This window comes from Paraburkholderia sp. RL18-101-BIB-B (assembly GCF_046026985.1).
Lineage (GTDB): Bacteria > Pseudomonadota > Gammaproteobacteria > Burkholderiales > Burkholderiaceae > Paraburkholderia.
The window spans coordinates 571960-628949 of the sequence record NZ_JARESV010000002.1 but is presented as its reverse complement, the minus strand read 5'-3'; the positions used below and the strand labels follow the sequence as shown (position 1 = coordinate 628949).

Sequence of the window (56990 nt, the reverse complement as noted above, 5' to 3'; positions counted from 1 at the left end):
ATCACTGACGTGCGCTTCGGCTGCCACCCCAGCAGCTTGCGGGCGCGCTCGCCGCGTACGCGGCTATTCGAGCCGAGGCCGTACGAGGCCATTTCATAACCCCATTCCTTCTGCGCTTCTTCGAGCGGCCAGTCTTGCGGCGCGCCGAGTTTCATCGCGCGCGCAATCGCGGCGCTCATGTCGCGGAACGATGCCTCGCCGCTTTCGACGAAGTAGAAGGTGCCCGCCGGCGTCTTATCCAACGCGAGGCGATACAGTTCGGCGACATCGTCGATGAACACGTTCGACCAGATGTTGCCGCCGCTGCCCACATGACGCACCACGCCGCTCTTTTGCGCCTGACGCACGAGGCGCGGCAACTGCACACTCGCGCTGCCCGGCACGGCGCCATGACCGTAGATCAGCGTGTTGCACAACACGGCCGAGCGGATGTTCTGCTGCGCGGCATCGAGCACCAGTTGATCGATGGCGACGCGCGCGGCCTTGTCCGCGGTCGGCTCGGGCAGCGCGTCCTCGTGATAGATACGCGCCTGACCCGCTTCGCCGCCCGACGCATCGCCGACGATGCTCGAACCGCTCGTATGCAGAAACGTTTTGCCGGAGCCCGCGAGCCCGTCGATCAGCGCCTTGACCGCGCCTTCATGATCGCTGCTCGCGGCATTGATGACGGCGTCGGCGGCTTGCGCTTCGGCGATCAGCAACGCGTGGTCGTCGAGCGTGCCGATCACGGGTTCGATGCCGAGGCGTTGCAACTCGGCGCTATGGTCGGGGTTGCGGATCAAACCGCGCACGGTATGGCCGGCGCGCGCCAGATGCGCTGCAATCGAACCGCCGATAAAACCGCTTGCACCAGTGATGAAAATCTTCAAGACGTTCTCCTTGATGAGAAACACGATGACATGCACGCAGTATCCGCCGACTTGATTCTCGCAAAAACCGTGTTAGTCTCAAATCAATCTTGATTTGAAATCAACAATGAAAACATCCACCGACGAGTTGCTGGTGTTCGTCACGGTGATCGACAGCGGCTCGATCACCGCGGCTGCGGAGAAATTGGGCCAAACCGTCTCCGGCGTGAGCCGCGCGCTCACGCGCCTCGAAAAGAAACTCGACACTGCGCTGGTGCGGCGCACGACGCGCCGTCTGCAACTCACCGAAGAGGGCGAGACCTTCCTGCAGCGCGCGCGGGCGATTCTGGACGCGATGGAAGAGGCCGAGGAGTCCGTCACGCGCGGACGCGAGCGACCCTCGGGGCGCCTGCGTGTCGATGCGGCGTCGCCCTTCATGCTGCATTGCGTGGCGCCGCATATGACGGCGTTTTCGGCGCAGTATCCGGAGATCAGGCTGGAGCTGACCAGCAATGAACGGATCGTGGATCTGCTGGAGCAGAAGGTGGATATCGCGATCCGTATCGGCGAATTGCAGGATTCGACTTTGCATGCACGCGCCCTCGGCACCAGCAAGCTGAGAGTGCTCGCGAGTCCGGCGTATCTGGCCGAATATGGCGAGCCGAAATCGGTGGAAGCGTTGCGAGAGCATCGGCTGATCGGCTTCACGGCGCCGGAGCATTTGAATCGCTGGCCGTTGCGGGAAGGGCGCAAGGGCGGGGCCGAGTCGCTGAAGATCGAACCGGCGATCACCGCCTCGAGCGGCGAGACGTTGCGGCAACTGGCGCTGTCGGGTTGGGGCATCGCCTGTCTCGCCAATTTCATGAGCGCGGCCGATGTGCGCGAGAAGCGTCTCGTGCCGATTCTCGCCAACGCGCTGGTGGACGAGCGGCAGCGGGTGAGCGCGGTGTACTACCAGAGCGCGTCGCTGGCGGGGCGCGTGCAGTGCTTCCTGGATTTCATCGCGGCGCGCGTGAAGCTTTAGCCACGCTGTCCCATTACTTGCCCAATAAGAAGGAGTTCGCGGGTCGCCTGAGCACGCGGGCTTTTTTGCGTCACAAGAAGCCTTTCCTATAACGCTCTTATAGGCAGCGAAGCGCGCCCGTTCGCCAGTGAAATCTTTTTGTCCGTCTCGCGCCTGCCATTTTGAACGTGTATATACAAGTTGAGGCCCACGTCGCCCGGAAGGCGATCCGCAGCGCGCGGCCGCCGGAAATCGCCGCAGTGGCAAGATCCAAGCCAAGCGTGCATCCCGCCCTAATGGAAACCCCTGGGGCAAAACCTCAAAAAACAAGTTGTATATACAAGCCGACGTCGCTAGACTTCTCTCAAATTGTATAGACAGGACGACAACCATGATGAATCTGAAGCCCGGCCACCTGACTCTCCCGCAACTGCGCCAGATCGCTCGCGAACACGTCGCGTTGCAACTCGATCCCGCCAGCCACGCCGCGATCGACGCCTGCGCGCAAGCCGTCGCCGATATCGCCGCGAAGGGCGAGCCGGCCTACGGCATCAACACGGGCTTCGGGCGCCTCGCCAGCACGCATATCCCGCATGACCAGCTCGAACTGCTGCAACGTAATCTGGTGCTCTCGCATGCCGTCGGCGTGGGTGAGCCGATGTCGCGTCCTGTCGTGCGTCTGTTGATCGCGCTGAAACTCTCGAGCCTCGGCCGTGGTCACTCCGGCATCCGCCGCGAAGTGATGGAAGCGCTGATCACGCTGTACAACGCCGACGTGCTGCCGGTCATCCCGGTGAAGGGTTCGGTCGGCGCATCGGGCGACCTCGCGCCGCTCGCGCATATGTCGGCAACGCTGCTCGGCGTCGGTGAAGTGTTCGCGAAGGGCGAGCGCATGCCGGCCACCGAAGGTCTCGCGCTCGTCGGCCTCAAGCCGCTCACGCTGCAAGCCAAGGAAGGTCTGGCGCTGCTGAACGGCACGCAAGCTTCGACCGCGCTCGCGCTCTATAACATGTTCGCCATCGAAGACCTGTACCGCACCGCGCTGGTGTCGGGCGCGTTGTCCGTGGACGCGGCAATGGGTTCGGTCAAGCCGTTCGACGCGCGCATTCACGAACTGCGCGGCCATCAAGGTCAGATCGACGCGGCCGAGGCGTACCGCTCGCTGCTGCAAGGCTCGGGCATCAACGTCTCGCACGCCGATTGCGACAAGGTGCAGGACCCGTACAGCCTGCGCTGCCAGCCGCAAGTGATGGGCGCGTGTCTGGATCAGATGCGCCACGCCGCGAACGTGCTGCTGCTGGAGGCGAACGCCGTCTCCGACAATCCGCTGATTTTCCCGGACACCGGCGAAGTGCTGTCGGGCGGTAACTTCCACGCGGAACCCGTCGCTTTCGCCGCCGACAACCTCGCGCTCGCCGTCGCCGAAATCGGCGCGCTGGCCGAACGCCGCATCGCGCTGCTGATCGACGCGACGCTGTCGGGCCTCCCGCCGTTCCTCGTGCGCGATGGTGGCGTGAACTCGGGCTTCATGATCGCTCACGTCACGGCCGCCGCGCTGGCCTCGGAAAACAAGACGCTCGCGCATCCGGCTTCGGTCGACTCGCTGCCCACTTCGGCAAACCAGGAAGACCACGTGTCGATGGCGACGTTCGCTGCGCGCAAGCTCGGCGACATTGCTGAAAACACCGCGAATATTCTGTCGATCGAGTTGCTCGCCGCCGCGCAAGGCGTCGATCTGCGCGCGCCGCACAAGACCAGCCCGAGCCTGCAGAAAGTGATGGACGCAGTGCGCAAGGACGTCGCGCATTACGAGCTCGACCACTACTTCGCACCGGATATCGCGGCGGTCACGCGCCTCGTGCAGAACGGCACGATCGCGAAGCTGAGCCCGTTCTCTTTCGTGTCCGAACAGTAAGCCTCAACGCACATCAAGCCAATGAACGCACCGGCCTACCAGGGCATCAAGGACTTCATCCTCGCGCGCATTCATGCGGGCGAATGGGGTGAAGGCGACCAGGTGCCCTCCGAAAACGAGCTCGCGCGCGAATTCAACGTGGCGCGCATGACGGTCAACCGCGCGTTGCGCGAGCTGACCTCGGAGCAGGTGCTCACGCGTGTGCAAGGGTCGGGTACCTTCGTGGCCCGTCCCAAGTACGAATCCACACTGGTGGCGATCCGCAGCATCTCCGACGAAATCGTCGCGCGCGGTCATCGTTATCAGGCGAACGTGCTGCACATCGGCGCGAGCATCGCCGACGAAACGCTCGCCGAGGAAATGCAGGTGAGCGCGGGCAGTCCGGTGTTTCATTCGCGTGTGCTGCATTTCGAAAACGACGAGCCGGTGCAACTCGAAGAGCGCTGGGTCAATCCGGCAGTCGCGCCCGAGTACGCGCTGCAGGACTTCACGAACACCACGCCGAATCAGTATCTCGTGCGTGTCGCGCCGTTGCAGCGGGTCGAGTACCGCATCGAGGCGCTGGCCGCTGATGGCGATACCCGCGAGTTGCTGACCATGGACGAACTCGAACCCTGCCTCGTGCTGCATCGGCGCACGTGGTCGCAAAGCCAGGTCGCTTCGATCGCCAATCTGTGGCATCCCGGCAGCCGTTATCGCTTCACCGGACATTTCTGACAACGCCGTTTTTGCCGTACCCGAATCTTTTTCGACCATCTTCAAGCATTCCGAGGGCCATCATGAACAACCCGAAACACATCGACCCGCGTCTCGATCCCACCCGCACGATCCGCGCACCGCGCGGCGCGGAAAAGACCTGCAAGACATGGATCGCGGAAGCCGCGTACCGGATGATCCAGAACAATCTGGATCCGGAAGTCGCCGAGCATCCGCATGCGCTGGTCGTGTACGGCGGCATCGGCCGTGCCGCGCGCAACTGGGATTGCTTCGATCAGATTCTCAAGTCGCTGAAGGATCTCGAAGAAAACGAAACGCTGCTGATTCAATCGGGCAAGCCGGTCGGCGTGTTCCGCACGCATGCCGACGCGCCGCGCGTGCTGCTGGCGAATTCGAATCTGGTGCCGCATTGGGCGACGTGGGAACACTTCCACGAGCTCGATCGCAAGGGCCTGATGATGTACGGCCAGATGACGGCGGGCAGCTGGATCTACATCGGCAGCCAGGGCATCGTGCAGGGCACCTACGAGACGTTCTTCTCGGTGGCGAATCAGCATTTCAACGGCGATCCTTCGGGCCGCTGGATTCTGACGGGCGGCCTGGGCGGCATGGGCGGCGCACAGCCGCTGGCGGCGACGATGGCCGGCTTCTCGATGATCGCGGTGGAATGCGACGAGACGCGTATCGATTTCCGTCTGAAGACGCGTTACGTCGACAAGAAAGCCGCGACGCTCGACGAGGCGCTCGCCATGCTCGAGGAAGCGAAGAAAGCAGGCAAGCCGGTGTCGATCGGCCTGCTCGGCAACGCAGCGGATGTGTTCGCCGAATGTGTGACGCGTGGCATCACGCCGGATTGCGTGACCGACCAGACCAGCGCGCACGATCCGATTCACGGCTACCTGCCGCAAGGCTGGAATGTCGAAGACTGGCGCGAGCGTCAGAAAACCGTGCCGGACAGCATCGTGCTGCCGGCCAAGCAGTCGATGGCCAAGCAGGTGCAAGCCATGCTGACGCTGCAGGAACGCGGCGCGGCCACGCTCGACTACGGCAACAACATCCGTCAGATGGCGCTGGAAATGGGCGTGGAAAACGCCTTCGATTTCCCTGGTTTCGTGCCGGCGTATATCCGTCCGCTCTTCTGCGAAGGCAAGGGCCCGTTCCGCTGGGTCGCGCTGTCGGGCGATCCGGAAGACATCTACAAGACCGATGCGAAGGTCAAGGAACTGATCCCCGACGATCCGCATCTGCACAACTGGCTCGACATGGCGCGCGAACGTATCGCGTTCCAGGGCTTGCCGGCACGGATCTGCTGGGTCGGCGTGAAGGATCGCTATCGTCTGGGCCAGGCGTTCAACGAGATGGTCAGGAATGGCGAGCTGAAGGCGCCGATCGTGATCGGCCGCGATCACCTCGACACCGGTTCGGTGGCGAGCCCGAATCGCGAAACGGAATCGATGAAGGACGGCTCGGACGCGGTCAGCGACTGGCCGCTGCTCAACGCGCTGCTGAATACGGCGGGCGGTGCCTCGTGGGTCTCGCTGCATCATGGCGGCGGAGTCGGCATGGGCTTCAGCCAGCACTCGGGCGTCGTGATCGTCGCGGACGGCACGGATGCGGCGAAAGAACGCCTCGGCCGCGTGCTGTTCAACGATCCTGCCACCGGCGTGATGCGTCACGCGGATGCGGGTTATGAACTCGCGCAGGAAACGGCGCGCGAGGCAGGTCTCAATCTGCCGATGCTGGGCCGTTGAGCGTGACGCTTCACAGCATGCATGTCGGCAGCGGGGCAAGCCTCACGCTGATTCGCGGCGCCGACCTCGTGGCGGCGCCGTGGAAGAACGGCGGCGGCGTCACGCGCGAAGTGGCGGCGTTTCCCGAAGGCGCGGGGCTCGATGCTTTCGTGTGGCGGTTGAGCGTTGCCGATGTCGCGCAAGCCGGGCCGTTCTCGCGCTTTGCGGGTATCGATCGCACGCTCGTGTTGTTATCCGGCGCGGGCATGTTGCTCGATGAAGCGGATAGCGCGCACGGTATGAAGACGCACGCGTTGACGCAAGCGCTCGACATAGCCCGTTTCACCGGCGAGGCGCAGATCGACGCGCGTCTGGTCGATGGCGCGACACGCGACTTCAACCTGATGGTGCGGCGTAACGCGGCGCAGGGTGAACTGGAAGTATGGCGCGGCGTAACGCAACGCACGCTTTCCGCCGACGCGGTCCTGCTGTATTGCGCGGAAGGCTCAGTATTGGTCAAACCGGGCGATTGCGAACCGCTGTCGCTCGCAACCGGCGACACGCTGCGCATCGACACGCCAAACGCGCTGTCATGCACGGTCGAAGGCGCGGGCGCGTTGCTCGCAATCAGCATCCGCTACACGCAACGATGACGACGATTCGCGTGCGTGCTCGCCGCTTATGTCACAGCAGTCACGGCACGCGCACGCGCACGCGAACCACCACAGACACGCAACAAGCTGCAAAGAGCACGCGATGAAGCAAACCGTCTGGCATCACCTGAAACTTTGCCCGCAGGGCGATCCCCAACATACGCTGCCCGATGCCGCGATCGCCGTTGAAGACGGCACGATCGTGTGGCTCGGCGCGGCTTCCGCATTACCCGCCGAATACGCCGCATGGCCGCGCGAAGATCTGCACGGTGCGTGGGTGACGCCGGGTCTCGTCGATTGCCATACGCATCTCGTGTACGGCGGTCAGCGCGCGGACGAATTCGCGCAGCGCCTCGCGGGCGTCAGCTACGAAGAAATCGCGCGGCAGGGCGGCGGTATCGTCTCCACGGTGCGCGCCACGCGTGCCGCGGACGAAGCCTCGCTGTTCCGTCAGTCGGCCGCGCGGCTCGAACCCTTGCTCGCCGAAGGCGTGACCACCGTCGAGATCAAATCCGGCTACGGCCTCGACCTCGCCAGCGAGCGCAAGATGTTGCGCGCGGCGCGTCAATTGGGCGAGCGCTATCCCGTCACCGTGTACACGACGTTTCTCGGCGCGCATGCGTTGCCGCCCGAGTTCGCCGGCCGCGCCGACGCGTACATCGACGAAGTCTGCAATACCATGCTGCCCGCGCTCGCCGGCGAAGGTCTCGTCGACGCGGTCGACGTGTTCTGCGAGCGCATCGGTTTTTCGCTGGAACAAAGCGAGCGCGTCTTCGAAGCGGCAGAGCGCTACAAGCTGCCGGTGAAAATGCACGCCGAGCAGTTGTCGAACGGCGGCGGCACGGCACTCGCGGCGCGCCATCATGCGCTCTCCGCCGACCACCTCGAATTTCTCGACGAAGCCGGCGTTGTCGCGATGAAGGAAGCCGGCACGGTGGCCGTGCTGTTGCCGGGCGCGTACTACTTCATCCGCGAGACGCAGTTGCCGCCTTTGGAATTGCTGCGGCGCTATCAGGTGCCGATCGCGATTTCGACCGACAGCAACCCCGGCACGTCGCCCGCCACCTCGCTGCTGCTGATGATGAACATGGCCACCACGCTGTTCCGCATGACCGTGCCCGAAGTGCTACAAGGCGTGACGTCGCACGCGGCGCGCGCGCTCGGCAAGGCGGATCGGCACGGCTCGCTGGAAGCGGGACGCGCGGCCGATTTCGCGGTGTGGTCGGTCGATTCGTTGGCCGAGCTGGCTTACTGGATTGGACGTCCGCTGTGCGCGCGAGTCGTGCGCGCGGGCGAGACCGTTTATACGCGGCGTGAATTGAGCTAGGGCCTGAGATGACTGAACCGCACAAGCAATCGAATCAATCGCTGTTCGCCGAGCACGCATACCTGCCGGATGGCTGGCGCCGCAACGTGCTGCTGGAGTGGGACGCAAACGGCACGCTCACCGCCGTCACACCCGATACGTCGACGCCGCCCGCCGGCGTGCAGAAGGCTGCTGGTCCGGTACTGCCCGGCATGCCGAATCTTCATTCGCACGCGTTTCAGCGCGCGATGGCCGGGCTCACCGAATATCGCGCATCCGGCGCCGGCGCGACGGATAACTTCTGGAGCTGGCGCGATCTGATGTATCGCTTTGCCGCACGCATCACGCCGGAAGGCCTGGCGAGCGTCGCGCAATGGCTGTACATTGAAATGCTGAAGGCGGGCTATACGTCGGTGTGCGAGTTCCACTACGTGCATCACACGCCCACCGGCAGCCGGTACGCGAACCAGGCCGAACTCGCGCAACGCGTGGTGGATGCTGCGTCGGCGAGCGGCATCGGCATGACGATGCTGCCGGTGCTGTATCAGTACAGCGGCTTCGGTGCGCGCGCGCCGCGTGAGGATCAGCAGCGTTTCATCAACACGCCGGACAGTCTGCTCGATCTGCTCGGCACGTTGCGCGCGGCGCGCCCCGAAACTGCCGCGTTGCGTTATGGCGTGGCGCCGCATTCGCTGCGCGCCGTATCCGCGGATTCGTTACGTGCGTTACTCGGTGGAATCGAGGACACGGCGCCCGTTCATATTCATATCGCCGAGCAAACCGCTGAAGTCGATGCCTGCCTCGAAACCGAAGGCTCGCGTCCGGTGCAATGGCTGCTGGATCGTTTCGATGTCGACAGCCGCTGGTGCCTCGTGCACGCCACGCACGTCGATGCGAACGAAACGCTGGCGCTCGCGAAAAGCGGCGCGGTCGCCGGTTTGTGCCTGACTACTGAAGCCAATCTCGGCGACGGCATTTTTCCGGCGCAGGAGTATCTCGACGCGAACGGGCGCATCGGCGTGGGCTCGGATAGCCATATCGGCGTCGACTGGCGCGCGGAGCTGCGTTTGCTCGAATACGGCCAGCGTCTCACGCGCCGGCAGCGCAACGTACTGGCGTCGGCGCAAGCCACGCACGTCGCCGATCGTCTCTTCGACGCCTCGCTCGAAGGCGGCGCGCGCGCGACGGGCCGAGCGGTCGGCGCGCTGCAAGCCGGCCGCCGCGCCGATTGGCTGGTGCTCGACGCGGATCATTCGAGCATCGCCGAGCATGCGCCGAACGCGTGGCTCTCGGGCGTTGTATTCTGCGAGCATGGCGAAACGCCGATTCGTGACGTTTACGCGGGCGGCGACAAGGTCGTCGACAACCGCAGGCATCGCGATGAAGAGGGCGCGTACGCGCGCTATCGCGTGGCGCTGGCGGACCTGCTCAAATGAATGACGCGCCGACTTGCCGGCGCGCCTCGCATGAGTTGCTGAACCGATCCTTCGATCCTATCGATTCCGGACTGACATGACTGCTTCGAACACTCCGCCGGTTTTCTCACTGCATCGGGGAAGCCTGCCGTTCCTCATTTCGATTCCGCATCTGGGTACGCAAATCCCGGCCGACATCGCGGCGACGATGACACCCGTCGCGCAGCGCACCGACGATTGCGACTGGCATCTGGACCGTCTCTATGCGTTCGCGAAACGCATGGGCGCGTCGATTCTCGCGCCCACCTACGCGCGCTATGTGATCGACCTGAACCGTCCGCCCGACGGCGCGAATCTCTATCCGGGCCAGGACACGACCGGCCTGCTGCCCGTCGATACGTTCGACAAGGAGCCGTTGTACCTGGACGGCCATCTGCCGGACGAGGCGGAAGTCGCGCGCCGTCGCGAGGCTTACTGGAAGCCTTACCACGAGGCGCTGCAAGGCGAACTCGCGGCGCTGAAAGCGAAACACGGCAAGGTGCTGCTGTGGGAAGCGCATTCGATCCGATCGCATGTGCCGCGTTTTTTCGAGGGACGTCTGCCCGATTTCAACTTCGGCACCTCGAATGGCGCGAGCGCGGTGGCCGGATTGGCCGAAGATATGGCTGCTATTGTCGAGCGACACGACGGCGGCTATACGGCGGTTGCCAACGGCCGCTTCAAGGGCGGCTATATCACGCGCGAGTATGGCCAGCCGTCGCAAGGCGTGCATGCCTTGCAACTCGAACTCTCGCAGATCACGTATATGGAAGAGCGTATGCCATATGCGTATGACGAAACGCTGGCCGCGAAAGTCGAGCCTCTGCTGGAAGCGCTGGTCGTGAAGGCATTGGAGCGCGTCAAGACGGCGTGACGCCGCGCGTCATCTTCTCTTCTTTTCCGCGCGATTCACGGCGCCGCGCAAGTTGCTCGGCGCCGTGCGCGCGTCGGCCGACACCGCAAAGGTGTAACAGCATGTGTCCGTGATTGCATGCTGCCGTTTTCGCGCAGAACGTATATAGCGCGTTGAAGAAATCTGCCTGCTCCGCGCCGACTCGATGGCGAAAAAAAGCCCCGCCTGTAGCGGGGCTCTACGATGTGCCGTGCCGGTCAGAGCGTGGCACCGCCATTAATGGCAGCGTTTTTCCCAGTGATGATGAACGCGCACCTTGTGGCACTCGGGATGATGATGCTCATAAGCTTGTGCGGGAGCGATGGCGCTCAGGGCTGCAACGGCTGCGGCGATGGCGAGGACGATCTTCTTCATTACAAAATCCTTAAATCAGTGTTGGGGTACTAACGGTGCAGCACGGGGCGTGCCGTAACCGCCTGCAAGCATGCCACATCGCGAGGGCAGAGCGGAGGAACGCTGAACAAATGCAGATGTCAATTCACAACGACGATCGTCGCGAGCCGCCACCGGCAATGGATAGCGGGCAATGGTGCGCAATGGCGCAGTGGCGTGTAATTACGACATATCGCCGCTCACGCAATGGCATACCGGGATTGCGCGCCATGCGGTGATGCGTCTACCCTTTCAATACGATAACGCGCGAGTGGCGCGTGATCTCTACATCGGGCAAAAAGATGGAAGACCCAGCGATGGAAGATTCCGACGAATTGCTGCTCCCGGTCTGGCGAGCAAACCTGGTGCTGTTGACCCGCGAGGTCGGCGCGGCGACGCGACTCGCGCGCATGATGACCTTCTCCGCGAGCTATCTGAAACTGATGTTGTCCGGCCAGCGCGAATTCAGCGAGGAATTCGTGCGGGGCATCGAAGCGGTCACCGGCTTGCCGGGCGGCTGGATGAACGTGCCGCACACCGAGCACGACATTCCGCCCAACGCGCGTGAGGCGATCGACAACGAACAGCCGCTCGCGCGGTTTCGCGGTACGGCGCATCCGGTGCGAAAGAAGACGGTGCTGCGGCCGCCCGAGCCGATTTTCGGCCAGCCGGGGCCGGCCAAGCGTGTCGAGGAAGAAATCCTCGACGCGGAGGCGCATCGGCGTCAGGCGCACTTCCGCAAAGTCCGCGACGTGGCGATTCAGGACGTGCGGCGTTTCGAGCGGCATCTGACTCACGCGCCGGTGGAGCTGGCGACGATGCGTGCCAAGGTGGAAGACGTGATCGCCGCCGCCGATCTCGACGACCCGATCCAGGCGGACCTCGCGGGACGGCTGGAGCAGATCGAAAAGCATCGGCATCTGCTGCTCAGGCACGTGGAGCGATTGCAGGCTTTGCTCGGGCAACTCGGCGAAACGGAGTGATGCAGCGAGGCGCGAGCTGGCGCTCGCTTACGTGGGCTGAGAGGAGCTCCTGCGGCGAGCGTGAAACTCGGCCTCGAGCGTCCACGTCACGCCGTCCTGTGCAAGCGCCACGCCGGTCCAACGGAACGAATCCGGCGTGATGTCGGTGAAGTTCCATCGAATCGGCGTGCCGTCGGCGTGTGTGCCGATCTGCACGAGATGCTCGCCGATGCGGCGGCCCACCAACTCGTCACGCTGACCGGTCCGCGGATTGAGGTACGTGACCCGCCATGCCCGCAGCGCCGGGTCCCAGACACGCAAGGTCGTGCCGTACATCGCGTCGCCGGGCGTCGGCGCGTCGCGTTGTGCGGTGAGCGGCGGCATGATCCAGACGTCCTGCACGGCGCGGCCTTCCAGCACCCAGCTGAAATGAATTTCGCCGCGACGGCGCGCGCTGCCCAGGTCGACGCGGTAATGCACCACGTCCATGTCCCAACTGCCGATCAGCCAGCCGTAGAGGTCGTCGGCGGCGTCGATGTCCGCGGCGCGCGCGGGCGCGCTCAGGGCGGCGTGAAAGCCGCTGTCCAGGTTGTACTCCAGCCGGTTCATCGTGTGTGCTCCTTCGGTGCATAGCGGGATCGGCATCGGCGGAGCCAACGGAAACGCGCCGGCCGCCGATGTGCTAAAACCACGATACGGACTCAGCCGAGGTGCATCTTGGGGAAAATTGCCGTCACGCTGCAACAGGCGCTGGCCCGCCGCGAACAGGAAGGCGCGCGCGGCGGCACGTCGGCGCGCGCGCTCGCCGGGGGCGCAGGGTGGCGCGTCGAGGATGTGTTGTGCACCTTCGGCCCGCGCGACCAGCCGTTCGAAGAGCGGCACGACGGCGTGTGCATCGCGATGGTGGTGGCGGGCTCGTTCGCTTACCGCGCGGCGACCGGCCGCGAGTTGCTCACGCCCGGCGCGCTGCTGCTCGGCAACACGGGTGATTGCTTCGAGTGCGGGCATCGGCATGGCGCCGGCGACCGTTGCATCGCGTTTCACTATGCGCCGGCGTACTTCGAACGGCTTGCCGCGGATGCGGGGCTGGCGCGCGGCAATCTGCAATTCAAACGCGCGCGTTTGCCGTCGCTGCGTGCGTTGTCGCCGTTGATCGCGCGTGCATGTGTCGGTGCTGGTGGTGCAACTGGGGGTGAAGTTGGAGCCGATCCAGGTGCAGGTTCTGCTGTCGGCGCTGGAGCTAATGCCGGTGCTAGTGCTGGTGCTAGTGCTGGTGCCGGCGTAAGCGGCTCTGCCGCAACAGCATGGGACGAACTCGCCGTCGAACTGGCCGCCACGACGCTGCAAGCGGCCGGCGCCTTGACGCGTCCCGCTGCGCCCGCCAACGCCGCGGCGTGTTCGCGCGTCGCGCAGACCGTGCGGCTGATCGACGACACGCCCGGCGCGCCGCATTCGCTCGCGAGCCTCGCGGCCGCCGCGGGCTTGAGCGAGTTCTACTTTCTGCGCACGTTCCAGCGCGTGACCGGCGTGACGCCGCATCAATACCTGTTGCGGGCGCGCTTGCGCGCCGCGGCGCTGCGTCTTCAGGACGGCGGCGCGAAGGTCGTCGATATCGCGTTCGATTGCGGCTTCAACGATCTGTCGAATTTCAATCACGCGTTTCGCGCGGAGTTCGCTTCGAGTCCGCGAGCCTGGCGCGCGCAGGGCAGGGCGCGGCGCACATGACGCGCTGCGTGGCGTTTTTTCTCAGGCTGGCCTGCGGGTCGGCGCTGGGCGTTTGCCTCGCCGCCAGCGCGCTCGCGGACGACAGCGCGTCCGCCACATCCGGCGACGATCGCGCGCCTTCCACGATCGAGCGCGACGTCCATCTCTTCACGATCCAGAAAGACGGCTCCGTCGAGGAACACGACGACACTGTCCTGCGCGCCAACACCACGAGCGGCGTCGACGATATCGCGCAACGCTACGTGTGGTTCAACAAGGACATCGAGCAGGTGCAGTTGCTGGCCGCCGAGACGATCGACCTGGACGGCGTCGCGCATCCGGTCGGTCCCGAGGCGATTCGCGACGTGCAGGAGCCGCGCTCGGCAGGCGCGCCGAGTTTCGAAGACGGCGTGTTGCGCACGGTGATTTTCCCTGGCGTGGAGCCGGGCTCGCGCGTGCATCTGGCGTTTCGCAAGACGCGCACGAAGCCCTTGCAGGCGGGCACTTTCGCGTATCTCGTCGAACCGACGCGCGACCCCGTCGAACTGCAGCGCCTGATTTTCGATCTGCCCGCCGACGTGCCGCTCTACGCCGACGCGCGCGGCTACGTCGCCGTGCCGCCGGTCACGGCAAACGGCCGTACCCGCTACGAGTTCGACTATCAGCACGGGCCGTATGCGCCGCTCGAAGCGGGCGCGGTCGGCTACGCGAACTGGGGCGACCGCCTGATGGTGTCGACGGTGCCGGACTTTGCGAGTTTTGCCGCGCGCTATCGCGGGCCCGCAGCCGACGCAACGGCGAGCGATCCGGCGATTGTCCGCTTCGCGCAAGCGCTGACCGCCGGCACCGACGACCCGCGCGTGAAAGCGCAACGCCTATACGACTGGATGCGTATGAATATTCGCTACGTCGCCTTGTTTCTCGGCGAAACGGCGGCGATCCCGCACAAGGCGACCGACATCCTGCGCAATCGTTACGGCGACTGCAAGGACCACGTCGCGCTCTACGGCGCGATGCTGGCCGCGGTCGGCATCCGTAGCGAGGCGGTGCTGCTCAATCTCGGCCCGTACTACAGTTTGCCGGACGTGCCCGGCTACGGCACAAGCGCGATCAATCACGCGATTATCTGGATTCCTGAGTTGTCGTTGTATGCGGATACGACGGCGGGCGGCACGGCTTTCGGTTACCTGCCGCCGAGCGTGATGGACCGGCCGGTGCTGCTGGTCGGCGAGGGCGTGCTGTCGCGCACGCCGGCCACGCAGTTGCGCGAACGCAGCGCGCGCGTGCAGATCGACATCGGCGAAAGCGGGGCGGCGAATTACGCTTACCGCGCGGAGGACGCGGGATTTACCGCCGAGATCGAGCGCAACACGTTCCGGCGCGCGACGCGGCAACGTACGCAGCAGATCGCCGCGAACCGTCTTTTGCAGACGGGTTTGCACGGCACAACGCAATTGCGCACGGCAGACCTCAGCGCTACAAATGGACCGTTCTCCACCTCGATGCAGGGAAAAGTGGAGCATTTCGTGTGGACCGACGGCACCACGGCGATACCGGCCTTGACGAGCTTTTCCGGCGGCATAGGCTCGCAGGTGCAGGCGTGGCTCGCGGAGCCCGCAAGGACTCAGCCGTGGACGTGCATCGGCGGAGAGTTCGACGAGACCTTGGAAATGACGCTGCCGCGCTTCGTACGGGTGACGGATTTGCCGTCCGACACCGCGGTGCAAAACCGCTTTCTGACCTTTTCATCCAGCTACGTCTACGATCCGGCCGCGCGGGTCTTGCAGGTCAAGCGGCACCTGCGCGCCGCCTTTGGCCATCAGATGTGTTCAGCAAGTGAATTCGCCGAGCTGCACGACGATCTCGTGCGAATCGAGCGCGATCTCGAGGCCGAACTGGTGGTCAAGGTCGCCAATTCGAAGAACCCGTAGCGATTCCGCCGGCACGGGCGCAAGCATTAACACCCGTGCCGGGATCAGAAGTCGCCTAACTCCCGCTCTTGGTCACGATGGGCACCCACGCTCCATTCTTGACCTGATAGAGCGTCGACGCGCCGCTCTTCAACGCGCCGGTGTTGTCGAAGGAAATCTTGCCGGTCACGCCTTCGAAATCGATGGCCTTCAGCGCGGGCCGGTAGTCGTTCGGCGAGATGGACTTGGCCTTCTGCATCGCCTTGATCGCGGCCCATGCGCCGTCATAGCCGAACGGCGCATAGGACAGGATATCCACCCCGAAGCGCTTCTTGAACTTCGAGGAGAAATCCTTGCCGCCAGGCAGCTGCGCGAGTGGCCGTCCGTATTCCCAGGCCATCACGCCTTCCGCGGAATCGCCGGCGAGCTTGATGAAATCCTGATCCATCACGCCGCCGCCGCCCACCAGTTGCGCGTTCATGCCCAGCTGCTTCATGCGCTTGGCAAAGCCCGCGGCCTGCGTGTCCAATCCGCCGAAGAAGATCAGATCCGCATTGGTCGATTTGATCTTGGTGATCTGCGTGCTGAAGTCGACCGCCTTGTTGTCGGTGTACTCACGCGTCACGATGTTGCCGCCGTGCGCTTTCACCGCTTTCTCAAACTCGTCGGCCTCGCCCTGGCCGAATGCGGTCCGGTCGTCGATGATCGCGATGCGTTTGGCCTTGGTCACTTCCACGGCATACACGCCCGCGTTGCCGGCGTTCTGCGCGTCGGTGGAAATCACCATGAAGGTGTTCGCGAAGCCGCGTCCGGTGATGATCGGATTGGTGGCGGCCGGGTCGATCACCGGAATGCCGGCCTGCTCGTAGACCTGCGAAGCCGGAATTGTCGTGCCCGAGTTGAAGTGGCCCACCACGGCCGACACACCCGCGTCGACCAGTTTCTGCGCGGCCTGCACGCCGATGCGCGGGTCGGCCTGGTCGTCTTCGGAGACGATCTGGAATTGGGCCACCTTGTCGCCGATCTTGATCTTCTGCGCGTTGGCCTCTTCGAGTGCGAGCCGGACGCCGTTCTCCAGGTCCTTGCCGTAGCCGGCGTTGGCGCCGGTCAGCGGCGCGGCGAAGCCGACCTTCACCGGCAGATCGTCGGCGTAGCTGGCCGGCGGCACGATGGCGAAGATAGCGCCAACGAACAGGGCAAGCGGTTTCAGCGTGTAGCGAAGACTCATGGTCTCTCCTTCCATCGACAGTTTCAGGTTGTGAAAGCGGCAAGGCAGTAACGCTGGATCGACGCGCAAGCATGGACTTCATATGGCGCGCATCGAGAGACTACGGATGATCGGTCGCTTTGAACAATGCGGGAATGCGCGCACTTGTGCGCATTTGCGTTTAAGCGTCGGTCAATCTGGCGCGAATATAGAAAGCCAATTTGCCGTCGTCTTGGCAGTTCGAGGCACTTTGAATGAGCATTTCGGCATAGCCGGCGCAGCGCGTTCGCTGGCGGCGTGTCCGCGCCGGCGCGCGGGTGCGGATTGCGGCATATGCTTAAGAGACCGGCGCGAGCGCGCCGGCCGTGTGACTGTGGCAAAGCGGCGGGAGTGAATCCGCGCGCCATGCGCCGAGGTCAAGCCTCGTCGTGAGCTTAAAACCAGGCGCTCAATGCTCGCCTTGCTGGCGCAACAACTCTTCGCGCAGACGCAGCAGTGGCGCCTTGGTGTCGTCGTCGGCCCAGGTGTCGAGATCGTCGAGGGCGCGCTGGCAGCCGTCGAGCACCAGGTCGAGGTCCACCGGCACGCCGTTGTTCAGCGCGAACTCGATGGTCTCGGCGAACTGCTGGCACTCGTCCTCGCCGTACGAGATGTCGAGGTTGTCGGCGATCACTTCGGCGATATTGCTGCGCGCCTTGTCGTCCGGCGTCACCATGTCGACGATGCCGCGCGCCACGGCCGGCGAGTAGTACAGCGCGATGTCGAGCCACTGCGCGGGATCGAAGTCGGCCTGGTCGAACTGGCTCTCGAAGAACTCGATCGCTTCCTGTTCGTGCGCCTCGTCGGCATCGACGCTGATGCACAACTGTTCAAAAAATTCTTCCCGCTCGCTGCGGATATAACCGTCCATCGATGCCTCGTCTGCTGAATGCCGGATGCCTGAAAAATGCGGTGTGGGCTGGCAGGTGCCTCGTCCACGCGGCACGCATTATAGGACGGGCGGCTGACAGCGAGCATCTTGCATGGGACCGGAGTCTGCACGCACGCGCCGAACTCTGGTCGACAGCCGAGCGACGCGGCGCGAATCGGCTGGTCACGTGGCGCGCATTACGGATTGCTTGTGCTGCGCGAAACACGCCACCTACGCCGTATCCGCGACCCACGCATCGAACCACTCGCGCGGCTGCGCGATTTCATTCTGCGCGGCCACCAGTTCGAGCTCATAGCGGCCGGCCTGCCAGGTCGTCTTCACCACCGCGTTCACGGCGGCCAGCGTGTGCTCGAAGGCCGCGCGAATCGAATCGCCTAGCAACGTGCGCGCGACGAACACCGCGCTCGTCAGATCGCCGACCCCCACCGGTTGCCGCGCGAACGGATAGAGCGGGCGCTGCCCCATCCACGATTCGCGTTCGGTGACGACCAGCATGTTGAAGCGGTCGGCGGGACTGTTGCGATCGAGCAGATGTTTGACCAGCACCAGCTTCGGCCCGCGTGCGATGAGTTCGCGGCATGCCGTCACGGCTTCTTCCAGCGTCTCGATCTCGCGTCCCACGAGGCGCTGCAATTCGGTGTGGTTCGGCGCCATCGCGTCGGCCATCTCGGGCATGGTGCGCACGAGAAATTCCTGGATGCCCGGCTCGACCTTGCAGCCGCTCGCGGCGCCCATCACCGGATCGCAGAAGTACCAGGCGCGCGGATTGGCGGCCTTCACGGCCTTGACGATTTCCAGCACCGACTGCGCCTGTTCGGGCGTGCCCAGATAGCCGGACAGCACGGCGTCGCAGCGCGGCAGCATGCCGATGGCGCCGATGCCGTCGACCAGATCTTCCATTTGCGAGCCGTCGATCGCGCTGCCGGTCCAATGGCCGTACTGCGTGTGGTTCGAGAACTGCACGGTATTGAGCGGCCAGACGTTGACGCCGAGCCGACGCATCGGAAACACGGCCGCGCTATTGCCGGCGTGACCGAAGACGACATGTGACTGGATGCTCAGAACGTTTTTCGTCATGGTGTGGCCCGCGCAAACGGGTATGCGCGATCAATGAAAACGGGAAGGGTGCACCGCGGCGGCGATCCGGCTAGCACCCGGACGCCTCATGCGGCAGGACTGCTTCAGATGGTGCAGGAAATCGGCACACTCTGCATCGTCAGGAAACAATACATGAGTTTGCCTTGCGCGAGTCGATCGGTCCCCGCGTTGTTGCGCCGAACCATCAGACATGAGCATGGTGACGGACGGTTGCGAAGCCGCCCTTGGCACGTAAAAAGCGGCGTACCCGGGTTGCCCAACAGCCGTTCGAACTCAGGCCACCTCGCGATACAACGCCAGATAACGCTCCGCCGAGGCGCCCCAGCCGAAGTCCTGGCGCATCGCGCGCCGCTGGGTTGCCTTCCATTCGGTGCGGCGTTCATACAGCGCGAAGGCGCGGCGGATCGCGGCGCCAATGCCTTTCGGTTCGAATCGCTCGAACACGAAACCGGTGGCGAGATCGTCGGCGAGATTTTCGAGCGAGGCGTCCACCACCGTATCCGCGAGGCCGCCCACGCTATGCACGAGCGGCAGCGATCCATACGCCAGCGCATACAGTTGCGTCAGCCCGCACGGCTCGAAACGCGAGGGCACCGCAATCACGTCGCTGCCCGCGACAATCGTATGCGCGAGCGTTTCATCGAATCCCAGTTCCACCGCCACGGATTCGGGATGCGTATGCGCGACGCGTTTCAAACCGTTCTCCAGCGCCGGGTCGCCGGTGCCGAAGACGATCAGCTGCCCGCCGTGCTTGACGATTTCGGGCACCGCCTCGAGCAGCAGGTCGAGGCCCTTCTGCTCGGTCAGGCGGCTCACCACGCCGAACAGCAGCGCATCGCTTTTCTGCGCGAGGCCGAAGCGTTTTTGCAGCGCTTCCTTGCACGCCAGTTTGCCGGCGAGCCGCGTCATGCTGTAGTGGTTCTCGAGCAGCGTATCGGTGGCGGGACACCAGACCGTGTAGTCGACGCCGTTCAGGATGCCGCTCAGATCGTGCGAGCGATGCCGCAACAGACCGTCTAGCCCGCCGCCTTGGGCGAGCGTCTGGATTTCGCGCGCGTAGGTCGGGCTGACGGTGGTAATGCGGTCGCTGTAGTAGAGGCCCGCCTTGAGAAACGACAGTTGCCCGTAGAACTCGACGCCATGCACGCTGAAAAAATCGTCCGGCAGGCCGAGCTGACCGAACTGATGCGCGGGAAACACGCCTTGATACGCGAGGTTGTGCACCGTAAAGACGCTGCGCGCGAAGCGCTTGCCGTGCTGCCGTTCGGCCGCTTTCAGATAGGCCGGCGCGAGCCCCGCGTGCCAGTCGTGCGCGTGGATGATCTGCGGCGACCATGCCGGGTCCAGTTGCTGGGCGAGTTGCGCGGCGACCCAGCCGAGTAGCGCGAAACGCTGCGCGTTGTCGCCGTAGGGCACGTGCTCGTCGTTCAGATAGGGATTGCCGGGCCGGTCGTACAGTGTGGCCGCGCGGATCACATAGACGACCAGGCCGTTCGACGCCAGCGTGCCGCGCTCGAGCGTGACGCCCGGCGCGTCGAAGCGGCGGCCCAGTTGCGCGACCGGCGTCAGATCGGTCAGGCCGGCGACCACCGCCGGAAAGCCGGGCAACAGCACCCGCACATCGGCGCCGCGCTCGATCAGCGCGGGCGGCAACGCGCCCGCGACGTCGGCGAGACCGCCCGTTTTGAGGAGGGGATACAGCTCGCTTGCGACGTGCAGGGCGCGAATCGTCATTGGCTCCGTCTCTGTCCTGTTAGTGCGGGTTGGATGGCCGGCGGCAACCGGTCCGGTCTGCTACGTCTTCTGCTGCAACGCCTCCGGCGTGACCAGCACGACGCCGTCGTCGGTACGGTAGAAGCGCTCGGCGTCGCTCACCGGATCTTCGCCGATCACCGTGCCGTCCGGTATCGCGCAACCGCGGTCTATCACCACTTTCTGCAGCCGGCAACTCGCGCCGACGGTGACCTGCGGCAACAAGACTGCCTCATTGATGTTACAGAACGAACTCACCTTCACATTCGAGGACAGCACCGAGCGCGAAATCTGCGAGCCCGAGATCACGCAGCCGCCGCACACGATCAGATTATTGCCCGAGCCTTGCAGCCCCTTCAGGTCGCGCACGAACTTGGCGGGCGGCAACTGTTCCTGGTACGTCCAGATCGGCCAGTTGCGATCGTAGAGGTCGAGCGTCGGGATGGTGGAGGCGAGGTCGAGATTGGCGGCCCAATAGGCGTCGATCGTGCCGACGTCGCGCCAGTACGGCTCCACGTTCGGATCCGACGACACGCACGACATGCTGAACGGATGCGCGATCGCCGTGCCTTGCGTGACGACGCGCGGCAGGATGTCCTTGCCGAAGTCGTGATCGGTGTCGATGGTGGAGATGTTCTCTTCGAGCAGCGAATACAGGTAATCCGCGCTGAACACGTAGATGCCCATGCTGGCCAGCGCCGTATCCGGGCGGCCGGGAATGGCGGGCGGGTCGGCGGGCTTTTCCACGAAGCCGGTCACGCGGCGGTTCTCATCGACGTGCATCACGCCGAAGGCCACCGCCTCCATGCGCGGCACCTCGATACAGCCGACCGTGCAATCCGCGCCGCTCTCCGCGTGGTCGGCGATCATGCGCGTGTAGTCCATCTTATAGATGTGGTCGCCCGCCAGCACCACCACGTATTTCGGCCGGATCGAACGGATGATGTCGAGGTTCTGGAACACCGCGTCCGCGGTGCCGCGATACCAGTGCGCGCCTTCCACGCGCTGTTGCGCGGGCCACAAGTCGATGAATTCGCCCATCTCGCCGCGCAGGAAACTCCAGCCGCGCTGCAGATGGCGCAACAGCGAATGCGCCTTGTACTGCGTGACGACCGCGATGCGGCGGATGCCGGAGTTCAGACAGTTGGAGAGCGCGAAGTCGATGATCCGGTATTTGCCGCCGAAGTGCACGGCCGGCTTGACGCGTTTGTTGGTAAGCGGCCCGAGCCGCGTGCCCCGTCCGCCCGCAAGGACGATGGCGAGGGTAGTGCGTTGCAGATCGTTCAGCCGTGCCGGAGTGTCCATGTCTGTCTCCTGATTAGTATGCCCCGGATGGTTTGGTCGCTTGCTCTCCACTGATGAATCGTGCTGCGAGGCGGCTCCGTCTTCGCGGGTCGTCTGCTAGTTCTAGCACTGATTTGCCGCGGGCGAGTAGTCTGAATTGTGCGGATGCCGCGCGTGCGCCCACCTTGCGCACGATCACCCCTTGCATCGCGGCGATCCGTGCGCCACGACACATAGGGCGTGAGGTGAGCAGCCGCAATATGCGTGCCACGACCGCCATGCCGCTGTCAGCCGGCGCCGGCGGCAGCAGAGTCGGGCGGCGCGTCGTAGAATCGTGCGCTCCCGGCCGCGGGTTCGGGCGTTGGTTTCGCCGTGCGTTTGCCTCGCATGCCTGCCGTGTTTCCCCTTTAGAAAAAACTTCGATGAGTTTTCGCCACCTGTCCTTGCTCGCCACGTTGAGCGTTTGCGCGCTAGCCGCCACCTCCGCGTCCGCCGTTTTAGCGGCTTCCGCCGCCACACCCGCGACCGCCGCCGTGCCCGCGAGTGCCGCCGCGCGGAGCGAGGCGAGCGTGGCTAGTCCGGCCAGCCAGGCCGTTTCCGCCGCCACTAGCGCCGCCGGCGATACCGGTACGGCTTACGGTCCCGAGTTGCAGGGTTTCAATTATCCGGCGCCGGTCGACCAGTACGACTTCACCTCGCAAGGGGTGGCGCTGCATATGGCGTACATGGATATCAAGCCGGCGAAGGCGAACGGCCGCACAGCGGTGCTGCTGCACGGCAAGAACTTCTGTGCGGCGACGTGGGACGCGACCATTCATCGGCTGACCGACGCCGGTTATCGCGTGATCGCGCCGGACCAGATCGGCTTTTGCAAGTCGAGCAAGCCCGAGCACTATCAGTACAGTTTTCAACAGCTCGCGCGCAATACGCATGCGTTGCTGGAATCGCTCGGCGTGACCAATGCGACCATGATCGGCCATTCCACCGGCGGCATGCTGGCGATTCGCTACGCGCTGATGTATCCGCGCGAGACGCAGCAACTGGTGCTGGTCAACCCGATCGGTCTGGAGGACTGGAAGGCGAAGGGCGTGCCCTCGCTGTCCGTGGACCAGTGGTACGAGCGTGAGCTGAAGACGACCGCCGAGGGCATTCGCCGCTACGAGCAGACCAACTATTACGCGGGGCAGTGGCGCGCCAACTACGAACCGTGGGTGCAGATGCTGGCGGGTATGTATCGCGGTCCGGGCAAACAGATCGTCGCGTGGAATTCCGCGTTACTGGACGACATGATCTACACGCAGCCGGTGGTGTATGAACTGGGGCAAGTGAGCGTGCCGACGCTGTTGCTGATCGGCCAGAAAGACACCACGGCGATCGGCAAGGACGCCGCGCCTGCCGAAGTGCGCGCGAAAATCGGCCAATACCCGGAACTCGGCAAGGCCGCCGCGAAGGCGATCCCGCATGCGACGCTCGTCGAATTCGCCGATCTGGGGCATGCGCCGCAGATGCAGGATCCGCAGGCGTTTCATAAGGCGTTGCTGGACGGTCTCGCGGCGGTGCCGGCGAACCGGTGAGTCAGGACTCGCAGATCGAAAAAAGGGCAGCCGCGCGCTGCCCTTTCTACATTCGTTGACGTAATTACCTGTCTTACTTGCCGCCCGCCAACTCCTCACGCACTTGCGCGCCGATCTCGAACGAGCGCAGCCGTGCCTTGTGATCGTAGATCTGTGCGGTGAGCATCAACTCGTCGGCACCGGTTTGTTCGATGACCGACTTCAAGCCTTCGCGCACCGTCTCACGATCGCCCAGCACCGTGCAGGCAAGCGAGTGCGCCACGCCATTCAATTCCATCTCCGACGCATCGAGCCGTTCGACCGGCGGCTGCAACTGACCCGGCGTGCCGCGTCGCAGGTTGATGAACTGCTGCTGCAGCGAGGTGAAAAGACGCTGCGCTTCTTCGTTCGTATCGGCGGCGAACAGATTGACGCCGACCATCGCATACGGTTTGTCGAGCGCAGCCGACGGACGGAATTGCGAGCGATACACCTGCAACGCCGTGAGCATGTAATCCGGCGCGAAATGCGAAGCAAAGGCGAACGGCAGACCGAGCGCCGCCGCGAGTTGCGCGCTGAAAAGCGACGAGCCGAGCAGCCACAGCGGCACGTTCAGCCCCGCGCCCGGCACCGCGCGAATGCGCTGGCCCGGCACGGGGTCGGCGAAATAACGCTGCAATTCGACGACGTCGTCGGGAAACGACTCCGCGCTATTTTGCAGATCGCGGCGCAGCGCGCGGGCAGTGCTCTGATCGGTGCCGGGCGCGCGGCCGAGGCCCAGGTCGATGCGGTCGGGATACAGCGAGGCGAGCGTGCCGAACTGTTCGGCGATAACGAGCGGCGCATGGTTCGGCAGCATGATGCCGCCCGAGCCGACGCGGATCGTTTTCGTGCCGCCCGCGACGTAGCCGATCACCACCGAGGTCGCCGCGCTGGCGATGCCCGTCATGTTGTGATGTTCCGCGAGCCAGAAGCGGCGGTAATTCCAGTTTTCCGCGTGCTGGGCGAGGTCGAGCGTATTCCTGAACGCGTCTGCCGGCGTGGCGCCCGCGGTGACCGGCGAGAGGTCGAGGACCGAGAAGGGGATCATTGTCTGTTCACTTGTTGTTTCCGGCGCTTTCGCGCGATGGGGCATTCTCGCAAAGGTTGTGCTTTTCTGCTGACGGTGCCGCGATGCCCACGTTCGTGAAAGGGGGTTTGCTCGCGCGCGGCGTTGGAAAGGCAGAACGCGTCGCTAGAGGGTCCGAGCGTTACATGCAAATCCGATATAGATATGGCCGATCAATATTTAACAAGCGCATGTCGCGCTGCTACCTTAACCCCTCGCACGAAAGCCATGCATCCAGCCAGTCACGTCACCGCCCCGCCGGGCAGAAACCATTCAGGGAGACACGCACGTGTCCATCGAATTCATCGGCATGATCCAGACCCGCAAGGTGTCCGAAACCCACGCGGCGCAAGGTCCCGTCATCGACATCGATTACGTCGAACAGTTTGCCCGCGCGCATGAAGCCGCGGGCTTCGACCGCATCCTCGTGCCGCATCATTCCACTAGCCCCGATGCGCTGTTGACGATCGCGCACGCGGCGAGCGTGACCAGCAAGGTGCACTTCATGCTCGCGCATCGGCCGGGTTTTGTCGCGCCGACGCTCGCCGCGCGTCAACTGGCGACGCTCGATCACTATTCGGGCGGCCGCCTCGCGGTCCACATCATCTCGGGCGGCGACGACACCGATCAGCGCCGCGACGGCGACTTCCTCTCGCACGACGAACGCTACGCCCGCACGGACGAGTACCTGCACATCCTGCGGCGCATCTGGACCGAGGCCAAACCCTTCGATCACAACGGCCAGTATTACCGCTTCGAACAGGGCTTCTCTGAAGTAAAGCCGGTGCAGCAGCCGCATATTCCGGTGTACTTCGGCGGCGCGTCGGCGCCCGCGCTCGAAATCGCCGGCCGTCACGCGGGCGTCTACGCGCTGTGGGGCGAGTCGAAGGCGCAAGTGCGCGAGCAGGTCGCCCGCGTGCGCGCGGAAGCCGCGAAGCACGGCCGCACCGTGCGCTTCTCGGTGTCGTTCCGGCCGATTCTCGCCGCTACGGAAGCGGCCGCTTGGGAGCGAGCGGAACATATCCTCGAAGAAACGAAGCGGCTGCGCGCGGCGCAAGGGATCGGCGTGGGCGGACCCGCGCAAAGCGAAGGCGCACGGCGGCTGCTCGCGGCATCGGGCGATTCGGATCGCGTGGACGAGCGGTTGTGGACCGGTATCGCGAAAGAAATCGGCGGACGCTCGAATTCGACTGCGCTCGTCGGCACGCCTGAGCAAGTGGCCGATACGCTCGCCGAATATCACGCACTTGGCGTCTCGACGTTCCTCGTGCGCGGCTTCGATCCGCTGGAAGACGCCATCGACTACGGCCGTGAACTGATTCCCGCCACTCGCGAACGTATCGCGCGCGTCGAGCGCGTGGCGGCGTGAACGGAGGCGCCATGACCGATCTGTCTCTCACCACGTTCGCCAAGGAACTACCGGCAATCCAGCGTCACGCGCCGCAACGCAAATTCTGGTTCGACGATGTACCGCCGCGCGAGAGCGTCGCCGCTGAACGCCGCTATCGGCAGGAGCGGCTCGCGGTGGCGTTTCGTCTCTTCGCGCGCTACGGTTTCGATCAGGGGCTCGCGGGCCACATCACCGCGCGCGATCCGGAATGGCCCGATCACTTCTGGGTGAATCCGTTCGGCAAGCATTTCAGCCGCATCCGCGTGTCCGATCTGCTGCTGGTGAATGCCGAGGGCGAGATCGTGGTCGGCGAGGGACCGGTCAATCAGGCGGCGTTCGCGATTCACGCGGCGATTCACGAAGCGCGTCCCGACGTGGTCGCGGCGGCCCACACGCATTCGCTGTACGGCAAGGCATGGTCGACGCTCGGCCGTACGCTCGATCCGCTGACTCAAGACTCGTGCGCCTTCTATCAGGATCACGCGTTGTTCGACGATTTTCGCGGCGTCGTGCTCGATACCGATGAAGGCGCGCGGATTGCCGCGGCGCTCGGCGAGCGCAAAGCGGTGATCCTGAAGAATCACGGCATTCTCACGGCCGGCCCGAGCGTGGAAGCGGCGGCGTGGTGGTACATCGCGCTCGACAACGCGTGCCACGCGCAACTGCTCGCTGAAGCCGCCGGCACGCCGCAAGCGATTCCGCACGACATCGCCACGCTCACGCATGAACAGGTCGGCCGCGCGGGCGGCGCGCTGTTCGCGTTCCAGAGCCTGCTGGAAGGGCTGGTCGAAGCCGAGCCCGACGTCCTCACCTGAACGCTCCCACACGATGACTCAACGTACGAATTCGCCGGTTTCGCACCGGCGTCGCCGGCTCATGGCTGCGCTGTCAGCCGCGTTGCCGGCTGCGGCATGGCTCGGAGCGGGCAGCGGTTTGATCGCCCGCTCCGCCGTTGCTGCCACGCCCACGCCCAACACCGCAACCGGGCCGCGTCTGGACCTGAGCAAAGTCCGCCTGCGCGTCGCCACTTACAAAGGCGGCGACGCCACGCTGCTGAAAACCGCGGGCCTGACCGATACGCCTTACACGATCGACTGGTCCGAATTTCAATCGGGCAACGCGATGGTCGAAGCGATGAATGGCGGCTCGCTCGACATCGCCTCGGGCAGCGAGATTCCACCGATCTTCGCGCGCCTGCAGAACGCGCAGATCCGCGTGATCGCCGTCTATAAGGACGATGTCAACAACCAGGTCGTGCTGGTGCCCAAAGGCTCGACGATCCGCTCGATCGCCGATCTCAAGGGCAAGCGCGTCGGCTATCTGCGCGCGACCACCACGCATTACTACTTGCTGCGCATGCTCGAGGAAGCGGGACTCTCGTTCAATGACATTCAGGCGACCTCGCTCGCGCCGCGCGACGGCTTCGCCGCTTTCAACGCCGGCTCGCTCGATGCCTGGGCGATCTATGGCTACAACGTGCCGCTCGCGATCTCGCAGGCCGGCGCGCGCGTGCTGAAAAACGCCAACGGCTATCTGTCCGGCAATTACCTGTACTACGGGCATCCGGCGACGCTTGCCGATCCGCTGCGGCGCGCCGCGTCCGCGGATCTGCTGGTGCGCTTGCAACGCGCGTGCACGTGGTTCGCGCAACATCAGGACGCGTACGCGAAGGTGTTGTCCGCCGAGTTGCGCGTGCCGGAGGAGGCGATCCTCTCGCTCTATCGCAACCAGAGCCAGGCGCGCCGCGTCACCGGCATCACGGGGGCGGATATTGCGAGCGAGCAGCAGGTGGCCGATACCTTCGCGCGTGCCGCCGTAATCGAGCGGCGTGTCGATGTCGCACCGCTGTGGACCGACACCTTCAACACCGCGCTCGCCAAAGGTGCGTGAGCGCGCCATTCGAACCTACCTTCTGAATACTCGATGTCTCAAGCCCTGAGGTCGGACCGCCTGCGCGCGTTCGCCGGCCGGATTGCGTCGCTCGTCGACGAAGCGGCGCCCGAAGCGCATCTGCTGGAAACCGGCGGCGCCGCGCTGCGCGAACTGATCGCCCACGACGACTGGCTGCCCGACGCCTTCGCGCAACCCGATCCCGAGCGGTATCAGCAGTACCTGTTGTACGTGGACGCGCGGCAGCGTTTTTCAATCGTCAGTTTTGTGTGGGGACCGGGGCAGGCGACGCCGGTGCACGATCACACCGTCTGGGGTTTGATCGGTGTGCTGCGTGGCGCGGAAATTGCGCAGGGTTACCGTATCGCCGCCGACGGCGCGCTACAGGAAAACGGCGCGGCAAAACGACTCGACGCCGGCGCCGTGGATGCAGTGTCGCCGCGCATCGGCGATATTCATCGTGTGAGTAATGCTTTTGGTGACCGTACGTCGATCAGCATTCACGTGTACGGTGCAAATATCGGCGCGGTAAAACGGTCCGTCTATCCGGACGGCGCCGCACGCAAGCCCTTTGTCTCCGGCTACGCGAACGACGTGTTGCCGAATATCTGGAATGTTGCGAAGGAGTCCCCGATCTCATGAGTTTCGTTCAGGCATTTCGTACCCGATCATTCGAAGACGTGCGCCGCGCACTGCTCGAACGCGAGGAAATCGCGCTCGTCGACGTGCGCGAGGAAGATCCGCACGCCCGCAGTCATCCGCTGTTTGCCGCCAATCTGCCGCTGTCGCGGCTCGAACTCGACGCGCCGGTGCGCTTGCCGCGCCAGGCGGTGCCCATCGTGCTGTTCGATTCCGGCGAAGGACTCGCCGAACGTGCCGCGCGCCGTCTAGGCGAGCTGGGCTATACCGACGTCGCTCTGCTTGAAGGCGGTTTGCAAGGTTGGCGCGCGGCCGGCGGCGAGCTGTTCCAGGACGTCAACGTGCCGAGCAAGGCGTTCGGCGAACTGGTGGAAAGCGTGCGTCATACGCCGTCGCTGACCGCGCCGCAAGTGCAGGCGCTGCTCGATCACGAAGCCGACGCGGTGGTGCTCGACGCACGCCGTTTCGACGAATATCACACCATGAATATTCCCGGCAGCATCAGCGTGCCGGGCGCGGAGCTGGTGCTGCGCGCGCGCCAGCTTGCGCCGAATCCGGCGACGCGGATCATCGTCAATTGCGCGGGGCGCACGCGCAGCATTATCGGTGCGCAGTCGCTGATCAATGCGGGTGTGCCGAACCCGGTCGCGGCGCTGCGCAATGGCACCATCGGCTGGACGCTGGCTGGCCAGGCGCTCGCACACGGCAGTTCGCGCAGGTTCGAGCCGATTGTCGACGATCAGCTACGTCTGGCCGCCGCCGATTCGGCGCGCACGGTGGCGGATCGCGCGAAGGTGGGCCGCACTTCACGCGACGAAGCGCGCCGCTGGGCCGGCGAAGCGGTGCGCACCGTGTATCGCTTCGACGTGCGCACGCCGGAAGAATACGAAGCGGGCCACGTGCCCGGTTTTCGCAGCGCGCCGGGCGGCCAGCTCGTGCAGGAAACCGATATGTTCGCGCCGGTACGTGGCGCGCGCGTGATCCTCGCGGATAACGACGGTGTGCGCGCGAACATGACCGCGTCATGGCTCGCGCAGATGAATATCGAGGTGTATGTCGTCGATGGTTTGATGGCGGCGGACTTCGGCGAGAAGGGCGCGGCGCCCGCGGTTCGCCATGCGCCCACGGCGCCCGACGCCGACGAGATCACACCGGCCGGACTGGTCACGCTGCTGCAATCGCGAGGCACCGCCGTGCTCGATTTCACCAGCAGCGCGAATTACGTGAAGCGGCATATTCCCGGCGCGTGGTTCGTGATTCGCGGCGAACTCGAGAAAGCACTGCACAAGCTGCCGGATGCGCAGCGTTTCGTCGTGACCTGTGGCAGCGGCGAGCTCGCGCGCTTCGCCGCTCCCGACGTCGCGGCATTGACCGGCAAGCCGGTGCAGGTGCTGAGCGGCGGCACGACGGCGTGGATCGAAGCGGGCTTGCCGCTCGAGAGCGGCGAGACGCGCATGGCGTCGGCGCGCATCGATCGTTACCGGCGGCCTTATGAGGGCACCGATAACGCGCGCGAAGCGATGAACGCGTATCTGGAATGGGAGTATGGGCTTGTCGCGCAACTCGGGCGCGACGGTACGCATGGGTTTCGCGTGATCTGAGCGGTTTGCTGCGACGAAACCGTCGAAACAGGCGAAGTGAGCGCGGGCGGCGCGGCTCAGGCCGCGCGCTGCGTGCGCGCTTCCTTGAACTGCCGCTCGACAGCCGCGCCGAAACGTTCGACAGGCTGTTGCAGTTTGCCGAGCACGCGCGGCTGCACGAGCCAGATGTCGATCAGCGGCTTGAAGTCGCTGATCGGAATGATATCGAGCGTGTCTGCGTGGGCGCTCATCTGCAGTAACGGCAGCGGCACGAGACCCAGACCGTTGCCGTCCGCGACGAGCTGCAATTGCAATTCGTTGCCGAGCGTTTCCAGGTTCAGCTTGAGGGCGAGCCCGAGCCCGGTGAGCGCGCGTTGCAGGCCGTCGCGGAAACCGCAGCCGTCCGGGTTCAACACCCAACCGATCGACTGGCATTCCGCCAGCGTATGCGCTCGCTTTTTCAGCAGCCCTTTCTGCGCGACCACCGCCAGTTTGATGCGACCTAGCGAGCGGGCCGACAGCGCGTCGTCGAAGGTCTTGTTGCTGGGCAGCAGGATCGCCGCCGCGTCGAGTTCGCCCTGTTCGACGCGTTGCAGCAGTTGACTGCCCCAACCGGTCGACGCGCGCGCCTGCAAGTCGGGATAGTCCGTCTTCAGAACGCGCATCGCCTCGGTCAGCGCGATATCCGCAATCGTCTGCGCGACGCCGAGACGCAGCGTGCCGACTGGCGGCGTGTCGGTGGCGACGATCTCGCGCAGCACGTCGAGTTCACGCTGGATCACGCGACATTGTTCGTAGACGATGCGTCCCGTGGCCGTCGCCTTCAGCGGACGCGTATTGCGGTCGAGCAGTTCGACGCCGAGCGCTTCCTCGAAATTCTGCAAGCGGCGCGTGATCGCCGGTTGCGTGAGGCCGAGCGAGAGCGCTGCCTGCTGCAGCGATTGACAGCGAATCACGGTGACGTAGGCGTCGATTTCGTCGATCTTCATGATGAGCGGTGAGCGGATAGAGGCGCAAAAGAATGCGCTCGATGATACCCGCGTCGGCGCGTACCCGCATCGGCCGCGTAAGAAAATTTCGCATATTTGCTTAGCAGAATAATGCGTTTGTCTTATACAAAGGCCTGCCTTATCGTCGATGGCAAATCAACTCGTTGCCACGACACACGCGCTGCCCATGACGACTTCCCGTTTTTCTTTCGCAATCCGATCTGTTGTGCGACGTGCGTGGTCTGTAACGCCCGGCGTTGCCGCGCTTGCTGCGTCAGCGTTGCTGTGCGCCGCGCCATCGTATGCCGCCGATCTGCCGGTGCTCAAGGTCGGCGATCAAGCCTTGCAAACGCGCGGCATTCTCGAAGCGTCCGGCCAGTTGAAAGACCTGCCGTACAAGATCGAATGGTTCAACTTCCCGGCAGCGCAGCCGCTTGGTGAAGCATTGAATGCGGGTGCGGTCGACGTCGGCGGTCTCGGTGACGCGCCGCTCGTCTTCGCGCTGGCCGCCGGCGCACGAGTGAGGGCGGTCGCGGCGACGCGCTCGAATCCGCTGGATCTGGCGATCGTGGTCGGCGCACAGTCGCCGCTCAACGACGCGGCGAGTCTGAAGGGCAAGCGCATTGCCACGACGCGCGGCTCGATCGGCCACTACCTCGCGTTGGCCGCATTGAAAAAGGCCAACGTGCCGCTCACCGACGTCACCTTCGTATTCCTCGCGCCCGCCGATGCGAAAGCGGCGCTCGCCTCGGGCAGTGTCGATGCATGGTCGGTGTGGGACCCGTACACGGCGCTCGGAGAAGCGCGCGATCACGACCGCATCATCGCCAACGGCGTCGGTCTGTCGGAAGGGCTGAGCTATCAGGTCGCCACTGAACGCGCGATCACCGACAAACGCGCGCAACTCGCCGACTTCCTGCGGCGCGTGGCAATCGGCCAGCGCTGGGCGCTCTCGCATCCCGACGAAGTCGCGGCGATGCAGTCGCGTGTCACGGGCCTGCCGACCGATGTGCTGAAGACCGTCTATCAGCGCGGCCAGGTGCATCCGGTAGCGATCGACGACAGCGTCGTGGCCGCACAGCAACGCACGGCGGACACCTACGAAGCCGCCAATGTGATCCGCGCGCATCTGGACGTGCGCCCGAGCTTCGATCGCAGCTTCCCTTTGCCTTGACGCGGCCAGCCGGACTCTGCGCATGAATGCCCCGATTGCCGACAGCGTCGTGACACGGCGTCATCCACTGTTCGAAAGCGATGCATTCGACGCATTGCTGGCGCAACTCACGAATGAGTTCGCCGCGCGCGCTGCGCACCATGACCGCACGGCTGAATTCCCGCATGCGAATCTCGCGCGCCTGCACGAGTTCGATCTGCTTTCGCTGACGGTGCCCGCAGCGCTCGGCGGCGCGGGCGCGAGCCTGCCGCAGGCCTTGAAGGTGGTGCGCGCGGTGGCGCGCGGCGAGCCGTCCACGGCGCTGGTGCTGGTGATGCAGTATTTGTTTCATCATCGCTTGCAGGGCAATCCGCACTGGCCGGTCGAACTGCGCGAACGCGTGGCGCGCGATGCGGTGCGTGAGGGCGCGTTGATCAACTCGCTGCGTGTCGAACCCGAACTCGGCACGCCCGCGCGCGGCGGCTTGCCGTCGACGATCGCGAAGCGCCGCGCGGACGGCTGGGTGATCGACGGCAGCAAACTGTATTCGACCGGCAGTCCCGGTCTCACCTGGCTCGCGGTGTGGGCGCGCAGCGACGAGACGCCGCCGCGCGTCGGCGTGTGGCTGGTGCACCGCGACACGCCCGGCGTGCGAGTAGGCAACGAATGGAATCATCTCGGCATGCGCGCCACCGGCAGTCACGAACTGGTGTTCGACAACGTGTTCGTGCCGGCCGCGCAGGCAGTGGATGTGCATCCGCCGGGCGCGCCGGGCGCCGGGCTCGATGCGCTCGGCGTGGCGTGGATGAGCGTACTGTTGTCGGCGGTGTACGACGGCGTCGCGCGGGCCGCGCGCGACTGGTTCGCGCAATGGGCCGTGGACCGCACGCCGGGCAATCTCGGCGCGCCGCTGTCGAGCCTGCCGGCCTTCCAGCAGACGCTCGGCCGCATCGACGCGCTGCTGTTCAGCAATCGCGTGCTGCTCGACGCGAGCGCGCGTGCCGAACACGTGACGCTCGACGAAGCGCCGCTCGTCAAATACACGGTGACGAACCAGGCGATCGAGGCCGTGCAACTGGCGATCGAAGCGAGCGGCAACCCCGGTCTTTCGCTTGACAATCCGCTCGAGCGTCACTATCGCGACGTGCTGTGCGCGCGGATTCACACGCCGCAAAACGACTCGGTGCTGCAGGCGGCGGGACGCGTGGGTTTTGCATCGATTTCGCGCGATTGAAATGCCTCGTCGAAAGCCGTTGAAGGCCTCGCCGCTCAACGCAAATCATCTGCCAATTCGGTGTAAACGCGCTCTCGTCTAAACCCGCCAATCCGTTTAGATTAACTGCACTTGGAAGGCTTATCGAGGGACCAGGGCGGCCAATCAAGCAGCGGTTTGCCATTCCGGCGATGGCGCAAGGTCAGCAGCCAAGGTTGCTCACCGCTTCGCCCGGGACCAGACCGCTGCGCGTCGTCCGCGGTGCTTCGTTTTCAGGCGGCCAGTCGGCCGCTTTCACTTTCCGGTTGACCGTATCGACCGACCCGGCGACGCTTTGCACAGCGTCGCCTTTTTGCTTGTGGCGCCGGTTTTTTAACGTGCTTTGCCGTCTGCTTTGCCACGTTGCCTCCCGCCGTCGCCGCCTCTTGCCGCCACCATCGTGTACGACCGCGCACACCGCCGTGCCGCGTCCGCTCGCGGTTTTGCCCGTGCGCGGTTATCCTGTAGCAGACACTACACAACGGGATGCGGGCTTCGCAGCCTGCGTCCGTACAGGAAAAACTCGCTGTGAGCCTCAAACTGCTGACTGTCGCCATGCTGGCCGCGTGCGTCGCGCTGACCGGTTGCGACGACCAATCGAGCGACCGAGCCGTGCAAAAACTCAAGGAATTTTTCAACGCCGTCAAACCGGATGCGTTGTTGCTCAAGGACATGACGCCGGGCGTCACGACCGAAGCGCAGATCCGCGACCAGATGGGCAAGCCGGAAACCGAGCGCACGTTCACCGACGGTTCCAAACGCTTCGAATATCCGCGCGGCCCGCAAGGCCTGAATACGTACATGGTCGACATCGATCGTGACGGCAAATTGCAGGCGATCACCCAGGTGCTGACGGCTGCCAACTTCGCGAAGATCCGCATGGGCATGAGCGAGGACGAAGTGCGCCGACTGCTCGGCAAGCCCGGCCAGGTCGCGGTGTTTCCGCTCAAGCCGGAAACCGTGTGGAGCTGGAAGTGGCGTGAAGGCGGCGTGACCGAAGAAGGCATTTTCAACGTGCATTTCGATCAGTATCAGAAGGTGTACACGACATCGCGCTCGGATGTGATTCGAGGACGATAGAAGTTAGAAGAGAGAAGCGGGGAAGAAGATGATTCGTCGACGTCGATACAGCCGGATCGGGCTGGTGTTAGGGGGCGGCGCCGCGCGCGGCTGGGCGCATATCGGCGCGATTCGCGCGCTGCACGATGCGGGCATCAAGCCCGATGTGGTCTGCGGCACGTCGATCGGCGCGCTGGTGGGCGCCGTGTACGCGAACGGCGACCTCGACTGGCTCGAGGAGTGGGTCGCGCGGCTCACGTGGCAGACGGTGGTGCGCCTGCTCGATCTGCGTCTCTCGGGTGGGCTGCTCGGCGGGCGCAAGGTGATCCAGCTGTTCGCCGACAAATTCAATGGCCGTTCGATCGCGCAACTGAACATGCCGTTCGCGGCGGTCGCCACCGAACTCGATTCGGGCCGCGAAAGCTGGCTGCAGGACGGCAGCGTGGTCGACGCGGTGCGCGCGTCGATTGCGATTCCGGGCATTTTCACGCCGGTGTGGCACAACGGTGTCTGGCTGGTGGATGGCGGCTTGAGCAACCCGGTGCCCGTTTCGGTGGCGCGCGGCATGCGCGCGGACTGCGTGATCGCCGTCGATCTGAACAACGATATTCTGAACGGCCGCGATTTCGGCGGCGCGGTGGTCGACACACCCGCCATCGATCCGAGCGCGCCGCCGCCGCTCGCACTTCGCCGCAACGGCAAGCCGTGGCCGCGCTGGCTCGCGCCTGCGGAGGGGCGCGCCACGGACGACGTGCGCGTGCCGCCCGCGCCGAGCGCGCGCGTGCCGTCCATGCTGAGTTCGATCGCGCAAAGCATCGACATCATGCAAGTGCGGATTACGCGCAGCCGTCTCGCGGGTGAGCCGGCGGATATCCTGATCCAGCCGCGTTTGGGCGGCATGGGGATTTTCGACTTTCACCGTGCGGCGCCGGCCATCGAGGAAGGGCGCGCAGCGGTGGAACATATGCTGCCCGCGATTCGGGCAAGGTTGGGGATTGACTGACGTCTATCGAAAAAGCGACCCGAAACTTGCTAAATCGCGGCGGCGCTCGCTGCGCGTTCCCCGCCTTACAAATCCCAATTCCCCGCAAGACCAAGCCCTGCAAGACGCACGGCACGCCAAAGCACGCTTTGCTGCGTCGCAACAAAGCGTCGGCACGCCTTTGAGAAATTAATTTTCGCTTGCGAGACTCCGCGCCATGCTGGACGAGTGGGGCAGACACAAGCCGATACCGTCCGAGACATCCTCAAACAACCTGGATGGAGACACGCGTGTTCCTATACGGCTTTGGTCCGGTGTTGCTGGCCGGCACGATCCAGACAATCGAGCTGTCCGTCCTGTCGCTGGCGGCCGCCGTGCTGCTCGGCCTCGCGGGCGCGGCGGCGAAACTCTCATTCAGCCGCCCGCTGCGGGCAATCGCGACCGGCTACACGACACTGATCCGCTCGGTGCCCGACCTCGTGCTGATGCTGCTGCTGTTCTACAGCATCCAGATCGCGGTCAACAATCTCACCGACGCGCTGAATCTCCCGCAATTCGATATCGATCCGTTCGTGGCCGGCGTGCTGACGCTTGGCTTCATCTACGGCGCGTACTTCACCGAGACCTTTCGCGGCGCCTTTCTGGCGGTGCCGCGCGGCCAGCTCGAAGCAGGCAGTGCGTACGGCATGAGCGGCGCGCGGGTGTTCACACGCATCCTGTTCCCGCAGATGATGCGTTTCGCGCTGCCGGGCATCGGCAACAACTGGCAGGTGCTGGTGAAGGCGACGGCGCTGGTGTCGATCATCGGTCTCGCCGACGTGGTCAAAGCCGCGCAGGACGCCGGTAAAAGCACCTTCAACATGTTCTTCTTCATCCTGGTCGCCGCGCTGATCTATCTGGCGATCACCACCGCTTCGAATCTCGTGCTGATCTGGCTGGAAAAGCGCTATTCGATCGGCGTGCGGCACGCGGAGCTCTAAGACCATGATCGACATCCTCAATCAATTCTGGCGCGCGTTCCTGTACTGGGACGGCCAGCGCATGTCCGGCCTCGCGGTCACGCTGTGGCTGCTGGTGGCGTCGATCGGCATCGGCTTCGTGCTGGCGATTCCGCTGGCGGTGGCGCGCGTTTCGAAGAAGCGCTGGCTCTCCACGCCGGTGCGTCTTTACACTTACGTGTTTCGCGGCACGCCGCTGTACGTGCAGCTGCTGCTGATCTATACCGGCATGTACAGCCTCGAATTCGTGCGCTCGCATCAAGTGCTGGACGCATTCTTCCGCAGCGGTTTTCACTGCGCGATTCTTGCCTTCGCACTGAACACCTGCGCGTACACCACGGAGATTTTCGCCGGCGCGATCCGCTCGACCTCGCACGGCGAAGTGGAAGCGGCCCGCGCCTACGGCATGAGCTGGTTCACGATGTACCGGCGCATTGTGATACCGTCCGCGCTGCGCCGGGCCTTGCCGTTGTACAGTAACGAAGTGATCCTGATGCTGCACGCCACCACGGTCGCCTTCACGGCCACGGTGCCGGACATCCTGAAGGTGGCGCGCGACGCGAACTCGGCCACTTACCAGTCGTTCGACGCGTTCGGCCTCGCGGCGCTGATTTACCTCGTGGTGTCGTTCGCGCTGGTGGCTTTGTTCCGCCGCGCCGAGCGTCATTGGCTGGGTTATCTGGCGGTGCGCACGCATTGAAGCGCGCCGTGTTTGCAGTGGATGGCGCGTTATCCTCGCGTCGTCACGAAGATTGATCCGTATTTTCAAAGGGAGAGCATCTTGCTCCACACGACTCAAACCGAAGCTTGCAAGCTCGCCGTACAGGACATCCACAAGCGCTACGGCGACAACGAAGTGCTCAAGGGCGTGTCGCTCAATGCGAATAAGGGCGACGTGATCAGCATCATCGGCGCGAGCGGGTCGGGCAAGAGCACCTTCTTGCGCTGCATCAATTTCCTCGAGCGGCCGAACGCCGGGCAGATCGTCGTCGACGGCGAGACGGTGAAGACCAAAACCGACCGTGCCGGCAATCTCGAAGTCGCCGATCACAAGCAGCTGCAGCGCATCCGCACGAAGCTCGCCATGGTGTTCCAGCATTTCAACTTGTGGGCGCACATGAATGTGATCGAGAACATCGTCGAAGCGCCGATTCATGTGCTGGGTCTGAAGCGCAAGGAAGCCGAAGACCGCGCGCGGGAATATCTCGAGAAGGTCGGTCTCGCGCCGCGCCTCGAAAAGCAGTATCCGTCGCATCTGTCGGGCGGTCAGCAGCAGCGTGTGGCGATTGCCCGCGCGCTGGCCATGAACCCCGACGTAATGCTGTTCGACGAGCCGACTTCCGCGCTCGACCCCGAACTGGTCGGCGAAGTGCTCAAGGTCATGCAGAAGCTCGCCGAAGAAGGGCGCACCATGATCGTCGTCACGCACGAAATGGGTTTCGCGCGCAACGTGTCGAACCATGTGATGTTCCTGCATCAAGGCCGCACCGAAGAAGAAGGCTTGCCCGCGGAAGTCCTGACCTCGCCGCGCAGCGAGCGGCTCAAGCAGTTCCTCTCCGGCAGCCTGAAGTAACGCGCGGCTCACGCCGTAGCGTTTGACTCGCTCAGCGATGGCTCGCACGTCCAGCCCGGCTCGCACCACGCAGGTCGCAATCGTCGCCTTGCCGCCCGTGTCGATGTCGGGCGTCGGGCCGATTGTCGACGCGCTCAATCTCGCCAATGAAATCGACGGCCGCGCGCTGTACCGCGTGCAGGTGTGTTCGTGGGACGGCCGCGCGGTGCCGCTCGCGGGCGGCGCGCACTGGCCGGCCGACGCCGCCTTCGGCGATGCGATCTCGTGCGACTGGCTGATCATCGTCAGCGAGCGCTTTCAGCAATTCGCCGATTACCGCCTCTTTCTTGCCAGCCTCTCGCGCGTCGGTCAGCGCACGCCGCTCGTCACCGGCATTCATCACGGCGTATGGTGGCTCGCCATGGCAGGGCAGTTGTCCGGCTATCGCGTGAGCGTCAATTGGGAAACCTATCAGCAGTTCTCCGAGCAGTTCGAGCGCTCCATCGTCACGCAACAGATTTTCGAAATCGACCGCGATCGCGCGACCTGTGCGGGCGGCCAGGCGACCGTCGACTTCATGCTGGCGATGATCGGCCGCGAGCACGGTCCCGAACTCGCGGACCGGATTGCCGATACGCTCGGCGTCGGCGTGCTGCGCGCGGGTGAGGAACGTCAGCGCATTCCGTTCGTGACCGCGCCGGGCGAACGCCATCCGCGCCTGAACGACGCGTTGCTGCTGATGGAAGCGAATATCGAAGACCCGCTTACCACCGACGAGATCGCGGGTCTGGTCGGCGTATCGCGGCGGCAATTGGAGCGCCTCTTTCGCCAGTATCTCGGCTCGATGCCGTCCAAATACTATCTGGGACTGCGGCTTTCGAAAGCGCGCACGCAATTGCAGCGCACCAGCAAGTCGGTGGTGCAGATTAGTCTCGCTTGCGGTTTTTCGTCGGCGGCGCACTTTTCGAATGCGTACCGCGAACGCTTCGGTGTCACACCGCGCGAGGATCGTCGGAACTGGATCGACAAGCAGACCGGCGCGAGCGGCGCCGCGGCCAGCGAGCCGCGGCCGGGCGCGCTGATCGAACCGCCGGATCAGGCGGATTGAAGCTGACTGAGACGCGGACAGAAACGCGGACAGAAACGCGGACTGAATCGCGGACAGAAACGCGCTGGCCAGGCGCTAAACCCGTCCCGTTCGCGTGGAACCTCATAGAAAGCGTCGCGTATGCGCAAGACGGATCGCGTGCGGTTTCCTACACTACCTGTATTACCTCTCACCTGTAACGAGGATTTGCCATGAACGACCTGACAGTGACACGCCAGACCTTCGACGAAGTCATGGTGCCGGTGTTTTCGCCCGCCGCCTTCGTGCCGGATCGCGGTCTCGGCTCGCGCGTCTGGGATACGCAAGGCCGCGACTATATCGACTTCGCCGGCGGCATCGCCGTCACCGCTCTGGGTCATGCGCATCCCGAACTGCTGAACGTGCTGCACGAGCAGGGCGGCAAGCTGTGGCACATCGGCAATGGTTACACCAACGAGCCGGTGCTGCGCCTCGCCAAACGCCTCGAAGACCTGACGTTCGCCGACCGCGCGTTCTTCGCCAACTCGGGCGCGGAAGCGAACGAAGCCGCGTTGAAGCTGGCACGCCGCGTCGCGTTCGACCGCCACGGCGCGGACAAATTCGAGATCATCTCGTTCACCCAGTCGTTCCATGGCCGCACGTTCTTCACCGTCAGCGTCGGCGGCCAGCCGAAGTATTCGGAAGGCTTCGGCCCGGTGCCGGCCGGCATCACCCACTTGCCGTACAACGACATCGAAGCCGCGAAGAAAGCCATCGGCGCGCAAACCTGCGCGGTGATCGTCGAGCCGATTCAGGGCGAAGGCGGCGTGATCCCGGCGGATCCGGCGTTCCTGAAGGCGCTGCGCGAAGCCTGCGATCAGCACGGCGCACTGCTGATTTTTGACGAGGTACAAACGGGTGTGGGCCGCAGCGGCTATTTCTACGCGTACGAGGAAACCGGTGTGACGCCGGACATCCTGACCACCGCCAAGGCGCTCGGCAACGGTTTCCCGATCGGCGCGATGCTGACCACCAACGAACTGGCCGCGCATTTCAAGGTCGGCGTGCATGGCACGACGTACGGCGGCAATCCGCTCGGCGCGGCGATCGCTGAAAAGGTGGTCGAACTGGTCAGCGATCCGAAACTGCTCGAAGGCGTGCGTTCGCGCAGTGAAGCGTTGAAGGGCCACCTCGCCAAGCTGAACGAACGCTTCGGCCTGTTCACGGAAGTGCGCGGCCGGGGTCTTCTGATCGGTGCGGAATTGACCGACGCATTCAAGGGCCGCGCGAAAGACTTCGTCACGGCGGCAGGCCAGCATGGCGTGATCATGTTGATGGCCGGTCCTGACGTGCTGCGCTTTGTGCCGTCGCTGATCATGCCGCTCGACGACATGAATGAAGGCTTCGAGCGACTCGCGAAGGCCATCGAAACGATCGTCGGCGCGAAGGCTGAAGCGGCGTCGCATTGATACACGGCATTGATCACGCGTCACATTCAACAGGAACGATGATGCTCTTCGTACGCCCAGGCCGCCTCGCCGATCTCGACGCGCTCGAACACATGGCGCGCACCGCGCAACCGGTGCTGCATTCCCTGCCGCACGACCGGCGTGCGCTCGAAGCGCGCGTCGCGTTGTCGGAAGACTCGTTTCGCGCGGAGGTCGATTTCCCGGGCGAGGAGTTCTATCTGTTCGTGCTCGAAGATGCGCTGAGCGGCAAGCTGATGGGCACGGCGAGCATCGTCGCCGCGGCCGGTTACTCGGACCCGTTCTACGCGTTTCGCAACGACGCGCTGATTCATGCGTCGCGCGAACTGCACGTGAACCGCAAGATTCACGCGCTGACCATGTCGCATGAGCTGACCGGCAAGAGCCGTCTCGCGGGCTACTACATCGATCCGTCGCTGCGTGGCGACGCCGCCGCGCATCTGATGTCGCGCGCGCGGATGATGTACATCGCCGCCAATCGCAAGCGCTTCACGCCCGAGGTGTTTTCGCTGCTGCTCGGCGTCACCGACGAGAACGGCGTGTCGCCGTTCTGGGAAGCGGTGGGGCGCAAGTTCTTCGGCCGCAACTTCGCCGACATCGAGATCGAATCGGGCGGCCGCAGCCGCACGTTCATCGCCGAAGTGATGCCGACGTATCCCGTGTATGTGCCGTTGCTGCCCGAGGCGGCGCAGCGCGTGCTCGGCGAGCCGGATTCGAAGGCTTTGCTCGCATACGACATTCATCTCGAGGAAGGCTTCGAGACGGATCGCTACATCGACATATTCGACGCGGGTCCGGTGTTGACCGCGCAAGTGGATCGCAGCGCCTGCGTCACGCGCAACGAATCGCGTGTGGTGCACGAGAACCATGCGGCCGCTGACGGTTCGACGTATCTGATCGCGCATAACGGCGCCGATGGCGAATTCCGCTGCGTGCTCGGCGAATTGCCGGCAGGTAAAGAAGCGGGCGCGTCGTTGCCGCACGCGGCGCGTGCCGCGCTCGGCGTGGAAGAGGGCGACACGGTGCGCTGCGTGCCGCTGCACCAGCCGCATCAGGAAGAACAATCGGGAGAGGCACGATGATCGTCGTTCGCGTTGTGCAACGAGGCGATGTGGACGCGCTCATGCGGCTCGCGCAGGAAACCGGCCCGGGTCTCACCACCTTCAAGCCGGACCGTGAGGCACTCGCGGCACGCGTGGAACGCGCGCGCCGCACGATGGAAGACAAGGCCGAGCCGCATGAAGCCGGCTACTTCTTCGTGATGGAAGACACCGACACGGGCGACGTCGCCGGCGTGTGCGGAATCGAAACCTCGGTCGGCCTGCAGCAGCCGTTCTACAACTATCGCGTGAGCACGGTGGTGCACGCGAGCCAGGACCTCGGCATCTGGACGCGCATGCGCGCGCTGAACATCTCGCACGACCTGACGGGTTATGCTGAAGTGTGCTCGCTGTTCCTCAGCCCGCGTTATCGCACGAGCGGCGTGGGCGGCCTGCTGTCGCGTTCGCGCTTCATGTTTCTCGCGCAGTTTCGCGAGCGCTTTCCGCAACGTCTGTGCGCGGAATTGCGCGGCCATTTCGATGCCGAAGGCACCTCGCCGTTCTGGCGCGCGGTCGGCTCGCATTTCTACCAGATCGATTTCAACGCGGCGGACTACCTGAGTTCGCACGGCCGCAAGGCGTTTCTCGCCGAGCTGATGCCGCGCTATCCGGTGTATGTCGAGTTGTTGCCGGAAGAGGCGCAGCAATGCGTCGGCCTCACGCACAACGACACGATTCCGGCGCGCCGCATGCTCGAATCGGAAGGGCTGCGTTACGAGAACCACGTCGATATCTTCGACGCGGGGCCGGTGCTCGAATGCCATATCGCCGACTTGCGCACGGTGCGCGAGAGCGTGGTGGTGCCGGTCGAGATCGGCGTGTCGAGTGCGCCGCAGGATGGACCGAAATCGATGGTGTCGAATACGTCGTTGAGCGATTTTCGCGTCGGCGTCGTGGCGGGCGTGCCGCAGGACGGCGTATTCCGCCTGAGCGCGCTCGAAGCCGCGGCACTCGACCTCAAGGCGGGCGACCTCGTGCGCGTGCTGCCGCAGAAACACAAACAGGGATGATCATGAGCGAGCTTTTCATCGACGGCGAATGGGCCGCCGGCACAGGACCCGCATTCGCGTCGCACAACCCGGGCACGGGCGCGACGGTGTGGGAAGGCAACAGCGCCTCGGCGGACGACGTCGATCGCGCGGTGCGCAGCGCACGCCGCGCGTTCGCCGCGTGGTCGGCGTTGAGCCTCGACGAGCGTTGCGGCGTGGTGCGCCGCTTCGCCGCGCTCGTGACCGAGCGCAAGGAAGCGCTGGCTGAAGCGATCGGCCGCGAAACCGGCAAACCGCTGTGGGAAGCGCGCACCGAAGCGGCGTCGATGGCGGCCAAGGTCGAGATTTCGATTCAGGCCTATAACGAACGCACCGGCGAGAAGCGCTCCGCGATGGCGGACGGCACAGCGGTGCTTCGGCACCGTCCGCATGGTGTGGTGGCCGTGTTCGGGCCGTACAACTTTCCAGGTCATTTGCCGAACGGGCATATCGTGCCGGCGCTGATCGCGGGCAATGCGGTCGTGTTCAAGCCGTCGGAACTCGCGCCCGGTGTGGCCGCGCTCACCGTGCAGATCTGGCGCGATGCCGGTTTGCCGGCAGGCGTGCTGAACCTCGTGCATGGCGAGAAGGACACCGGCATTGCGCTCGCGAACCATCGGCAGATCGACGGCCTGTTCTTCACGGGTAGTTCGGATACCGGAACATTGCTGCACAAGCAATTCGGCGGCCGCCCGGAGATCGTGCTGGCGCTGGAAATGGGCGGCAACAATCCGCTCGTGATCGGACCGGTGGCCGATGTCGACGCCGCCGTGCATCACACGATTCAATCGGCGTTTCTGTCGGCGGGTCAACGCTGCACCTGCGCGCGCCGCATTTTCGTGCCGAACGATGCATTCGGCGACCGCTTCATGGAACGCCTCACCGAGGTCACCTCGCGCATCACCGTTGGTGAATACAACGCCGATCCGCAGCCGTTCATGGGTGCTGTTATCTCGGCGCGTGCTGCATCGCGCCTGGTCGCGGCGCAGGAACGTCTGCTGGCCGATGGCGCCAAGGCGCTGCTGAAGATGGAACAACGCGACCCGAAGCTCGGGTTCGTGACGCCCGCGATTCTGGATGTCACAAGCGTGAAGAACCTGCCGGACGAAGAACACTTCGGGCCTTTGGCGCAAATCATCCGCTACGGCAGCTTCAACGAGGCGCTGGAACAGGCCAACGACACCGAGTTCGGCCTCTCCGCCGGCCTGCTCGCCGACGACGAAGCGCTCTGGACGCACTTCCAGCGCACCATCCGCGCGGGCATCGTCAACTGGAACCGGCCGACCAACGGCGCATCGTCGGGCGCGCCGTTCGGCGGGCCGGGCCGCTCGGGCAATCACCGGCCGAGCGCTTACTATGCCGCCGACTACTGCGCGTTCCCGATGGCATCCGTCGAAAGCGCGCAACTGCAAATGCCCGCGAGCGTCTCGCCGGGCCTTCAATTCTAAGGATCGACGATGCAAGCCACTGAAGCCAATTTCGACGGCCTGGTCGGCCCGACCCACAACTACGCGGGACTCTCGTTCGGCAACGTCGCGTCGCAGAACAACGAGAAGTCGGTTGCGAATCCGAAGGCGGCCGCGCGGCAAGGCCTGCGCAAGATGAAGCAACTCGCCGATCTCGGCTTTCATCAAGGCGTGTTGCCGCCGCAGGAGCGTCCGTCGATGCGTCTGTTGCGCGAGCTCGGTTTCTCCGGCGACGACGCGACCGTGATCGCGCGCGTGGCCAAGGACGCGCCCGAGTTGCTGGCCGCGGCGAGTTCGGCTTCGGCGATGTGGACCGCGAATGCGGCGACGGTGAGTCCGTCCGCGGATACGCACGACGGCCGCGTGCATTTCACGCCGGCCAATCTGTGCAGCAAGCTGCATCGCGCGATCGAACATGAATCGACGCGCCGCACGCTGCGCGCGATTTTCAACGACGCCGACCGTTTCGCGGTGCACGAGGCACTGCCCGGCACGCCGGCGCTCGGCGACGAAGGCGCGGCGAATCACACGCGCTTTTGCGCGGAATATGCGGCACGTGGCGTCGAATTCTTCGTGTATGGCCGCAGCGAGTATCGTCGCGGGCCGGAGCCTAAGCGCTTCCCGGCGCGTCAAACCTTCGAGGCGAGCCGCGCGGTCGCGCACCGTCACGGCCTCGCCGATGCGGCCACGGTGTACGCGCAGCAGAACCCCGACGTGATCGACGCGGGCGTGTTCCATAACGACGTGATCGCGGTCGGCAATCGCAATACGCTGTTCTGTCATCAATTGGCGTTCGTCGAACAGAACGCGGTGTACGACGAATTGCGCTCGAAGCTCTCCGGTCTGAAGGCGGACTTCAACGTGATCGAAGTGCCCGACGCGCAGGTGAGCGTGGCCGACGCCGTCACCTCGTATCTGTTCAACAGCCAGTTGCTGACGCGCCCGGATGGCCAGCAGGTGCTGGTGGTGCCGCAGGAATGCCGCGAAAACCCGCGCGTGGCTGCTTACCTCGACGAACTGACGTCACGCTCGGGCCCGATCGACGACGTGCTGGTATTCGATCTGCGCGAAAGCATGAAGAACGGTGGCGGGCCGGCTTGCCTGCGCCTGCGGGTCGTGCTCGACGACGCGGAGCGCGCGGCGGTCACGCAAGGCGTGTGGATCAACGACACGTTGTTCGGCCGTCTGGATGCGTGGATCGAAAAACACTATCGCGACCGTCTCGCACCGGCCGATCTGACCGATCCGCAATTGCTCGCCGAATCGCGCACCGCGCTCGACGAACTGACGCAGATTCTCGGTTTGGGTTCGCTGTATGACTTCCAGCGCTGAGCGCGATATGCCGGTTTCGATGCTCGACGATTTCCTCGCCTACACGCTGGCGAGCACGCGGCCGGCCGCTGGTGAAGCACAAGGTACGTGTGCCGGTGGCGTGCGCTGGTCGTGGCTGGACGACGGCGTGCTGTTGATGGAACCGGCAACGCAGGAAGAGGGCGTGCGCAGCGTGCTCGTCTCTGCAGGCGTGCATGGCGACGAGACCGCGCCGATCGAACTGCTGGGGTTTCTGGTGCGCGATATCGCGCAGGGCACCGCCGCGTTGACTTGCCGCCTGCTGGTGATTCTCGGCAACGTCGACGCAATGCGCGACGCCTGCCGCTATCGCGATGACGATCTGAACCGCCTCTTCAGCGGCCGTCATCTGCAGGTGCCGCAGAGCTACGAGGCGCCGCGTGCCGCCGCGCTGGAGCAGGTCGCGACGCAATTCTTCGCGGCAGCGCCGGATCAACCCGGCGCGCGCTGGCATATCGACATGCACACCGCGATCCGCGCGTCCGCCTTCGAGCAGTTCGCGTTGCTGCCGCACACCGGCAAGCCGTTTTCACGCGCGATGTTCGAGTGGCTCGGCGAGGCGCGTATCAGTGTGGTGCTGTTGCACACCACCAAGGGCAACACGTATTCGCATTTCACCGCGCAGGTATGCGGCGCCGAAGCGTGCACGCTGGAACTCGGCAAGGTGCGTCCGTTCGGCCAGAACGATCTGACGCGTTTCGCCGGTGCCGATCACGCGGTGCGTCATCTGCTGGCCGGCATGCGTGGTGAGGCGCAGGGGAATCTGCCACGGGCGTTCACGGTCATCGATCAGATCACCAAGCAAAGCGATGCGTTCGAATTGCTGGTCGCCGCCGATGTGGCGAATTTCACGCCGTTCGCGAAAGACACCGTGCTCGCGCGCGATGGCGAGTATCGCTATGTCGTGCAGCACGACGAGGAGCGGCTCGTGTTTCCGAACGCGACGGTCAAGCCCGGTTTGCGCGCCGGCTTGATGGTCGTCGAGACGACGCAGGACACGCTGTCGAAACTCGTGTAGGCCACCACGCAAGACCCAAACGTTGCGCGCCTCGGCGCGCAACGTTTTCCCTCAGGCCGCCGCCTAGGCCGCGTTCGCGCGGATCAAGCCTTCGGCCACCATCGCTTCACGCACCTTCGGGCGCGCCGCTACGCGCTCCAGATACGCACCCAGCTTCGGATAAGCACCGAGATCGATCGACAGCATGCGTGCCCAACTCAGCACCGTGAACGCATAGGCATCGGCGACCGAAAACTGTCCCGTCAGATAATCGCGTGTCGCCAGCACACGCCCCAGTTCGCCAAAACGCGTGGCGAGTTTCGCGCGGCATTCGGTCTTCGTCGATTCGGCGGTCTCCTGATGCCAGAGCCAGGGACTGAACGTCTTGTGCAACTCGGTGCTGATATACGTGAGCCAGCCGAGCGCTTCGAGCCGTTGCAGCGAACCCGCAGGCGGCAGCAAGCCCGCCTCGGGCACGAGATCGGCGACGTATTGCAGCAGCGCGGCGCCTTCCGTGTGGCGCGAGCCATCGGCGAATTCGAGCAGGGGCACATAGCCGCGCGGCGAGATCGCGTAATAGTCGTCGCCGTTGGCGAGCTTGTGCGTTTGCAGATTGACCTTGACGCCTTCGAAGTCGAGATCCGCTTCGCGCAGTGCAATGTGAACCGCCAACGAACAGGCGCCCGGTGAATAATAGAGTTTCATGATGGTTTCGCTATGAACGGGAGTGAAGTTGCCGGCAGCTGCCGGTGGCGAGGCTCGTCGGCCGACAAGTCCATGTGGTAAAAGTAGCCCGGATCGGATTCCGAATAAACAGGCGGCTTGCCAAACCATGCGTGCAAAAACGCAATACGAACTGACTTCGGCGGATACGCAGACCATTCTCGCGCTGGTGCGCGCCGGCACGCTGGCGGAAGCCGCGCAGCGTTTGGGTATCGACGCCTCGACCATCTTTCGCTCGGTGCAGCGGATCGAACGCGGGCTGGGACAGCGTCTGTTCGAGCGCTCGCGCAGCGGTTATCGCGCCACGCCGCTCGGCGCGCAACTGGCGCGACATGCCGAGCGCATCGAAAGCGAACTCGCCGCGGCGCGCTCCACGGTGCAGGCGAGCAGCGACCGCGTGTCCGGCAGTGTTCACGTGACGACCACCGACACCGTGCTCTACGGCCTCGTGTTGCCCGCGCTGCATGATTTCGCGGCGTTGCATCCGGCGTTGTCGTTCGAACTGACCGCAGCCAACAGTCTCGCTAGCCTCACCAAGCGCGATGCCGATATCGCCGTGCGCGCCACGCGCCGCGCGCCGGATCATCTGGTCGGCAAGCACGTGGGCCCGCTGCGTATCGCGGTGTTCGCCGCCAGGAGCAGCGGCATCCACGCGAGCGATGTGGATGCGCTGGCGCGCTGCGACTGGGCCGCTCCCGACGCCTCGCTCGGCGATCACCCCTCCGTGTTATGGCGCAAGCGTCATTGCCCGATTGTCGAGCCGCGCTACAAGACCAACAGCGTGATGGCCGTGTTCGAACTCGTGGTGCGCGGTTTCGGCGTGGGCATCTTCCCGACTTTTCTCGCGCGCGGCCGCGACGATCTCGTGCAATTGACGCCGCCGCTCGACGAAGCCGAGTCGCAAGTCTGGGTGCTCGCGCATCCGGAGTCGCGGCATTTGCCGCATGTGGCTGCCGTCTATACGCATCTGTCGCAACAACTCAGTGGCGATTTCGCAGCCGGCGACGGCGCGCTTTAACGCGTTTGTCTTTGCCTGCACGCGACAGCTATTTACACCTTTACGCGTAAGCCCGAAGCGCGTGCCCAGCAACGCGCCACGCGGCGCGCCCGCAGGCGCGGCAAACGAAGCCTGTACAATCGCGGCCTCGCGGCTGTTGCGCTGCACCACACCGGCCGCACGAGTTTGAATCGCATTTTTGGCGCGGCAATCATGCTTGCCCGGATTCGGCTCCGTCTTATTCAATACCGTAGAGGAACACCCGTAATGAAGATGAATTGGCGAAACATGGCTGCGCTCGCGCTGTTCGCGGCGGCAACGGTTACGGCCGGCACCGCATCGGCTGCCGATATCAAGGAAGTGCATTTCGGCGTCGAGGCATCGTATGCGCCGTTCGAATCGAAGTCGCCGTCGGGCGATCTGCAGGGTTTCGACATCGACGTCGGCAATGCCGTGTGCGCGAAGCTGAAGGCCAAATGCGTGTGGGTCGAGAACTCGTTCGACGGTCTGATCCCGGCCTTGCAGGCGCGCAAGTTCAACGCCATCAACTCGGACATGACGATCACGGATCAGCGCCGCCAGGCGATCGACTTCACCGATCCGATCTACACGATCCCGAATCAGATGATCGCGAAGAAGGGCAGCGGTCTCGTGCCGACGCCGGCTTCGCTCAAGGGTAAGCATGTCGGCGTGCTGCAGGGCACGATCCAGGAAACCTACGCGAAGGCGCGCTGGGCGCCGGCCGGCGTCGACGTCGTGCCTTATCAGACGCAGGACCAGATTTACGCCGACCTCGCTTCGGGGCGTCTGGACGCCGCGTTCCAGGACGCGGAAGCCGCATCGAAGGGCTTCCTGAAGAAGCCGCAAGGCGCGGGCTTCGAGTTCGCCGGTCCGGCCGTCAGCGACGAGAAGCTGCTCGGCGCGGGCGTCGGCTTCGGCATCCGCAAGGGCGACAAGGCCTTGAAGGACGCGCTGAACCAGGCGCTCAAGGAACTGAAGGCGGACGGCACGATCGACCGTTTCGCGGCGAAGTACTTCGACGTGAAGGTGGTGTTGAAGTAACGCGCTACGCGTCTCACGCGATTCGTTGTATGTGATGAAAAACGGCCGCTATTGCGGCCGTTTGCATTTGCGCGGTGGCACGACATTGACGTCGATAGAAGCCTCGCCACGACGATCAACCGTTCAATCGTTCAACGCACGTTCGCTTCCGGCTGATCGAGATAATCGAACACCACTTCGCCGAGACCGAGCGTCAAATCGGCAATCAGATGACGCGCCTCGACGATCTCCAGCACCGGCAACTCGGCAACCGGCGCGAGCGCATGCGGCGCCAGTTCGAGCGCGGCCGGGCCGGTCCATGCGCCTTTCAGATCGATGTCCTGCAGGTAGTAGCGCACCAGTTCGCAGATGCGCGGGGTGCCGTCCACATGCGGAATCACCTTGAGCAGGAAGTTCGGCGTTTCGAGGCGTTTCTTCTGCTGCGCCAGATCGAGTTGACGATGCTTGTAGCCCATCGTGCCGGTGGCGATGCGCACCGGACCGTAGTCGAGCGTGCCGACGAGCGTGTCGGTATGAACGGCGAGCACCGGGTTCGCGAGCTTCTTCGGAAAGCCCCACAGTTCGCGGCCGCCGGCGATCGGCGGATGGTCGTCCAGATACATAGCCAGCGTGTAGCCGCCCGCCACGCCTTTGTACGACACCGGAATCACCTGGCCGCTTTCCGTGTAATCGCCGAAGCCCGTCGAGTCCGGCATGCGGATGAACTCGTAATGCACCAGCGGCTCGCCGATCTCGAGCGGCTCGGGCACGACGGCGCGCAGTTTGTCCGGATCGGTGCGGTAGGTGATGATCAGAAATTCGCGGTCGATGAACCGGTACGGGCCCATGGGAAATGCCGGGCTCGTGATCGGCATGGCGAAGGCATTTGACAGCACGCTTTTGACGTCCATGTTTTTCCTTGGTGGTTAAACGCGGTTGGAACGCTTCTGCACTGCACAAGAGTATCGGCGATTTTGCGCCGGATCGCTTTCAGACTCATCTCCAATTATTTCGAGATATTGCTTCACGGACGTGTCCGCGCATGGCGGCCTGAGCTAAAATCGGCAGACGCACCGCGGGCCACGGGCTTGACACCTTGGGCCGTGCTGACGGTGCAGCGAAAATCAAAATACAGCAGTAAGCGCCGGGGCGGCGCTTAGCGGGGGAGTGCAATGACCACCATCGCAATCGAGAATCCGGGCCACGCGGGTGCAACGGACGATGCGCAATTGAATGCCAGCTTCGCGCGACAGCCGATTCTGAATCGGGACGGCATGCTGTGCGGCTACGAGATCAAGGTGCGCGCACCGGAATGGACCGCGGACATGCTGGAGGCCGCACGAGCCCCCGCGGACGCGAACAGTGGTGCCGACGCCTCGTCGTGCCGCGCGCCCGATCCGGCGCAACGCGTGGCGCGAGCCATCATTCACGGCCTGCTTCAGGGCAATGTGCGCGGCGCGCTGACCGGGCATCCGGCTTATGTCGACGTCAGCCGCGAGATGCTATTCGACGACGCGATCCTGCGGCTGCCCGCCGAGCGCTTCATGCTCGAACTGGCGCCGGCGATCGAGTTCGACGAAGCGCTAGTGGCGCGCATCGTCAAGTTGCACGGCCGCCGCTATCGCTTCGTGCTCGACGAGGTGACCCAGCCCGACGAAACCTTCGCCAAACTGCTGCCTTACGCGGAAGTCGTCAAGATCGATTTCACGGGCGTGCCGCGCGTGCTGCTGCCGAAACTGGCGAGCGTGCTCAAGTCGGCGGGCAAGCTGCTGGTCGCCTCGGGAATCGACGCGCAAGCCGATTTCGAAACGGCCCATGGACTCGGCTTCGATCGCTTCCAGGGTTACTTCTTCGCGCGCGCACAGACCTCGGCGTCGCGCCGCGTCAGCGCGCCGCGCCATGCGTTGCTGAACCTGCTGCAACTCCTCTCGGGCGATCCGACCGTCGCGCAGCTCGAAGCCGAACTCAAGCTGAATCCGGTGCTGGTGATGCACCTGATGAAGCTCGCGAATTCCAGTGGCCTCGCCGTCGGCCACAAAGTCACGACGCTGCGCGAAGCGATCAACGCGACCGGCACCAACCGCATCGCGCGCTGGACGCAACTGCTGCTGTATGCCGACGGCCGCAAAGTCGCCCTCGAGGACGATCCCTTGCTGCAACTCGCGGCGACCCGCGCGCGCTTCATGGAACTGGCGATCGAGCGCTTGCCCGAAGCCGGCCGCGACGAAGCCGATGCGGCGTTCCTGACCGGCGTGTTTTCATTCGTCGACGCGGTGTTCGGCGGCTCGCTCGAAAGCACCTTGAACGTGCTGACGTTGTCGCGTCCGATCCAGGCAGGCATCCTGCATCGACAGGGCGTGCTGGGGCTGCTGCTGAGCGCGGTCGAAGCGCTCGAACGCGGCGCATGGGATGAGATCGAAACGCTGTGCGCGCGCTTGCAGCCGTTGACGGTGGAAGAGGTCGCGGAACTGGGGCTAGCGGCGGGCGCGTGGGCCGGTGTCGCGGACCGCAGCGCGGAAGGGCTGGAAAGAATCGAAGATTGAGGTCAGCGATTCAGCGGGAGGCCGCGGCATGCCATGCATGGCGGCCTCGGCGAGCCTGACTCGACTTCAACGTGGCGTCGGGCAAATACAGAACAGGTGAGAGTGAAGCGCCGTGATCAACGATCACGCCAGGTCTTCACATCGTCTCCATTTCCCGCATCTGCCCCAAGCCGAAAAAACGGCCTAACTCCTTGGCCAGTTCATTCAACACGCTCATCTCTTTCTGTGAGATGCGCCGTGGTTCCTGACTATGCGACCAGTCGCCGTAGAGCAGCGCCACGGTCGTGTCGCTTTCATCGACGACCGGCAGCAGCACGAAGGCGCGGGCGTCGTCGAATGAGCGGCGGAACCATTCGGGCAGGCGCGCGACCATCTTCGGGTCGCGTGCGTTCTCGATGAAGATGCCCACCGAGTTCGCGATCGCCAGATGAAACACGTCGGGCTCGAAGGCGGTATTGAAGGTTAGCTTGGGTAACGCCGCGTCGATCTTCGGTCCGAGACCGAGGCGCGCCTTGAAGGTGCCGTTGCTGTGCTTGACGAACACCACGGTGCGCGCAAAGCCGAGGCCCGCGAGCAGCGTTTCCGCGGCCATCGCCAGCGCCGGCTGGAGTGGACTGCCGTCGGGCAGGCCGCGCAGATCTTCGACGCCCACCGCGATGCGGGCCTCGGGATTGAGCGCCTCGCGCGCGATCGCATCCGCATTGGCGCGCAACTCGACGATTTCGCGCATCACGCCGTCGCCGCCTTCCTCGCGGGCGAGCGCCACGCTCATTTCGAGCAGCACTTCCGGATCGGTGTTGAGCGCGCCGCTATATTCCTGCGCCAGTTCGGAGATGCGTTGCTCGCGCTCCCAGTCCGGCATGTTCTGCTGGGTGAGCACGTCGGCGACCGCCGTCGAGTAATTGGTGATGGCGCGTAGCCACTGCACCTGGCGCGGCTGCGTGACGTCTTGCGGGTCGAACTCGCCCATGCCGGAGCGGATCATGTCGGGCAGACGCCAGCGCACGGCGGCTTCGGCGCCGATTTCGTCGAAGGTCACGCCTAGCACCAGCACGCAGGCATCGGCTTCGAGCGTGCCGTCGTCGATATGACGGCGAATCTGATCCCATTCGGCGTCGAGATAGAACACCACCAGCAGCTTGCCGATCTGCCGCATCAGCGTGCAGACCACGGCTTCTTCACCCGCGCGCAGATCGCCGCGTTCGGTCAGCTTGCGCGCGACGCAGCCCGACAGCAGCGTGCGGTTCAGTTCGAGTTTTGCGTCGATGCGGCGCGGCGCGCTGTGATGGAAGTGATCGACGATCTTCAGGCCGACCACGAGATGGCCGACCGCGTCCATGCCGAGCACCATCAGCGCGCGCGACACGGTCGTGATGTTGCCGCCGAACGCCATGTACATGGCCGAGTTGGCGAGCCGCAGCACTTTTTGCGTCAGCGCGAAGTCGGACAACACCACCTGCACGAGGCCGGTGAAGTCGAGGTCGTCATTGTTCATCGCCGCCATGGTGGAGCGCAGCGATTGCGACAGCATGGGGAAATCGCCGCGCTCGCTCATTCGCGTCCAGAGCCGGTCGAGCACCGCCGCCTTTACCATGTGAGTCCCGCCAAAGCCATACATGTTCCAATGAGTGCCACGCCGGCCAGAGGCCGGCTTGTTCCGCTGCATGAGCAGGCACATGAGCCGCTACATGAGTGCTTTGCCTGCATTGCTATGCGCTGTGCAAGTGAAGCGTGCGCGCTTCGAAACGCTGCGCGAGTTCGTCGGAGGGCAGCGCCTTGCAGACGAGCCACCCCTGGATGTGGTCGCATCCCATCTCGGTGAGCAGGGTGCGCTGCGCTTCCGTTTCGACGCCCTCGGCCACCAGTTCGAGATCCAGTGTCTGAGCGAGGCCCACGACAGCGCTAACGATTGCCTGATCGTTCCGGGAGGTTAGCAGATTCTCGACAAAACTCCTGTCGATCTTGAGCTTGGCCAGCGGGAAGCGTTGCAGGTAAGCCAGGCTCGAATAGCCGGTGCCGAAGTCGTCGACCGCAAAGCGGATGCCCATTGCCGTCAGGTCTTCGAGCAGGCCCTTGGCATGCGCCGGGTCGTGCATCAGCAGGCTTTCGGTAATCTCGAACACGAGGCGGCGCGGATCGATGCCGGTCAACTCGATCGCCTCGCGCACGGAGTCCTTGAAGCGCGGATCGCGGAACTGCTGCGGCGACACGTTCACGGCCACGTATTGCAACGCGATGCCTTTCGCGTCCCACTGGATCAGCTGCATGCAGGCCACCTTCAACACCCAGTTGCCGAGGAAGTTGATCAGGCCGATCGACTCAGCAAGTGGGATGAACATGGACGGCGGCACCAGTCCGTGCACCGGATGCAACCAGCGGATCAGCGCTTCCACGCCGACCACGCCGTGCGTGCGGCTGCTCGTGATCGGCTGGAAGTGTAGCGAGAACTCGCCGTTGCGCACACCGTCGTAGAGGTCGGCCTCCAGCTTCAGGCGTTCGGCGTCGGCGGGGTTGTCGTCGGGGACGTAGAAGGCGAGCGTGTTGCCGCCGGCCGCCTTGGCCTGCAAGAGCGCGTGGTCGGCCCAGCGCAGCAGGTGGGTGTCGTGGGCGGCGGTGTCGTTGGCGTGGCGCACGTCGGGATAGAGCGCGATGCCGATGCTCGCCGACAGATGCACCTGCTGGCCGTTGAATACATACGGCTGCTGGATCGCGGTCAGGAGGCGCCGCGCCAGCGTTTCGGCGGCGGCCGCCGCGTCGGTGCGGCTGGCGGCGGGCTTCACGAGGATCGCGAACTCGTCGCTGGCCACGCGCGCCACGGTCTCGCTCGGACTCGTCATATTCAGTATGCGGCGCGAGGTGTCGCGCAGCATTTCGTCGCCGGCGTCGTAGCCGAGCGCGCGATTCACGCGCTGATAGTCGTCGAGGTCGAGCAGCAGCAGCGCGGCCGGCGTGCCGTGCGCGTCGGCTTGCTGCTGGGCGTCGAGCAGCGCCGGGATCAGCGCCGACTGGTTGGCCAGATTGGTCAGGCGGTCAAGATGCAGCGCCTGGGTCAGGCGTTCCTCGGTGGCGCGCCAGGCCGACACGTCGAAACCGGCGATCGCATAGCCTTCGGTGCCGTCGTGGCTGCTGCGCACCACGCGCAGTTCGACGGTGATCGGGTAAGTGAGCGACTTGATCAGGCCGAGCGTGGCCTTCTCGACGTTGCCCGAGACGGCGGCGCGCGTCAGCAGGGTGTCGAGCCGGGGCACGTCCGCCGGCGCTACCAGGTCGTGCAGCGTGATGGTCTCGAGATACTCGCGGTGATAGCCGATGAAGCGCAGGCTGGCCTCGGACACATAGATGAAGCGCAGTTCGTCGTCGACGTGCGCCAGCAGGTCGACGGCGCCGACCACCTGTTCCAGTTGCGCAGCGCGGCTTGCGGCCGTCTGCGGTTTGCCGTCCACGCGCCGGCCGAACGCACGAAGCCGGTCGATGACCGTGCGCAAGGAGCCCCGGCGGGGCGCGGTGATCCTGTTCGCTTCCATGTTTATCGCTGGCAACCTGTATTCGTCTGCAGGCGGGGCGGCTCACTGCCCGCCGTTTAAGGGCGGTTGAGAGGTATCAGGCCGCCCCATCAGAACGAGATAACGACCCCTGCGGGGAAATCTTTAGCGCCTGCTGTAAAAAACACGTGGTAAGGAAACGCTTGCGCGGCTTGGCGGCGGCCCGGGACCGATTCAGTTAAAGTGCGGCTACTCGATGTCCGTTAATAGGACAAACCTCTGTTGTGCAGTGCCGGCTGAGACGTCGCTGCTGCGTAGCTTACCGAACACTTGCCCCGATGCTCCATGTCTGAACGCCATCAAGCCAAGGCCACTGCCCGGCACATCGAGGTGCTCGACGCAACCGCCGAAGGCGCTGAACCGCTGCCCGCCACGCAATTCGTCTATCTGGGCCGCCAGCCGATCCTCGATCGCGACGGCGCGCTCAATGCTTACGAATTGTTGTTTCGAGCCGGTGCGCATAACTACGCCGAAGTCACCGACGACGCCCAGGCGACGGCGCAGGTGGTGGCGCGCGCGATCGGCGGGATCGGCGTGCCGACGGTGCTGGGCCAGCATCGCGGCTTCGTCAATATCGACCGTGCGCTGCTCTTTAACGACATCGTCCATCTGATGCCGCCCGAGCGGTTCGTGCTCGAAATCCTCGAGACCGTGAAATTCGACGCGCAACTGGTTCGCCGTCTGGGCGAGCTGCGCCGCGCCGGCTTTCAGGTGGCGCTCGACGACGTGAGCGAACTGTCCGACGAGCTGATCGGCGCGCTGCCGCACGCCGACATCGTCAAGATCGACTTTCTGCAGACCGACCGCGCCGTGCTGCCGGACCTGGCGGCGCTGGTGCGCGGGCAGGGCAAGACGCTGATCGCCGAAAAGGTCGAGACGCGCGAGGACTTCGCGCTCGCGCATGAGCTTCGCTTCGATCTGTTCCAGGGCTACTTTTTCGCGCGGCCGCAGGTGCTGGCCGCGCCGCGCAACCGCTCGCCGCGGCCGGGCCTGCTGCGTCTGCTGGCGTTGCTGTCGCGCGATGCCGGCATCGTCGAGCTCGAAGCGGAGCTCAAGCTGAACCCGAGCGTGGTGGTGCAGCTGCTGCGCCTCGTCAATTCGAGCGCATTCGGGCTGGGGCGCAATATCGCGTCGCTGCGCGAGGCGATCATTGCCACTGGCACGCGGCAGATTGCGCGGTGGGCGCAACTGCTGCTTTACGCCGACACCGGTGACCTGCCGTGGCGCGCCGATCCGCTGGTGCAACTGGCGGGGACGCGCTCGCGCTTCATGGAGCTGGCCGCAGCCTGGCTGCGCCCCGCCGACGACGGATTCGCCGATGCCGCGTTCATGACCGGAATTTTTTCCCTGATTCACGTGGTGCTCGGCAGTTCGCCGGGCGCGGCGCTGGAGAAACTCGGCCTCGCGCCGCAGATTCGCGAAGCGATCGTGTCGCGGCGCGGCGAGCTGGGCACGTTGCTGCGCCTCGCCGAGGCAGCCGGCGAGGGCGTCGATGCGGCATCGATCGCGCTGGGCCCCGACGCGCCGGGCGGTTTCGTGGCCTTTACCCCCGAGGTGCTGGCCGAGCTGAATCTGTCGGCTGCGGCATGGTTCGGCGCGCATACCGAAGCGGCCGCCTGACGGGCGGACTGGCCGATCGCGCGCTTTCCCTGCGTTTGCGCTGGCCGCGTTCACGGCAACGACTTCTGCATCCTTCAGGCTGGTTCTGACGTACCTTGTGAGTACGTGGTCCAATAGCGAAGTTGG

At 64.6% G+C, this 56990-nt stretch carries 50 protein-coding genes (1 of these 50 running past the window's edge); 35 read left to right on the top strand and 15 right to left on the bottom strand.

The genetic code is table 11. The features are described 5' to 3' along the window. Positions 1 to 869: the 5' portion of an NAD-dependent epimerase/dehydratase family protein gene (locus tag P0D73_RS05830; RefSeq protein WP_408179319.1), read on the bottom strand. The gene continues 55 nt to the left of window position 1, outside the view; 869 of the gene's 924 nt are visible here — the first part of the coding sequence; its start codon is at positions 867 to 869; its stop codon lies off the left edge, out of view. A gap of 106 nt (positions 870 to 975) precedes the next feature. On the opposite strand from P0D73_RS05830, the gene P0D73_RS05825 reads away from it, so the two are divergent. From P0D73_RS05825 to hutG, 8 genes are all read left to right on the top strand, one after another. After that, complete coding sequence (locus tag P0D73_RS05825; protein WP_408179318.1) at positions 976 to 1872, top strand: LysR substrate-binding domain-containing protein; 897 nt, start codon at positions 976 to 978, stop codon at positions 1870 to 1872. Between the two features lie 370 nt (positions 1873 to 2242). Beyond that, entirely contained in the window at positions 2243 to 3766 is a 1524-nt protein-coding gene (gene hutH / locus P0D73_RS05820; RefSeq protein WP_408179317.1) for a histidine ammonia-lyase, read from the top strand. Between the two features lie 21 nt (positions 3767 to 3787). Next, complete coding sequence (gene hutC / locus P0D73_RS05815) at positions 3788 to 4483, top strand: histidine utilization transcriptional repressor HutC (protein ID WP_408179316.1); 696 nt, start codon at positions 3788 to 3790, stop codon at positions 4481 to 4483. Positions 4484 to 4545: 62 nt separating this feature from the next. After that, positions 4546 to 6234: a urocanate hydratase gene (hutU, locus tag P0D73_RS05810; RefSeq protein WP_132375075.1), complete on the top strand. Its 1689-nt coding sequence runs from the start codon at positions 4546 to 4548 to the stop codon at positions 6232 to 6234. Positions 6235 to 6251: 17 nt separating this feature from the next. Next, positions 6252 to 6866: a HutD/Ves family protein gene (locus P0D73_RS05805; RefSeq protein WP_408179331.1), complete on the top strand. Its 615-nt coding sequence runs from the start codon at positions 6252 to 6254 to the stop codon at positions 6864 to 6866. 103 nt (positions 6867 to 6969) lie between these two features. Further along, positions 6970 to 8193, top strand: a complete 1224-nt coding sequence (gene hutI, locus P0D73_RS05800) for an imidazolonepropionase (protein ID WP_408179315.1) — start codon at positions 6970 to 6972, stop codon at positions 8191 to 8193. Between the two features lie 8 nt (positions 8194 to 8201). Continuing rightward, positions 8202 to 9608, top strand: coding sequence for a formimidoylglutamate deiminase (locus P0D73_RS05795; protein ID WP_408179314.1), 1407 nt, complete (start codon positions 8202 to 8204; stop codon positions 9606 to 9608). Between the two features lie 76 nt (positions 9609 to 9684). Then, a complete protein-coding gene (gene hutG, locus P0D73_RS05790) occupies positions 9685 to 10500 on the top strand; it encodes an N-formylglutamate deformylase (protein WP_408179313.1) in 816 nt (271 codons plus the stop codon). Positions 10501 to 10755: 255 nt separating this feature from the next. Here the strand turns inward: hutG and P0D73_RS05785 are convergent, their stop codons facing one another. Next, positions 10756 to 10893, bottom strand: a complete 138-nt coding sequence (locus tag P0D73_RS05785) for a hypothetical protein (protein ID WP_165923849.1) — start codon at positions 10891 to 10893, stop codon at positions 10756 to 10758. A gap of 335 nt (positions 10894 to 11228) precedes the next feature. Between P0D73_RS05785 and P0D73_RS05780 the strand changes: the two genes are divergently transcribed. Further along, positions 11229 to 11894 (top strand): hypothetical protein, encoded by a 666-nt coding sequence (locus P0D73_RS05780; RefSeq protein ID WP_132375071.1) that lies wholly within the window; start codon positions 11229 to 11231, stop codon positions 11892 to 11894. Between the two features lie 27 nt (positions 11895 to 11921). On the opposite strand, the gene P0D73_RS05775 is transcribed toward P0D73_RS05780, so the two are convergent. After that, positions 11922 to 12482, bottom strand: a complete 561-nt coding sequence (locus tag P0D73_RS05775; RefSeq protein WP_408179312.1) for a hypothetical protein — start codon at positions 12480 to 12482, stop codon at positions 11922 to 11924. A 108-nt stretch (positions 12483 to 12590) separates the two neighbouring features. Between P0D73_RS05775 and P0D73_RS05770 the strand changes: the two genes are divergently transcribed. Then, positions 12591 to 13598, top strand: a complete 1008-nt coding sequence (locus P0D73_RS05770) for a helix-turn-helix domain-containing protein (RefSeq protein ID WP_408179311.1) — start codon at positions 12591 to 12593, stop codon at positions 13596 to 13598. Continuing rightward, entirely contained in the window at positions 13595 to 15508 is a 1914-nt protein-coding gene (locus P0D73_RS05765) for a DUF3857 domain-containing transglutaminase family protein (RefSeq protein ID WP_408430228.1), read from the top strand. Before P0D73_RS05770 ends, P0D73_RS05765 begins: the two co-directional genes overlap by 4 nt. A gap of 55 nt (positions 15509 to 15563) precedes the next feature. Here the strand turns inward: P0D73_RS05765 and P0D73_RS05760 are convergent, their stop codons facing one another. From P0D73_RS05760 to glgC, 5 genes are all read right to left on the bottom strand, one after another. Continuing rightward, positions 15564 to 16715: a branched-chain amino acid ABC transporter substrate-binding protein gene (locus tag P0D73_RS05760; RefSeq protein ID WP_408179308.1), complete on the bottom strand. Its 1152-nt coding sequence runs from the start codon at positions 16713 to 16715 to the stop codon at positions 15564 to 15566. Between the two features lie 427 nt (positions 16716 to 17142). Then, complete coding sequence (locus P0D73_RS05755) at positions 17143 to 17604, bottom strand: hypothetical protein (RefSeq protein ID WP_132375066.1); 462 nt, start codon at positions 17602 to 17604, stop codon at positions 17143 to 17145. A gap of 231 nt (positions 17605 to 17835) precedes the next feature. Beyond that, complete coding sequence (gene pdxY / locus P0D73_RS05750; protein ID WP_132375065.1) at positions 17836 to 18702, bottom strand: pyridoxal kinase PdxY; 867 nt, start codon at positions 18700 to 18702, stop codon at positions 17836 to 17838. 294 nt (positions 18703 to 18996) lie between these two features. Beyond that, positions 18997 to 20457 carry a glycogen synthase GlgA gene (gene glgA / locus P0D73_RS05745; RefSeq protein WP_408179307.1) on the bottom strand — a complete coding sequence of 487 codons (1461 nt, stop codon included), beginning with the start codon at positions 20455 to 20457 and terminating at the stop codon, positions 18997 to 18999. 60 nt (positions 20458 to 20517) lie between these two features. Next, positions 20518 to 21780: a glucose-1-phosphate adenylyltransferase gene (glgC, locus tag P0D73_RS05740; protein ID WP_408179306.1), complete on the bottom strand. Its 1263-nt coding sequence runs from the start codon at positions 21778 to 21780 to the stop codon at positions 20518 to 20520. Between the two features lie 401 nt (positions 21781 to 22181). Between glgC and P0D73_RS05735 the strand changes: the two genes are divergently transcribed. Continuing rightward, positions 22182 to 23333, top strand: a complete 1152-nt coding sequence (locus P0D73_RS05735; protein WP_408430224.1) for an alpha/beta fold hydrolase — start codon at positions 22182 to 22184, stop codon at positions 23331 to 23333. A gap of 73 nt (positions 23334 to 23406) precedes the next feature. On the opposite strand, the gene P0D73_RS05730 is transcribed toward P0D73_RS05735, so the two are convergent. After that, entirely contained in the window at positions 23407 to 24402 is a 996-nt protein-coding gene (locus tag P0D73_RS05730) for an LLM class flavin-dependent oxidoreductase (protein ID WP_408280268.1), read from the bottom strand. Positions 24403 to 24709: 307 nt separating this feature from the next. Here P0D73_RS05730 and P0D73_RS05725 point away from each other — a divergent pair, with 307 nt between their 5' ends. The 5 genes from P0D73_RS05725 to P0D73_RS05705 all read left to right on the top strand — a co-directional run bounded on the left by P0D73_RS05725 (position 24710) and on the right by P0D73_RS05705 (position 29940). Then, a complete protein-coding gene (locus P0D73_RS05725; RefSeq protein ID WP_408430222.1) occupies positions 24710 to 25789 on the top strand; it encodes an LLM class flavin-dependent oxidoreductase in 1080 nt (359 codons plus the stop codon). Between the two features lie 11 nt (positions 25790 to 25800). Next, positions 25801 to 26625 carry a class II aldolase/adducin family protein gene (locus P0D73_RS05720; protein ID WP_408179302.1) on the top strand — a complete coding sequence of 275 codons (825 nt, stop codon included), beginning with the start codon at positions 25801 to 25803 and terminating at the stop codon, positions 26623 to 26625. A 61-nt stretch (positions 26626 to 26686) separates the two neighbouring features. Further along, positions 26687 to 27700 carry an ABC transporter substrate-binding protein gene (locus P0D73_RS05715; protein WP_408179301.1) on the top strand — a complete coding sequence of 338 codons (1014 nt, stop codon included), beginning with the start codon at positions 26687 to 26689 and terminating at the stop codon, positions 27698 to 27700. A gap of 33 nt (positions 27701 to 27733) precedes the next feature. Then, a complete protein-coding gene (locus P0D73_RS05710; protein ID WP_408430220.1) occupies positions 27734 to 28342 on the top strand; it encodes a cysteine dioxygenase family protein in 609 nt (202 codons plus the stop codon). Beyond that, positions 28339 to 29940, top strand: coding sequence for a rhodanese-related sulfurtransferase (locus P0D73_RS05705; RefSeq protein ID WP_408430218.1), 1602 nt, complete (start codon positions 28339 to 28341; stop codon positions 29938 to 29940). Before P0D73_RS05710 ends, P0D73_RS05705 begins: the two co-directional genes overlap by 4 nt. Before the next feature lie 56 nt (positions 29941 to 29996). Here P0D73_RS05705 and P0D73_RS05700 read toward each other — a convergent pair whose 3' ends face one another. Further along, a complete protein-coding gene (locus P0D73_RS05700; protein WP_408318477.1) occupies positions 29997 to 30908 on the bottom strand; it encodes a LysR family transcriptional regulator in 912 nt (303 codons plus the stop codon). Positions 30909 to 31134: 226 nt separating this feature from the next. Here P0D73_RS05700 and P0D73_RS05695 point away from each other — a divergent pair, with 226 nt between their 5' ends. The 14 genes from P0D73_RS05695 (at position 31135) to astE (ending at position 46419) form a co-directional block, all read left to right on the top strand. Next, positions 31135 to 32082: an ABC transporter substrate-binding protein gene (locus P0D73_RS05695; RefSeq protein WP_408430215.1), complete on the top strand. Its 948-nt coding sequence runs from the start codon at positions 31135 to 31137 to the stop codon at positions 32080 to 32082. 22 nt (positions 32083 to 32104) lie between these two features. Then, positions 32105 to 33295 carry an acyl-CoA dehydrogenase family protein gene (locus P0D73_RS05690; RefSeq protein ID WP_408430213.1) on the top strand — a complete coding sequence of 397 codons (1191 nt, stop codon included), beginning with the start codon at positions 32105 to 32107 and terminating at the stop codon, positions 33293 to 33295. Positions 33296 to 33841: 546 nt separating this feature from the next. Then, positions 33842 to 34393: a hypothetical protein gene (locus tag P0D73_RS05685; RefSeq protein WP_116116581.1), complete on the top strand. Its 552-nt coding sequence runs from the start codon at positions 33842 to 33844 to the stop codon at positions 34391 to 34393. A 28-nt stretch (positions 34394 to 34421) separates the two neighbouring features. Continuing rightward, positions 34422 to 35375 (top strand): patatin-like phospholipase family protein, encoded by a 954-nt coding sequence (locus P0D73_RS05680; protein WP_132375051.1) that lies wholly within the window; start codon positions 34422 to 34424, stop codon positions 35373 to 35375. Between the two features lie 269 nt (positions 35376 to 35644). Next, positions 35645 to 36334, top strand: a complete 690-nt coding sequence (locus P0D73_RS05675) for an ABC transporter permease (RefSeq protein WP_132375050.1) — start codon at positions 35645 to 35647, stop codon at positions 36332 to 36334. 4 nt (positions 36335 to 36338) lie between these two features. Continuing rightward, the gene (locus P0D73_RS05670; RefSeq protein ID WP_106285972.1) at positions 36339 to 37052 is read left to right on the top strand and encodes an ABC transporter permease; all 714 of its coding nucleotides are present in this window, start codon (positions 36339 to 36341) and stop codon (positions 37050 to 37052) included. Between the two features lie 81 nt (positions 37053 to 37133). Beyond that, complete coding sequence (locus P0D73_RS05665; protein ID WP_132375049.1) at positions 37134 to 37925, top strand: ABC transporter ATP-binding protein; 792 nt, start codon at positions 37134 to 37136, stop codon at positions 37923 to 37925. A 37-nt stretch (positions 37926 to 37962) separates the two neighbouring features. Continuing rightward, positions 37963 to 39012: a GlxA family transcriptional regulator gene (locus P0D73_RS05660; protein WP_132375048.1), complete on the top strand. Its 1050-nt coding sequence runs from the start codon at positions 37963 to 37965 to the stop codon at positions 39010 to 39012. 191 nt (positions 39013 to 39203) lie between these two features. Continuing rightward, positions 39204 to 40439 carry an aspartate aminotransferase family protein gene (locus P0D73_RS05655; protein WP_342960979.1) on the top strand — a complete coding sequence of 412 codons (1236 nt, stop codon included), beginning with the start codon at positions 39204 to 39206 and terminating at the stop codon, positions 40437 to 40439. Between the two features lie 41 nt (positions 40440 to 40480). Further along, a complete protein-coding gene (gene aruF, locus P0D73_RS05650; RefSeq protein WP_408280292.1) occupies positions 40481 to 41539 on the top strand; it encodes an arginine/ornithine succinyltransferase subunit alpha in 1059 nt (352 codons plus the stop codon). Next, positions 41536 to 42567: an arginine N-succinyltransferase gene (gene astA / locus P0D73_RS05645; RefSeq protein ID WP_408280294.1), complete on the top strand. Its 1032-nt coding sequence runs from the start codon at positions 41536 to 41538 to the stop codon at positions 42565 to 42567. Before aruF ends, astA begins: the two co-directional genes overlap by 4 nt. 2 nt (positions 42568 to 42569) lie before the next feature. Then, complete coding sequence (gene astD / locus P0D73_RS05640) at positions 42570 to 44033, top strand: succinylglutamate-semialdehyde dehydrogenase (protein WP_408280296.1); 1464 nt, start codon at positions 42570 to 42572, stop codon at positions 44031 to 44033. Positions 44034 to 44042: 9 nt separating this feature from the next. Then, entirely contained in the window at positions 44043 to 45383 is a 1341-nt protein-coding gene (astB, locus tag P0D73_RS05635; RefSeq protein ID WP_408179288.1) for an N-succinylarginine dihydrolase, read from the top strand. Further along, positions 45367 to 46419 (top strand): succinylglutamate desuccinylase, encoded by a 1053-nt coding sequence (gene astE / locus P0D73_RS05630; protein WP_408280300.1) that lies wholly within the window; start codon positions 45367 to 45369, stop codon positions 46417 to 46419. Before astB ends, astE begins: the two co-directional genes overlap by 17 nt. Positions 46420 to 46482: 63 nt before the next feature. Here the strand turns inward: astE and gstA are convergent, their stop codons facing one another. Further along, positions 46483 to 47103, bottom strand: a complete 621-nt coding sequence (gene gstA, locus P0D73_RS05625; protein WP_408430211.1) for a glutathione transferase GstA — start codon at positions 47101 to 47103, stop codon at positions 46483 to 46485. A gap of 127 nt (positions 47104 to 47230) precedes the next feature. On the opposite strand from gstA, the gene P0D73_RS05620 reads away from it, so the two are divergent. Continuing rightward, entirely contained in the window at positions 47231 to 48139 is a 909-nt protein-coding gene (locus tag P0D73_RS05620; protein WP_408280305.1) for a LysR family transcriptional regulator, read from the top strand. A gap of 246 nt (positions 48140 to 48385) precedes the next feature. Further along, entirely contained in the window at positions 48386 to 49180 is a 795-nt protein-coding gene (locus P0D73_RS05615) for an ABC transporter substrate-binding protein (RefSeq protein WP_408280308.1), read from the top strand. 131 nt (positions 49181 to 49311) lie between these two features. Here the strand turns inward: P0D73_RS05615 and P0D73_RS05610 are convergent, their stop codons facing one another. Further along, the gene (locus P0D73_RS05610; protein WP_132375039.1) at positions 49312 to 50070 is read right to left on the bottom strand and encodes an acetoacetate decarboxylase; all 759 of its coding nucleotides are present in this window, start codon (positions 50068 to 50070) and stop codon (positions 49312 to 49314) included. Positions 50071 to 50331: 261 nt separating this feature from the next. Between P0D73_RS05610 and P0D73_RS05605 the strand changes: the two genes are divergently transcribed. Further along, a complete protein-coding gene (locus P0D73_RS05605) occupies positions 50332 to 51702 on the top strand; it encodes an EAL and HDOD domain-containing protein (RefSeq protein WP_408430208.1) in 1371 nt (456 codons plus the stop codon). 136 nt (positions 51703 to 51838) lie between these two features. On the opposite strand, the gene P0D73_RS05600 is transcribed toward P0D73_RS05605, so the two are convergent. From P0D73_RS05600 to P0D73_RS05590, 3 genes are all read right to left on the bottom strand, one after another. Next, a complete protein-coding gene (locus P0D73_RS05600) occupies positions 51839 to 53296 on the bottom strand; it encodes an HDOD domain-containing protein (RefSeq protein WP_408179280.1) in 1458 nt (485 codons plus the stop codon). A 115-nt stretch (positions 53297 to 53411) separates the two neighbouring features. Then, positions 53412 to 55226: a putative bifunctional diguanylate cyclase/phosphodiesterase gene (locus P0D73_RS05595; RefSeq protein WP_408179279.1), complete on the bottom strand. Its 1815-nt coding sequence runs from the start codon at positions 55224 to 55226 to the stop codon at positions 53412 to 53414. Positions 55227 to 55433: 207 nt separating this feature from the next. After that, entirely contained in the window at positions 55434 to 55706 is a 273-nt protein-coding gene (locus tag P0D73_RS05590) for a hypothetical protein (RefSeq protein ID WP_243658274.1), read from the bottom strand. A gap of 45 nt (positions 55707 to 55751) precedes the next feature. Here P0D73_RS05590 and P0D73_RS05585 point away from each other — a divergent pair, with 45 nt between their 5' ends. Further along, positions 55752 to 56864: an EAL and HDOD domain-containing protein gene (locus tag P0D73_RS05585; protein ID WP_408179278.1), complete on the top strand. Its 1113-nt coding sequence runs from the start codon at positions 55752 to 55754 to the stop codon at positions 56862 to 56864. The last annotated feature ends 126 nt before the right edge of the window (positions 56865 to 56990 follow it).

What these genes read in the sequence shown, in the direction of transcription:
- P0D73_RS05710 (WP_408430220.1), top strand. Translation starts at nt 27,734, where the DNA reads ATGTCTCAAGCCCTGAGGTCGGACCGCCTGCGCGCGTTCGCCGGCCGG.
- P0D73_RS05730 (WP_408280268.1), bottom strand. Translation starts at nt 24,402, where the DNA reads ATGATCCCCTTCTCGGTCCTCGACCTCTCGCCGGTCACCGCGGGCGCC.
- P0D73_RS05670 (WP_106285972.1), top strand. Translation starts at nt 36,339, where the DNA reads ATGATCGACATCCTCAATCAATTCTGGCGCGCGTTCCTGTACTGGGAC.
- hutU (WP_132375075.1), top strand. Translation starts at nt 4,546, where the DNA reads ATGAACAACCCGAAACACATCGACCCGCGTCTCGATCCCACCCGCACG.
- P0D73_RS05700 (WP_408318477.1), bottom strand. Translation starts at nt 30,908, where the DNA reads ATGAAGATCGACGAAATCGACGCCTACGTCACCGTGATTCGCTGTCAA.
- pdxY (WP_132375065.1), bottom strand. Translation starts at nt 18,702, where the DNA reads ATGACGAAAAACGTTCTGAGCATCCAGTCACATGTCGTCTTCGGTCAC.
- P0D73_RS05775 (WP_408179312.1), bottom strand. Translation starts at nt 12,482, where the DNA reads ATGAACCGGCTGGAGTACAACCTGGACAGCGGCTTTCACGCCGCCCTG.
- P0D73_RS05765 (WP_408430228.1), top strand. Translation starts at nt 13,595, where the DNA reads ATGACGCGCTGCGTGGCGTTTTTTCTCAGGCTGGCCTGCGGGTCGGCG.
- astE (WP_408280300.1), top strand. Translation starts at nt 45,367, where the DNA reads ATGACTTCCAGCGCTGAGCGCGATATGCCGGTTTCGATGCTCGACGAT.
- P0D73_RS05690 (WP_408430213.1), top strand. Translation starts at nt 32,105, where the DNA reads ATGAATGCCCCGATTGCCGACAGCGTCGTGACACGGCGTCATCCACTG.
- glgA (WP_408179307.1), bottom strand. Translation starts at nt 20,457, where the DNA reads ATGACGATTCGCGCCCTGCACGTCGCAAGCGAGCTGTATCCCCTCCTC.
- P0D73_RS05595 (WP_408179279.1), bottom strand. Translation starts at nt 55,226, where the DNA reads ATGGAAGCGAACAGGATCACCGCGCCCCGCCGGGGCTCCTTGCGCACG.
- P0D73_RS05715 (WP_408179301.1), top strand. Translation starts at nt 26,687, where the DNA reads ATGGCTGCGCTGTCAGCCGCGTTGCCGGCTGCGGCATGGCTCGGAGCG.
- P0D73_RS05615 (WP_408280308.1), top strand. Translation starts at nt 48,386, where the DNA reads ATGAAGATGAATTGGCGAAACATGGCTGCGCTCGCGCTGTTCGCGGCG.
- hutH (WP_408179317.1), top strand. Translation starts at nt 2,243, where the DNA reads ATGATGAATCTGAAGCCCGGCCACCTGACTCTCCCGCAACTGCGCCAG.
- astD (WP_408280296.1), top strand. Translation starts at nt 42,570, where the DNA reads ATGAGCGAGCTTTTCATCGACGGCGAATGGGCCGCCGGCACAGGACCC.
- P0D73_RS05605 (WP_408430208.1), top strand. Translation starts at nt 50,332, where the DNA reads ATGACCACCATCGCAATCGAGAATCCGGGCCACGCGGGTGCAACGGAC.
- hutC (WP_408179316.1), top strand. Translation starts at nt 3,788, where the DNA reads ATGAACGCACCGGCCTACCAGGGCATCAAGGACTTCATCCTCGCGCGC.
- P0D73_RS05780 (WP_132375071.1), top strand. Translation starts at nt 11,229, where the DNA reads ATGGAAGATTCCGACGAATTGCTGCTCCCGGTCTGGCGAGCAAACCTG.
- glgC (WP_408179306.1), bottom strand. Translation starts at nt 21,780, where the DNA reads ATGGACACTCCGGCACGGCTGAACGATCTGCAACGCACTACCCTCGCC.
- P0D73_RS05825 (WP_408179318.1), top strand. Translation starts at nt 976, where the DNA reads ATGAAAACATCCACCGACGAGTTGCTGGTGTTCGTCACGGTGATCGAC.
- P0D73_RS05785 (WP_165923849.1), bottom strand. Translation starts at nt 10,893, where the DNA reads ATGAAGAAGATCGTCCTCGCCATCGCCGCAGCCGTTGCAGCCCTGAGC.
- astA (WP_408280294.1), top strand. Translation starts at nt 41,536, where the DNA reads ATGATCGTCGTTCGCGTTGTGCAACGAGGCGATGTGGACGCGCTCATG.
- astB (WP_408179288.1), top strand. Translation starts at nt 44,043, where the DNA reads ATGCAAGCCACTGAAGCCAATTTCGACGGCCTGGTCGGCCCGACCCAC.
- P0D73_RS05805 (WP_408179331.1), top strand. Translation starts at nt 6,252, where the DNA reads ATGCATGTCGGCAGCGGGGCAAGCCTCACGCTGATTCGCGGCGCCGAC.
- P0D73_RS05705 (WP_408430218.1), top strand. Translation starts at nt 28,339, where the DNA reads ATGAGTTTCGTTCAGGCATTTCGTACCCGATCATTCGAAGACGTGCGC.
- aruF (WP_408280292.1), top strand. Translation starts at nt 40,481, where the DNA reads ATGCTCTTCGTACGCCCAGGCCGCCTCGCCGATCTCGACGCGCTCGAA.
- P0D73_RS05680 (WP_132375051.1), top strand. Translation starts at nt 34,422, where the DNA reads ATGATTCGTCGACGTCGATACAGCCGGATCGGGCTGGTGTTAGGGGGC.
- P0D73_RS05600 (WP_408179280.1), bottom strand. Translation starts at nt 53,296, where the DNA reads ATGGTAAAGGCGGCGGTGCTCGACCGGCTCTGGACGCGAATGAGCGAG.
- P0D73_RS05720 (WP_408179302.1), top strand. Translation starts at nt 25,801, where the DNA reads ATGACCGATCTGTCTCTCACCACGTTCGCCAAGGAACTACCGGCAATC.
- P0D73_RS05590 (WP_243658274.1), bottom strand. Translation starts at nt 55,706, where the DNA reads ATGCGCACCGGCTCGAAACAACAATTCGTAAGCATTGAGCGCGCCGTC.
- P0D73_RS05610 (WP_132375039.1), bottom strand. Translation starts at nt 50,070, where the DNA reads ATGGACGTCAAAAGCGTGCTGTCAAATGCCTTCGCCATGCCGATCACG.
- hutI (WP_408179315.1), top strand. Translation starts at nt 6,970, where the DNA reads ATGAAGCAAACCGTCTGGCATCACCTGAAACTTTGCCCGCAGGGCGAT.
- P0D73_RS05795 (WP_408179314.1), top strand. Translation starts at nt 8,202, where the DNA reads ATGACTGAACCGCACAAGCAATCGAATCAATCGCTGTTCGCCGAGCAC.
- P0D73_RS05760 (WP_408179308.1), bottom strand. Translation starts at nt 16,715, where the DNA reads ATGAGTCTTCGCTACACGCTGAAACCGCTTGCCCTGTTCGTTGGCGCT.
- P0D73_RS05755 (WP_132375066.1), bottom strand. Translation starts at nt 17,604, where the DNA reads ATGGACGGTTATATCCGCAGCGAGCGGGAAGAATTTTTTGAACAGTTG.
- P0D73_RS05620 (WP_408280305.1), top strand. Translation starts at nt 47,231, where the DNA reads ATGCGTGCAAAAACGCAATACGAACTGACTTCGGCGGATACGCAGACC.
- hutG (WP_408179313.1), top strand. Translation starts at nt 9,685, where the DNA reads ATGACTGCTTCGAACACTCCGCCGGTTTTCTCACTGCATCGGGGAAGC.
- P0D73_RS05655 (WP_342960979.1), top strand. Translation starts at nt 39,204, where the DNA reads ATGAACGACCTGACAGTGACACGCCAGACCTTCGACGAAGTCATGGTG.
- P0D73_RS05660 (WP_132375048.1), top strand. Translation starts at nt 37,963, where the DNA reads ATGGCTCGCACGTCCAGCCCGGCTCGCACCACGCAGGTCGCAATCGTC.
- gstA (WP_408430211.1), bottom strand. Translation starts at nt 47,103, where the DNA reads ATGAAACTCTATTATTCACCGGGCGCCTGTTCGTTGGCGGTTCACATT.
- P0D73_RS05735 (WP_408430224.1), top strand. Translation starts at nt 22,182, where the DNA reads ATGAGTTTTCGCCACCTGTCCTTGCTCGCCACGTTGAGCGTTTGCGCG.